Origin of the sequence: Brevundimonas diminuta (genome assembly GCF_050310045.1) — a bacterium.
GTDB classification, from domain to species: Bacteria; Pseudomonadota; Alphaproteobacteria; order Caulobacterales; family Caulobacteraceae; genus Brevundimonas; species Brevundimonas diminuta_F.
This window is the reverse complement of the sequence record NZ_CP190005.1, coordinates 2596281-2653337: the sequence shown is the minus strand read 5'-3', so window position 1 is coordinate 2653337 and position 57057 is coordinate 2596281. Positions and strand designations below refer to the sequence as shown.

General features: G+C 65.8%; 53 protein-coding genes, 1 tRNA gene and 2 pseudogenes (2 of these 56 running past the window's edge). 26 read left to right on the top strand and 30 right to left on the bottom strand.

Features of this window, described 5'->3' with window-relative positions:
* The 7 genes and pseudogenes from ACORJG_RS12790 to ACORJG_RS12760 form a co-directional block, all read left to right on the top strand.
* Window positions 1–2068, top strand: the 3' portion of a protein-coding gene (locus ACORJG_RS12790; protein WP_409019847.1) for a hypothetical protein. 50 nt of this gene lie to the left of the window's left edge; the window shows 2068 of its 2118 coding nt (coding positions 51–2118); the start codon falls outside the window, past its left edge; its stop codon occupies window positions 2066–2068.
* Complete coding sequence (locus tag ACORJG_RS12785) at window positions 2065–3048, top strand: TniB family NTP-binding protein (protein ID WP_409019846.1); 984 nt, start codon at window positions 2065–2067, stop codon at window positions 3046–3048. Before ACORJG_RS12790 ends, ACORJG_RS12785 begins: the two co-directional genes overlap by 4 nt.
* 32 nt (window positions 3049–3080) lie before the next feature.
* Window positions 3081–4382, top strand: coding sequence for a TniQ family protein (locus tag ACORJG_RS12780; protein ID WP_409019845.1), 1302 nt, complete (start codon window positions 3081–3083; stop codon window positions 4380–4382).
* 839 nt (window positions 4383–5221) lie between these two features.
* On the top strand, window positions 5222–5986 hold the full coding sequence (locus ACORJG_RS12775) for an IS6-like element IS6100 family transposase (RefSeq protein WP_001389365.1): 765 nt from the start codon (window positions 5222–5224) through the stop codon (window positions 5984–5986).
* A 49-nt stretch (window positions 5987–6035) separates the two neighbouring features.
* Window positions 6036–6371 (top strand): annotated as a pseudogene (locus ACORJG_RS12770) (DUF3363 domain-containing protein); the annotation flags it as partial.
* Window positions 6372–6587: 216 nt separating this feature from the next.
* Complete coding sequence (floR, locus tag ACORJG_RS12765) at window positions 6588–7802, top strand: chloramphenicol/florfenicol efflux MFS transporter FloR (protein ID WP_409019844.1); 1215 nt, start codon at window positions 6588–6590, stop codon at window positions 7800–7802.
* A gap of 93 nt (window positions 7803–7895) precedes the next feature.
* Window positions 7896–8012 (top strand): annotated as a pseudogene (locus tag ACORJG_RS12760) (DUF3363 domain-containing protein); the annotation flags it as partial.
* Here the strand turns inward: ACORJG_RS12760 and tetR(G) are convergent.
* On the bottom strand, window positions 8009–8635 hold the full coding sequence (gene tetR(G), locus ACORJG_RS12755; RefSeq protein ID WP_024353490.1) for a tetracycline resistance transcriptional repressor TetR(G): 627 nt from the start codon (window positions 8633–8635) through the stop codon (window positions 8009–8011). The pseudogene ACORJG_RS12760 and the gene tetR(G) sit on opposite strands and share 4 nt — an antisense overlap.
* Window positions 8636–8739: 104 nt before the next feature.
* Between tetR(G) and tet(G) the strand changes: the two genes are divergently transcribed.
* Genes tet(G) through ACORJG_RS12735 form a run of 4 tightly spaced genes read left to right on the top strand, consistent with a single transcriptional unit; the run spans window position 8740 to window position 11500 of the window.
* Window positions 8740–9915 (top strand): tetracycline efflux MFS transporter Tet(G), encoded by a 1176-nt coding sequence (gene tet(G) / locus ACORJG_RS12750; RefSeq protein ID WP_409019843.1) that lies wholly within the window; start codon window positions 8740–8742, stop codon window positions 9913–9915.
* A gap of 56 nt (window positions 9916–9971) precedes the next feature.
* The gene (locus tag ACORJG_RS12745; protein WP_427789540.1) at window positions 9972–10151 is read left to right on the top strand and encodes a helix-turn-helix domain-containing protein; all 180 of its coding nucleotides are present in this window, start codon (window positions 9972–9974) and stop codon (window positions 10149–10151) included.
* Between the two features lie 39 nt (window positions 10152–10190).
* Window positions 10191–10955, top strand: a complete 765-nt coding sequence (locus ACORJG_RS12740) for an IS6-like element IS6100 family transposase (protein WP_001389365.1) — start codon at window positions 10191–10193, stop codon at window positions 10953–10955.
* Between the two features lie 41 nt (window positions 10956–10996).
* Complete coding sequence (locus ACORJG_RS12735; protein ID WP_409019841.1) at window positions 10997–11500, top strand: hypothetical protein; 504 nt, start codon at window positions 10997–10999, stop codon at window positions 11498–11500.
* Window positions 11501–11610: 110 nt separating this feature from the next.
* Here ACORJG_RS12735 and ACORJG_RS12730 read toward each other — a convergent pair whose 3' ends face one another.
* From ACORJG_RS12730 to ACORJG_RS12715, 4 genes are all read right to left on the bottom strand, one after another.
* Window positions 11611–13290, bottom strand: a complete 1680-nt coding sequence (locus ACORJG_RS12730; RefSeq protein WP_427789534.1) for a recombinase family protein — start codon at window positions 13288–13290, stop codon at window positions 11611–11613.
* 12 nt (window positions 13291–13302) lie between these two features.
* Window positions 13303–13602, bottom strand: a complete 300-nt coding sequence (locus tag ACORJG_RS12725; protein WP_427789532.1) for a hypothetical protein — start codon at window positions 13600–13602, stop codon at window positions 13303–13305.
* 179 nt (window positions 13603–13781) lie between these two features.
* A complete protein-coding gene (locus ACORJG_RS12720; RefSeq protein ID WP_427789530.1) occupies window positions 13782–14054 on the bottom strand; it encodes an RNA polymerase sigma factor in 273 nt (90 codons plus the stop codon).
* Entirely contained in the window at window positions 14051–14491 is a 441-nt protein-coding gene (locus ACORJG_RS12715; protein WP_427789528.1) for a hypothetical protein, read from the bottom strand. Before ACORJG_RS12715 ends, ACORJG_RS12720 begins: the two co-directional genes overlap by 4 nt.
* A gap of 215 nt (window positions 14492–14706) precedes the next feature.
* Between ACORJG_RS12715 and ACORJG_RS12710 the strand changes: the two genes are divergently transcribed.
* The 6 genes from ACORJG_RS12710 to ACORJG_RS12685 all read left to right on the top strand — a co-directional run bounded on the left by ACORJG_RS12710 (window position 14707) and on the right by ACORJG_RS12685 (window position 23045).
* Complete coding sequence (locus tag ACORJG_RS12710) at window positions 14707–14937, top strand: helix-turn-helix domain-containing protein (protein ID WP_427789527.1); 231 nt, start codon at window positions 14707–14709, stop codon at window positions 14935–14937.
* Window positions 14938–15056: 119 nt separating this feature from the next.
* Complete coding sequence (locus ACORJG_RS12705) at window positions 15057–16664, top strand: hypothetical protein (protein ID WP_427789526.1); 1608 nt, start codon at window positions 15057–15059, stop codon at window positions 16662–16664.
* Window positions 16665–16802: 138 nt separating this feature from the next.
* The gene (locus tag ACORJG_RS12700; RefSeq protein ID WP_427789524.1) at window positions 16803–17180 is read left to right on the top strand and encodes a hypothetical protein; all 378 of its coding nucleotides are present in this window, start codon (window positions 16803–16805) and stop codon (window positions 17178–17180) included.
* Window positions 17181–17197: 17 nt separating this feature from the next.
* Complete coding sequence (locus ACORJG_RS12695; protein ID WP_427789522.1) at window positions 17198–19729, top strand: class I SAM-dependent DNA methyltransferase; 2532 nt, start codon at window positions 17198–17200, stop codon at window positions 19727–19729.
* Between the two features lie 403 nt (window positions 19730–20132).
* Window positions 20133–21322 (top strand): IS3 family transposase gene (locus ACORJG_RS12690; RefSeq protein WP_427788494.1). Its coding sequence is split into 2 segments (ribosomal slippage): window positions 20133–20385 and window positions 20385–21322, totalling 1191 coding nucleotides; the frame shifts between segments, so codons are not numbered across the junction.
* A 349-nt stretch (window positions 21323–21671) separates the two neighbouring features.
* The gene (locus ACORJG_RS12685; protein WP_427789520.1) at window positions 21672–23045 is read left to right on the top strand and encodes a transposase; all 1374 of its coding nucleotides are present in this window, start codon (window positions 21672–21674) and stop codon (window positions 23043–23045) included.
* 71 nt (window positions 23046–23116) lie between these two features.
* Here the strand turns inward: ACORJG_RS12685 and ACORJG_RS12680 are convergent, their stop codons facing one another.
* The 5 genes from ACORJG_RS12680 to cpdR form a co-directional block, all read right to left on the bottom strand.
* Window positions 23117–26506: an error-prone DNA polymerase gene (locus tag ACORJG_RS12680; RefSeq protein ID WP_427789518.1), complete on the bottom strand. Its 3390-nt coding sequence runs from the start codon at window positions 26504–26506 to the stop codon at window positions 23117–23119.
* Window positions 26503–28053: a Y-family DNA polymerase gene (locus ACORJG_RS12675; RefSeq protein WP_427788399.1), complete on the bottom strand. Its 1551-nt coding sequence runs from the start codon at window positions 28051–28053 to the stop codon at window positions 26503–26505. The genes ACORJG_RS12680 and ACORJG_RS12675 overlap by 4 nt, the downstream gene beginning before the upstream one ends.
* Window positions 27950–28681, bottom strand: coding sequence for an ImuA family protein (locus tag ACORJG_RS12670; protein ID WP_427789516.1), 732 nt, complete (start codon window positions 28679–28681; stop codon window positions 27950–27952). The genes ACORJG_RS12675 and ACORJG_RS12670 overlap by 104 nt, the downstream gene beginning before the upstream one ends.
* Before the next feature lie 401 nt (window positions 28682–29082).
* Window positions 29083–29157 (bottom strand) — tRNA-Val (locus ACORJG_RS12665).
* Window positions 29158–29272: 115 nt separating this feature from the next.
* Window positions 29273–29629, bottom strand: coding sequence for a cell cycle two-component system response regulator CpdR (gene cpdR, locus ACORJG_RS12660; RefSeq protein ID WP_427789514.1), 357 nt, complete (start codon window positions 29627–29629; stop codon window positions 29273–29275).
* A gap of 59 nt (window positions 29630–29688) precedes the next feature.
* On the opposite strand from cpdR, the gene ACORJG_RS12655 reads away from it, so the two are divergent.
* Entirely contained in the window at window positions 29689–30561 is an 873-nt protein-coding gene (locus ACORJG_RS12655) for an N-formylglutamate amidohydrolase (protein WP_427789512.1), read from the top strand.
* A gap of 254 nt (window positions 30562–30815) precedes the next feature.
* Here ACORJG_RS12655 and ACORJG_RS12650 read toward each other — a convergent pair whose 3' ends face one another.
* Window positions 30816–31502: a DUF599 domain-containing protein gene (locus ACORJG_RS12650; protein WP_427789510.1), complete on the bottom strand. Its 687-nt coding sequence runs from the start codon at window positions 31500–31502 to the stop codon at window positions 30816–30818.
* Between the two features lie 125 nt (window positions 31503–31627).
* Between ACORJG_RS12650 and ppa the strand changes: the two genes are divergently transcribed.
* Window positions 31628–32185, top strand: a complete 558-nt coding sequence (gene ppa, locus ACORJG_RS12645) for an inorganic diphosphatase (RefSeq protein WP_125902163.1) — start codon at window positions 31628–31630, stop codon at window positions 32183–32185.
* 261 nt (window positions 32186–32446) lie between these two features.
* On the opposite strand, the gene ACORJG_RS12640 is transcribed toward ppa, so the two are convergent.
* Both ACORJG_RS12640 and ACORJG_RS12635 read right to left on the bottom strand, forming a co-directional pair.
* Window positions 32447–33121 carry a bifunctional 4-hydroxy-2-oxoglutarate aldolase/2-dehydro-3-deoxy-phosphogluconate aldolase gene (locus ACORJG_RS12640; protein ID WP_427789507.1) on the bottom strand — a complete coding sequence of 225 codons (675 nt, stop codon included), beginning with the start codon at window positions 33119–33121 and terminating at the stop codon, window positions 32447–32449.
* A gap of 30 nt (window positions 33122–33151) precedes the next feature.
* A complete protein-coding gene (locus ACORJG_RS12635; protein WP_427789505.1) occupies window positions 33152–33991 on the bottom strand; it encodes an alpha/beta hydrolase in 840 nt (279 codons plus the stop codon).
* A 50-nt stretch (window positions 33992–34041) separates the two neighbouring features.
* Between ACORJG_RS12635 and ACORJG_RS12630 the strand changes: the two genes are divergently transcribed.
* From ACORJG_RS12630 to ACORJG_RS12605, 6 genes are all read left to right on the top strand, one after another.
* Window positions 34042–34299, top strand: coding sequence for an Lrp/AsnC ligand binding domain-containing protein (locus ACORJG_RS12630; protein WP_427789503.1), 258 nt, complete (start codon window positions 34042–34044; stop codon window positions 34297–34299).
* A gap of 264 nt (window positions 34300–34563) precedes the next feature.
* Entirely contained in the window at window positions 34564–35748 is a 1185-nt protein-coding gene (locus ACORJG_RS12625; protein ID WP_427789501.1) for an acyl-CoA dehydrogenase family protein, read from the top strand.
* Between the two features lie 4 nt (window positions 35749–35752).
* The gene (locus tag ACORJG_RS12620; RefSeq protein ID WP_427789499.1) at window positions 35753–36871 is read left to right on the top strand and encodes an acyl-CoA dehydrogenase family protein; all 1119 of its coding nucleotides are present in this window, start codon (window positions 35753–35755) and stop codon (window positions 36869–36871) included.
* Between the two features lie 88 nt (window positions 36872–36959).
* The gene (locus tag ACORJG_RS12615) at window positions 36960–37313 is read left to right on the top strand and encodes an endonuclease domain-containing protein (RefSeq protein ID WP_427789497.1); all 354 of its coding nucleotides are present in this window, start codon (window positions 36960–36962) and stop codon (window positions 37311–37313) included.
* A 150-nt stretch (window positions 37314–37463) separates the two neighbouring features.
* The gene (hmgA, locus tag ACORJG_RS12610; RefSeq protein ID WP_427789495.1) at window positions 37464–38759 is read left to right on the top strand and encodes a homogentisate 1,2-dioxygenase; all 1296 of its coding nucleotides are present in this window, start codon (window positions 37464–37466) and stop codon (window positions 38757–38759) included.
* Window positions 38756–39115, top strand: a complete 360-nt coding sequence (locus ACORJG_RS12605) for a hypothetical protein (protein WP_427789493.1) — start codon at window positions 38756–38758, stop codon at window positions 39113–39115. The genes hmgA and ACORJG_RS12605 overlap by 4 nt, the downstream gene beginning before the upstream one ends.
* 228 nt (window positions 39116–39343) lie before the next feature.
* On the opposite strand, the gene ACORJG_RS12600 is transcribed toward ACORJG_RS12605, so the two are convergent.
* From ACORJG_RS12600 to ACORJG_RS12540, 13 genes are all read right to left on the bottom strand, one after another.
* A complete protein-coding gene (locus tag ACORJG_RS12600; protein WP_427789492.1) occupies window positions 39344–39658 on the bottom strand; it encodes a hypothetical protein in 315 nt (104 codons plus the stop codon).
* A 79-nt stretch (window positions 39659–39737) separates the two neighbouring features.
* Entirely contained in the window at window positions 39738–40706 is a 969-nt protein-coding gene (gene glk / locus ACORJG_RS12595; protein ID WP_427789491.1) for a glucokinase, read from the bottom strand.
* An 11-nt stretch (window positions 40707–40717) separates the two neighbouring features.
* Window positions 40718–42607: a phosphogluconate dehydratase gene (edd, locus tag ACORJG_RS12590; protein WP_427789490.1), complete on the bottom strand. Its 1890-nt coding sequence runs from the start codon at window positions 42605–42607 to the stop codon at window positions 40718–40720.
* Window positions 42607–43308 carry a 6-phosphogluconolactonase gene (pgl, locus tag ACORJG_RS12585; RefSeq protein WP_427789488.1) on the bottom strand — a complete coding sequence of 234 codons (702 nt, stop codon included), beginning with the start codon at window positions 43306–43308 and terminating at the stop codon, window positions 42607–42609. The genes edd and pgl overlap by 1 nt, the downstream gene beginning before the upstream one ends.
* A 172-nt stretch (window positions 43309–43480) precedes the next feature.
* Window positions 43481–44935 (bottom strand): glucose-6-phosphate dehydrogenase, encoded by a 1455-nt coding sequence (gene zwf / locus ACORJG_RS12580; protein WP_427789487.1) that lies wholly within the window; start codon window positions 44933–44935, stop codon window positions 43481–43483.
* 41 nt (window positions 44936–44976) lie between these two features.
* A complete protein-coding gene (gene hisIE / locus ACORJG_RS12575; RefSeq protein ID WP_427789485.1) occupies window positions 44977–45615 on the bottom strand; it encodes a bifunctional phosphoribosyl-AMP cyclohydrolase/phosphoribosyl-ATP diphosphatase HisIE in 639 nt (212 codons plus the stop codon).
* A 160-nt stretch (window positions 45616–45775) separates the two neighbouring features.
* A complete protein-coding gene (gene hisF / locus ACORJG_RS12570; protein WP_427789483.1) occupies window positions 45776–46543 on the bottom strand; it encodes an imidazole glycerol phosphate synthase subunit HisF in 768 nt (255 codons plus the stop codon).
* Window positions 46544–46571: 28 nt separating this feature from the next.
* Window positions 46572–47306 (bottom strand): 1-(5-phosphoribosyl)-5-[(5-phosphoribosylamino)methylideneamino]imidazole-4-carboxamide isomerase, encoded by a 735-nt coding sequence (hisA, locus tag ACORJG_RS12565; protein WP_427789481.1) that lies wholly within the window; start codon window positions 47304–47306, stop codon window positions 46572–46574.
* Window positions 47303–47917 carry an imidazole glycerol phosphate synthase subunit HisH gene (gene hisH / locus ACORJG_RS12560; protein ID WP_427789479.1) on the bottom strand — a complete coding sequence of 205 codons (615 nt, stop codon included), beginning with the start codon at window positions 47915–47917 and terminating at the stop codon, window positions 47303–47305. Before hisH ends, hisA begins: the two co-directional genes overlap by 4 nt.
* 166 nt (window positions 47918–48083) lie before the next feature.
* The gene (gene hisB, locus ACORJG_RS12555) at window positions 48084–49517 is read right to left on the bottom strand and encodes an imidazoleglycerol-phosphate dehydratase HisB (protein ID WP_427789478.1); all 1434 of its coding nucleotides are present in this window, start codon (window positions 49515–49517) and stop codon (window positions 48084–48086) included.
* 160 nt (window positions 49518–49677) lie between these two features.
* A complete protein-coding gene (gene hisD, locus ACORJG_RS12550) occupies window positions 49678–50985 on the bottom strand; it encodes a histidinol dehydrogenase (RefSeq protein ID WP_427789476.1) in 1308 nt (435 codons plus the stop codon).
* On the bottom strand, window positions 50985–51866 hold the full coding sequence (gene hisG / locus ACORJG_RS12545) for an ATP phosphoribosyltransferase (protein ID WP_312218636.1): 882 nt from the start codon (window positions 51864–51866) through the stop codon (window positions 50985–50987). Before hisG ends, hisD begins: the two co-directional genes overlap by 1 nt.
* Before the next feature lie 9 nt (window positions 51867–51875).
* Window positions 51876–52172, bottom strand: a complete 297-nt coding sequence (locus ACORJG_RS12540) for a YerC/YecD family TrpR-related protein (protein ID WP_427300254.1) — start codon at window positions 52170–52172, stop codon at window positions 51876–51878.
* 104 nt (window positions 52173–52276) lie between these two features.
* On the opposite strand from ACORJG_RS12540, the gene ACORJG_RS12535 reads away from it, so the two are divergent.
* Entirely contained in the window at window positions 52277–53485 is a 1209-nt protein-coding gene (locus tag ACORJG_RS12535) for an NAD(P)/FAD-dependent oxidoreductase (RefSeq protein ID WP_427789473.1), read from the top strand.
* 5 nt (window positions 53486–53490) lie between these two features.
* Here ACORJG_RS12535 and ACORJG_RS12530 read toward each other — a convergent pair whose 3' ends face one another.
* From ACORJG_RS12530 to ACORJG_RS12515, 4 genes are all read right to left on the bottom strand, one after another.
* Window positions 53491–54573 carry an FAD:protein FMN transferase gene (locus tag ACORJG_RS12530; protein WP_427789471.1) on the bottom strand — a complete coding sequence of 361 codons (1083 nt, stop codon included), beginning with the start codon at window positions 54571–54573 and terminating at the stop codon, window positions 53491–53493.
* A 55-nt stretch (window positions 54574–54628) separates the two neighbouring features.
* Entirely contained in the window at window positions 54629–55162 is a 534-nt protein-coding gene (locus ACORJG_RS12525; RefSeq protein WP_427789469.1) for a DUF2271 domain-containing protein, read from the bottom strand.
* Between the two features lie 11 nt (window positions 55163–55173).
* On the bottom strand, window positions 55174–55716 hold the full coding sequence (locus ACORJG_RS12520) for a PepSY-associated TM helix domain-containing protein (RefSeq protein WP_427793049.1): 543 nt from the start codon (window positions 55714–55716) through the stop codon (window positions 55174–55176).
* A 196-nt stretch (window positions 55717–55912) separates the two neighbouring features.
* A protein-coding gene (locus tag ACORJG_RS12515) for a UDP-N-acetylmuramate--L-alanine ligase (RefSeq protein ID WP_427789467.1) crosses the window boundary here: on the bottom strand, window positions 55913–57057 show its 3' portion. Its footprint extends 244 nt past the window's final position; the window shows 1145 of its 1389 coding nt (coding positions 245–1389); its start codon lies off the right edge, out of view; it ends in the stop codon at window positions 55913–55915.

The following is a 57057-nucleotide window of genomic DNA, read 5'->3' as shown; positions in this document are numbered from 1 at the left end:
CACCGTGGTGGTGGTGGATGGCGTGAACTGGCTGATCCAGCAGCGTCTTTCGACCGGACAGTGGCTGCTGCTGCAAATGGAGACCGGCGAGACGAACCTCATTCGCGACAACGAGATTGCTCAGTTGCAGGGCGAGGGCCGCTTCCACCTCCATCAAGCATCGTCGAAGGTCGTTGCAGCACCGGCCCCGCTCTCGCCGGTGGTCATCGGTGAAAAGGCGCGCGCGGCCAACCTGCGCAAGCATGAGTATGTGCAGGCCTGTCAGGGCCTGCCGCGATCGCGCAAGGCGCTTCTGAGCGTGATCGCGTCGGTCGCCCAGAAGCTTGATGAGCCAGCGCCGGGCTTCACCTCAGTCCTCAACTGGATGGATGAGTTTGAAGCCTGGGCTGAAACTTTTGGCACCGCCGCTTACTCGGACCGCCACGACCTAAAGGGAACGCGCGGCAGTCGCCTGCCCGCTCATCTCGACCGCGCAATTGACGTGGGCCTTGAAGCTTGGCTGCAACTTCAGAACTGCGACCTCGCCTATGCGGTTGTCCGTAAGGAAGTCAGCCGGATCGACGAAGAGGAAGGTCACACCATCGACAAGCTCTCCCTGCCCGAGTGCTACGTCGACCCCTCCGGTCGCCTTCTGCCTCCGTCGCTTCGCACTTTCCAGCGTCGCTGCAAAAACGAGAGCCGGCTTGTGGTCGATCTTGCCCACTTTGGAGAAGGCCACGCTCGCAAACATAACCGCACGTGGGCCACGCGCGATCTTCCGGACCGTCCTTATCAGGAAGTCGAAGTCGATCACTGCACACTGGACATTACTCTGGTCGACGCCGGCGGCCTCGTCGTTGGTCGTCCGGACCTTGTTTGCTTCCGCGACCGCGCGACGGCCATGGTCCTTGGGTTCGGCGTCGGGCTGGACGGACCCAGCTATGCGTCCTTCCTGGAGGGCCTGAAGCACACCATCTATCCAAAGGAACTACCTGAAACGATCACGACGGCCTGGCCCTGCTATGGTCGTATCGACACCCTCATCGTGGACGGAGCCCTGCACTTCCTCGGCGATAGCATCGCCAACGCTGGCCGGGAACTCGGGTTCAGTCATCAGGTCTGCCCGCCGCGCCAGCCGTGGATGAAGGGTGCGCTCGAACGGTTCTTCCGCACACTGGGAGCGGGTCTGATACACCGCCTGCCCGGCACGACGCTCAGCAATGTCGTCGATCGCAACGAACACGAGCACCTCGGGGCTCCCGCCATCACGCTCGAGCAGTTTCGGCACATCCTCACGAAGTGGATTTGTGAAATCTACCACGTCGATGTCACCAAAGCGCTTGGACCAATCCGGGGCATGGGCGCTCAGCCGCTGGCGACCTGGCAGGAGAAGGCAGTGCGGTTCGTCACCCCACCCTTGCCGTCACGCGACATCTTCATCGCCCTTGCCGGCCAGATCGATCACCGCACCATCCAGAAGGACGGCATCGTCTGGGATCATATCAAGTACGAAAGCCCGGCCCTCTCGGCGCTACTCCAGCACCCGCAGCACCGCCGTCGCAGCAGCGAAGGTTCGTCCAGCCGATACAAGGTGCTGCGCGATCCTCAAAACCTTGGTGAGATCGTTGTGGTCAATCCGTATGATAACGTGCCCATCCAGGTTCCTGCGACCTTGGGGCACCGGAAATACGCTGAAGGCCTGACCCTGCATCAGCATCAGGTGGTGTTGGCGAACGTCAAGGCCGCAAACCGCAACGTCGCCCTCGACGATCTCATGGAAGCGAAAGCGGCGTTGGCCAATCTCGCAATGCAGCTACTGCATCACCCTGGACGCCGCGGCGTCGAGAAGGCCGTCGCTCGCTTCATCGGAGCGGACAAGATGCGCGGTCACCGCAGCAAGATCGAGGTCGATAAACCGAACGATCAACACTCATCGCTGAAGGCCCTGCTTGCGCCAGAGCCGCTTCCGGCGTCCGACGAACCGGCGTCCTTCATTGAAGCACCGTATGAGGAAGTCGACGACCTCGACTTCCTTCGCAGTACGGGCGGCTTCGCAATACACATAGCTGCAGGAGGGCCACTGGCATGACGCCCTCCGACAAGCAGCGCATAATCCGCGACCTTGTGGTCGAGCACCCACAGTTCACTCAGACAATCGCCGCGCTCGAACGTTTCCACTTTCCTGTTAAGGGCGGCCTCCCTGCTCGGGGCACGATCTCAGCTGTGATTGGCGACAGCCGAACGGGTAAAACCTTTGCGACCAAGAAGTACGCCTCGCGCTTCTCGACGTCCGTAGGGGAAACCGGCGTCATACGCCCGGTGGTCTATGTTGATATGCCGCCAGAAGGCGGTGGCGGCTTACGCGGAATTTTGGAGGCGTTCGCCACGAGCCTAGGGCTCCAGGTCACCCTGCGGATGACGAACCCCATGCTGGCCGCCTTGGTAATGAAGGCTTTGGCGGCGCAAGCTGTTGAACTTGTCCTGCTCGATGAGTTCGACCAGGTGTTCCGCGAGAACGACAAACGGCTTTTGGGGGCCGGCCGCGGCCTACTCCGGAAGATCGTTGATTTGAACACCCTGTCCGTGGTCTGCATCGGCCTGCCTAACGCCTATGATCTGATCAAGGCTGACAGCCAACTCGTCGGGCGAGGCGGCCTGCCGTTTGAGCAACTTCGAGCGTACGGTGGTCAGGGGACCGATGAGTGGCTGACCTTCCGCAAGGTGTGCGATGCTTTTGACCGCGGCTTGCCGTTCTCGACCGAAGCCGGCCTGGCCAATACCGACTTCGCCGCCCGCCTTCATTGGACGACGAAAGGCAACATCGGTCACCTCAAGTTCTATATCGAGGCCGCCGCCGCGGAGGCGCTCAATGATGGGGCGGCCAAGCTGGAGCTGGCGCACTTTGCATCGGCCTACGACGCGCGCAAGCCGATCAACCAGACCTTCAACCCGTTCACCCACGACCTGAGCGTTGCGCCAACACCCAAACCGAAACATCGGCAATTGAAGCAGGGTGGCAGTCGGACGATCTTCTCCAAGACCACGGAACCGGACGCGTGGACCCCGTGAATGCTCCGTCGGTACCCGCATGGCCCGCTCAGGTGCTGCCGGATGAGCCTGTACATGGCTTCTTTCAGCGTCTCGCCGCGATTAACGGCCATGTGAGCTGCAGGACGTTTGCCGCCTTTCTCGGTCTCAACGGTCGCAACTACGACTTCGATGAGCTTCTGACATATTGCTCTGTCCTGCCAACCAGGGGTGCTGAAGAGCTGCTGACCTCCACGCCGAAGCGGTCTGCCGGAAGCGTCACTCTGCGGGGAGAGGTGTTCAATCCCAGTCAGTGGGCATTCAACACCGTTCGAATCTGCCCCGCTTGCGTAAGCGAGAGCCGGCATCACCGGAACTGGTTCGACCTTGCCTTTGTGGAATGTTGCCCTTTCCACGACCAGCTTTTGATCGACGGGTCAGCGCAAGAGAAACTCGCCCGGTGGTACCCGTCGGTCGGAGTTCTTCCTCACAGCGGCCAAGACTTAGCAGGCGCGGCTCCGGCGGCGGGCCATCAGGAAACTCTCGCTCGCTATGTGTTGGGACGCCTGGGGTGTGCCCCGCGGTGGGGTATTAGCTATTTGGACGCTTACAGCTGCGCCGAAGTTATTCAGATGTCGGAGTTGCTCGGACGCATGCGCGAGTTCGGCTGGGCTGAGCGGTCTAGCTTGAAAGCCAGTTGGACCGCTGCCCGCCGCCGTTGGACCGAAGTTGGGTTCACCATTATTCGCGATGGTCCATCATCAATGATGGCTGAGCTGAGCCTATTCACCGCAGGTTCCTCTTTGAAGCCTTCTTCCACAGAAGTGACGTTCGCTATCAGCCAATTCTATGGCTGGCTGCATAGGCGGGTCTGCGAGCTGAAGGGGTCCAGTTTTGGGAGCGACTTTCGGTCGATGATGACCACGCATGCCGAACTGTGCGGCGTTTTCTCAAGAAAGGAAAAGCGGACACAGGGCCGGGCGGGAACAGACACGTTAAACAGCTTGGCCCGCAAGCTTGGTGTAACAGACAAGACCGCCCGCGAATTGATGCGGAAAGCAAACCTGCTGAGGTCCACCTCCCATAAAGGGCGACCCCACTCAATCACGATTTTTGACCAGTTGAAGATTATCGGTCTTTGGACCGACCTTGTCTCACGTCAGGAAGCCGAAATAATCATCTACAAACTCGGCCTTGGCGAACTGGCTGGACACGAGAAAGCGGGCCGCATCGAGAGGTTCATTCGGGTCGGGGGGCGAACGAAAGCTCACGATCGGTTCCTTCGATCTTCTCTTGCTATCGGTTCCTGCGGAATCCGACGTTGCAACACCTCGAACTCCACAACTCCTCGAGGCGCCCCTGACTCTGGGCTTTGAAGTCCAAGCTTTTGTGACGGAGGCGAATGTTAGTCTGGCGCTCTACGGCAGTTCCAGTTCGCCTTCAGCGGCGTAGTAAAACGCAGGCTTTTGAAATTGCTTGTTTTCATATTTTGCGCCGCCCGACACAGCCATCATCCACCTAAACGGACGTAGTCCCACAGCCGATCAAGTCCGCAGGCCTTAACTGGCGGCGACAATCGCGCGTGTACGGATCGTCCCAGGACTGCCGCCCGACCTGACTCAGCAAACGCGGCACGCTGGGCAGTGTCGAATTTTGTTCTTGTATTGTTCTAGCGCGGTGGATAGGCTTTTTTTGATGCCTACCCATCGTGATCGTTACTACGACATTCGCCCCAGACGTCCCGGCTTTACCTGGATGGCTTTCAGTTCCGATCAAATCACGCCCATCGGACGCGGCGATGCAAGAACCAAGGAGAACGCTAGGTCCGCCGCCATCGCGTGCATTGATGAGGTGCTGGATCAACCCGCTCCCGAATCGCGCACTTGAACCAGTGGGTGTCCTTTGACCTCTCAAATCAGAATAAGACGCCTACCGGGTTCAGTAAGCTTGTTCGGTCCTGCCGACCCGGAGATTCGACTGTCTCAAGCCTTGCCTGATCCAGCGCCAGGCTATCAGGCCCGATTTGGTCGTAGCAGGTGGCATGTCCTTGATGATTTTTCGGAGGAGGATGAGGACGTCTCTCGCCTTCGCCACAGGTTCACGTCCGCCTCCATCGAACGAAACGGTGAAATGATCGGAGGTGTGAAGATCGTTGGCTCTGTTGCAAAAATCGTGAAGCTTGAGCATGCTTGGCGGAGATTGGACGGACGGAACGATGACGGATTTCAAGTGGCGCCATTTCCAGGGTGATGTGATCCTGTGGGCGGTGCGCTGGTATTGTCGCTATCCGATCAGCTATCGCGACCTTGAGGAAATGCTGGCGGAACGCGGCATTTCGGTCGACCATACGACGATCTATCGCTGGGTCCAGTGCTACGCCCCGGAGATGGAGAAGCGGCTGCGCTGGTTCTGGCGGCGTGGCTTTGATCCGAGCTGGCGCCTGGATGAAACCTACGTCAAGGTGCGGGGCAAGTGGACCTACCTGTACCGGGCAGTCGACAAGCGGGGCGACACGATCGATTTCTACCTGTCGCCGACCCGCAGCGCCAAGGCAGCGAAGCGGTTCCTGGGCAAGGCCCTGCGAGGCCTGAAGCACTGGGAAAAGCCTGCCACGCTCAATACCGACAAAGCGCCGAGCTATGGTGCAGCGATCACCGAATTGAAGCGCGAAGGAAAGCTGGACCGGGAGACGGCCCACCGGCAGGTGAAGTATCTCAATAACGTGATCGAGGCCGATCACGGAAAGCTCAAGATACTGATCAAGCCGGTGCGCGGTTTCAAATCGATCCCCACGGCCTATGCCACGATCAAGGGATTCGAAGTCATGCGAGCCCTGCGCAAAGGACAGGCTCGCCCCTGGTGCCTGCAGCCCGGCATCAGGGGCGAGGTGCGCCTTGTGGAGAGAGCTTTTGGCATTGGGCCCTCGGCGCTGACGGAGGCCATGGGCATGCTCAACCACCATTTCGCAGCAGCCGCCTGATCGGCGCAGAGCGACAGCCTACCTCTGACTGCCGCCAATCTTTGCAACAGAGCCCACGCGCAACAGGGACGGCCGAATCTTCTACCGGCGCAATCTTCTCGCCACCCTGCGCGAGCGGGAAGTTGCGCGCGCCGGTGCGGAGATGGCCGAGGGCAAGGCGCTGCCGTTCCGCGCCGCCAAGGATGGTGAGAGTGTCAGCGGCAAGTTCACCGGGACTGTCCAGCTAACGAGCGGCAAGTTCGCCATCGTGGAAAAGAGCCACGAGTTCACCCTTGTCCCGTGGCGGCCGATCATCGACCGCCAGCTCGGCCGCGAGGTCGCGGGTATCATGCAGGGCGGTTCGGTGTCGTGGCAGTTAGGGCGGCAGCGGGGGTTGGGGCTATAGGAGCCAACGATACCGCATTGCAACGCAACAACTAATTCGATAAGAGCTGCTATTCAATTTCGTAATCGTGGAGCCATCAGCATGGGAAATTCCAAGTCAGCAGACAAGTAAGCCGCAACATCAGAATTGTTGTTGCGGCGCTCTGTAAGACCAATCCCATCTGATTGCTGACGAGCAGACGCTGCCCGGTATCCTTAATCGAGCGGTTGATTCGTCATGACCACCACACGCCCCGCGTGGGCCTATACGCTGCCGGCAGCCTTGCTGCTTATGGCTCCCTTCGACATCCTCGCCTCGCTGGCGATGGATATTTATCTTCCAGTCGTTCCGGCGATGCCGGGCGTCCTGAACACGACTCCATCCATAATCCAACTCACGTTGAGCCTCTACATGGTGATGCTCGGTGTGGGCCAAGTGATCTTTGGGCCACTCTCCGATCGCGTCGGGCGACGGCCGATCCTGCTTGTAGGCGCAACGGCTTTCGTTGCTGCGTCTCTGGGAGCGGCTTGTTCTTCAACTGCATTAGCCTTTGTTGCGTTTCGTCTGGTTCAGGCTGTTGGAGCATCGGCCATGCTGGTGGCCACCTTCGCGACCGTGCGCGACGTATATGCCAATCGTCCCGAAGGTGCCGTCATCTACGGCCTTTTCAGTTCGATGCTGGCGTTCGTGCCTGCGCTCGGCCCTATAGCCGGTGCGCTGATCGGCGAGTTTTGGGGATGGCAGGCGATCTTCATCACACTGGCTGCACTGGCTTCGCTCGCACTCTTAAACGCCAGTTTCAGGTGGCATGAAACCCGACCGTTGGATCAGGCCAGAACGCAACGATCTGTTTTGCCGATCTTCGCGAGTCCGGCCTTTTGGGTTTACACGGTCGGATTTAGTGCCGGCATGGGCACATTCTTCGTTTTCTTCTCGACAGCCCCCCGTGTTCTCATAGGCCAAGCCGGCTATTCCGAGATCGGATTTAGCTTGGCCTTCGCGACTGTCGGGCTGGTCATGGTCACGACAACCCGCTTCGCAAAGTCCTTCGTTGCCAAATGGGGTATCGCGGGATGCGTAGCGCGCGGGATGGCGTTGCTCGTTTCCGGCGCGATCCTGTTGGGGATCGGCCAACTTTTCGGATCGCCGTCATTTTTCAGCTTCATCCTGCCGATGTGGGTTGTCGCGATCGGCATTGTCTTCACGGTGTCCGTTACCGCCAACGGCGCACTTGCGCAGTTCGACGACATCGCTGGATCAGCGGTTGCGTTCTACTTCTGCATCCAAAGCCTGATAGTCAGTATCGTCGGGACATTGGCGGTGACGCTGTTAAACGGCGATACAGCGTGGCCCGTGATTTGTTACGCCACGGCAATGGCAGTGCTGGTGTCGTTGGGGCTGGCGCTCCTTCGATCCCGTGATGCTGCCACCGAGAAGTCGCCAGTCGTCTAGCAGACGACTGGAAGCAAGCCCGCTCCGATGCGGCGCAATAATCATCGAAACCTTGTGAATGGCGGTATCCTGTCCGGCAAGATACCGCTCATTTCCCTTGTCCCGTGGCGGCCGGTCATCGACCGCCAGCTCGGCCGTGAGGTCATAGGCGTCGTGCAAAGCGGATCGGTGTCGTGGCAGTTGGGGCGGCAAAGGGGCATAAGCCTCTAATCTGTTGTAGATGAACGCAGCCGCTCGAAACCAGCGATGAGGCTGTCGAGTCCGAAATTGAACGCAGCATCCATGCCGTCTGTTTCCAACTCGTGAAACAGATCGTGCAGGAAGGACGACGGTGCTTGCTCGGACACATCTGGCCTGTCCGGAACTCTCTCATCGGCATCAGATGCCTGCTGCTCGAGAACGGAACCGACCACATAGTGACTGACCGCCCGGAGCGCCCAAACAGCGTGCTTCGGACCAAAGCCCGCCGCGCAGAGAAAGCGTATTTGTGTCTCGGCAGCGCCAAAATTCGGTTCTGTCGGTCGAGTGCCGGCATGGATGCGCGCCCCGTCGCGATAATAGAGCAACGCCGTTCTGAAACTCTGGGCGTTCTCTTTCAGGAATAGCCGCCAGTCTTCGTTCTCTTCGGGTAGCGAGCGGGTGTGGCGTTCCGTCAGCATTGCCTCGGCCAGTGCGTCAAGCAGCGCGCGCTTGTTCTGGAAATGCCAGTAAAGCGCAGGCTGCTGAACCTTGAGGCGTTCAGCGAGCTTTCGCGTCGTCAGGTTGTCCATGCCAACCTCGTTCAGCAGCTCCAGCGCCGCTGCGATCACGGTGCCCTTGTCCAGTTTGGTCATTCACGTTCCTTCGCCAACGCTTGACAATTTATCACCGATAAGTTCTATGTCCATGTCCTTATCATTGATAAAGTCGCTCGCATTGAGCGGCGCTGGAGTTTCAGGTGCGCAGCTCTGCCATCATCGCCCTGCTGATCGTCAGTCTCGACGCCATGGGACTCGGCCTCATCATGCCGGTCCTTCCGACGCTTCTGCGCGAGCTTGTGCCGGCGGAGCAGGTCGCTGGTCACTATGGTGCCTTGCTGTCACTCTATGCGTTGATGCAGGTCATCTTCGCGCCCGTGCTTGGACAATTTTCAGATGCTTACGGTCGGCGTCCGATGCTTCTGGCTTCCCTTGCGGGAGCCGCAGTCGATTACACGATTATGGCATCAGCGCCGGTCTTATGGGTGCTCTATATCGGCCGGCTCGTCTCCGGCATCACGGGCGCAACCGGAGCTGTAGCTGCCTCAACCATTGCGGATTCGACGGGGGAAGGTTCTCGCGCACGCTGGTTCGGCTACATGGGGGCCTGTTATGGGGCAGGCATGATTGCCGGGCCAGCACTTGGTGGTATGCTCGGTGGTATTTCTGCCCATGCTCCGTTTATCGCCGCTGCCCTTCTCAACGGCTTCGCGTTCCTGCTAGCCTGCATTTTCCTCAGGGAGACTCGTCGCGGCGATGGCGAGACCGGAAAGCCGGTTCGCATCAAACCATTCGTTCTGGTCCGGCTGGATGATGCATTGCGCGGGCTAGTGGCCCTTTTCGCAGTTTTCTTCATTATTCAACTGATCGGCCAGGTCCCTGCGGCCCTATGGGTCATATATGGCGAGGATCGTTTTCAGTGGAACACCACGACCGTTGGCTTGTCGCTCGCGGCGTTTGGAGCAACACACGCGATTTTTCAGGCGTTTGTTACCGGCCCTCTTTCAAGCCGGCTTGGAGAACGGCGCACGCTACTGTTTGGCATGGCTGCGGATGCGACTGGCTTCATTCTTCTGGCTTTTGCCACGCAGGGATGGATGGTGTTCCCGATTTTGTTGCTGCTTGCCGCCGGAGGTGTTGGCATGCCGGCCTTGCAGGCAATGCTTTCAAATAATGTCAGCAGTAACAAGCAAGGAGCTTTACAGGGAACGCTTACAAGCCTCACCAATCTAAGCTCTATCGCGGGACCGCTTGGCTTCACGGCACTCTATTCTGCCACCGTAGGAGCATGGAACGGTTGGGTTTGGATTGTCGGCGCGATCCTCTATTTAATATGTCTGCCAATACTACGCAGACCTTTCGCAACTTCATTGTGATTGAGTCATAGCGAATTGGTATGCGTAGACTTACGAGAAATGACGGATTAAATCCGTTGAGCAATCATCTCCTTTCGGGGCGAGTGCCAATGATGACCTTAGTTCACACTCTCGCTGTCGCCGAATATCTCAACTTCCGTCACGCCGCCCATGCGCTCGGCGTTGCACAGTCCAGCGTCAGCGCCCGCGTGAAGGCACTGGAAGAAGACCTCGGGGCTCTGTTGCAAAAATCGTGAAGCTTGAGCATGCTTGGCGGAGATTGGACGGACGGAACGATGACGGATTTCAAGTGGCGCCATTTCCAGGGTGATGTGATCCTGTGGGCGGTGCGCTGGTATTGTCGCTATCCGATCAGCTATCGCGACCTTGAGGAAATGCTGGCGGAACGCGGCATTTCGGTCGACCATACGACGATCTATCGCTGGGTCCAGTGCTACGCCCCGGAGATGGAGAAGCGGCTGCGCTGGTTCTGGCGGCGTGGCTTTGATCCGAGCTGGCGCCTGGATGAAACCTACGTCAAGGTGCGGGGCAAGTGGACCTACCTGTACCGGGCAGTCGACAAGCGGGGCGACACGATCGATTTCTACCTGTCGCCGACCCGCAGCGCCAAGGCAGCGAAGCGGTTCCTGGGCAAGGCCCTGCGAGGCCTGAAGCACTGGGAAAAGCCTGCCACGCTCAATACCGACAAAGCGCCGAGCTATGGTGCAGCGATCACCGAATTGAAGCGCGAAGGAAAGCTGGACCGGGAGACGGCCCACCGGCAGGTGAAGTATCTCAATAACGTGATCGAGGCCGATCACGGAAAGCTCAAGATACTGATCAAGCCGGTGCGCGGTTTCAAATCGATCCCCACGGCCTATGCCACGATCAAGGGATTCGAAGTCATGCGAGCCCTGCGCAAAGGACAGGCTCGCCCCTGGTGCCTGCAGCCCGGCATCAGGGGCGAGGTGCGCCTTGTGGAGAGAGCTTTTGGCATTGGGCCCTCGGCGCTGACGGAGGCCATGGGCATGCTCAACCACCATTTCGCAGCAGCCGCCTGATCGGCGCAGAGCGACAGCCTACCTCTGACTGCCGCCAATCTTTGCAACAGAGCCAGATCGTTGAATACGATATCCCGCTGATCTCAATCGGTTGGTTCTGGGAGGCGATGGACGCCCACAGTAGTGCGACCCACGAACTTTCGGAGGTCCTGCTATCTGCATGGCCCGATTTCCCGTTCGATGTCGCGTGTTACGGTTCGGTTCTGGAATTGAATCGTCTCTGGGTGGAGCCTGGACAACGGACATCTGGCGTTTGGATTCCTGTCGTCCATGAGCTTTTTCGACGAGTGAGACGGCAAACAGCGATCATCATCGCGAAAGCTTATCCGCTGGAATACGAAGGCAAGCTGCCGGACGGCGCACCGGAAAGGTCTGCTTTCGAGAGACGGCGACGCGCCATGATTCAATACTACGAGCGCCATCTGGGCCTGCGGCCGCTGCCGGGTCCATCCGGCGAAGAGGGCTGGATATGGAAGTCGCCTGAAAGGCTCGAGGACATCATCGAAGTCCCCGTCTTCGATCAGAACTGGCGAAAAGAAATCTGATAGCCTCGCCAAGTCCAATGATCTGTGGCGAGGTCATCGGTTAGTCCAATCTTTCGCGACCGTTCAAGTCCAACTCATCTGACGTCGGCACGCCTAAGTGCTTGATTGGCTTAATCGGGCAGTCCAGCCTTATGTGACGCCCGACACTTCGGTTTAAAACCGAGAACGCCGCCAGCGGCGGCGTAACTCCCACCATCGTTAGGCACCAAGGCCCGCAGAAGCTCGGTTCGCGAGCCGATTATGCGCGCCTCGGTCTTACTTATGACCTCCACCCGCTGGGTCAGGGCGCGAAGGTGATCTCGCCGATAGCCGCTGGTGCGATCCCGCAGTTTGCGCCGTGTAGCGGTGGCGAACCGGCTCAAGACGTCGGGCGTGATCGTCGGCGCCAGCCGCTCCACTGAGGCGCTGATCCGATCGGCATCCGCCCTTGCCTGATCGCGGATGCCCGAGAGTTCGGCGACGCGATCTTTCAGCGAAGCATCGTCCGGCGCCAGCAACCCGTTCTCGATGGCCTCATAGAGCCGGTTGAGCTTGGCCTCGGCTTCTGTCGCGCGCTTGCGCATCTCCGCAATGTGCCCGCGCCGCTGGTCGGCCCATTCCTCCCGCCGATCGAGAAGCTGCTCCATCAGCGCCGCGAGGCGATCCGGATCGAGCAGCCGGGTCTCGAGGTGGTTGATGATCGCGTCATCCAGCTTGTGCATGGGGACGGCCAACCCAGTGCATCCCGCCTCGCCCATCCGCGCTTTTGTCGAACAGGCGTAGTAGCGATACTGGCCCCCCGCCTGGCCCTTTCCTGTTCTCAAGGTCATCGCGCCGCCGCTGAATCCGCAGAAGCAGATGCCCGTCAGCAGGTTTGGCCCGCTCGAGACGCGCGGCGGCGTCCACTTCGGATTCCGCGACGCCAGGTGCGCACGGACAGCCTCGTAGTCCGCTTTCGAGACAATGGGCGGCACCGCCATCACGGCGTGCTCGGATTCTGGCTTTGGCGTTCTGGTCCTGTGGTCGCGGGTGTTGAACCGGTGCTCGCCCATGTAGGTGGAGCGCGTCAGAATCTGGTGGACCGTGCTGATGCCCCAGCGCCCGCCGTCGCGGGTTCTGATGTTCTGTTCGTTCAGTTTGGTGGCGATGGTCTTCAACCCCATCGGCCCCTGCGAGCCGTCGCCGGTCAGCGCCCAGCGATAGATGGTTCGCACCGTCTCAGCCTGGAGCGGGTCGATCTCCAGCCTCTTCTTGATCTTGGCCCCGCGTTGCTCTGCCGCGACGATTTGGTAGCCGATGGGCGGTCGGGCGCCGTTCCAGAACCCCTGGCGGGCGTTCTCCTTCATGGCTCGCAGGGTGTGCTTGGCGTTTTCGCGCGATTGATACTCGTCGAAGAGGGTCATGATCTGGCGCATCATCACACTCATGGGGTCGTCGCCCAGCTCCTGGGTGATGGAGACCAGCCGCACCCCGTTCTTCGCCAGCTTCCGGACATAGAACTCGAACTGGAACTGATCACGGAAGAACCGCGAGAAGCTGTGCACTACGATCACGTCAAAGGCCGGCGGCTTGGTCAGCGCCGCCTCGATCATCGACTGGAAGGATGGACGCCGGTCGTCCGTGGCGGTGTTGCCGGGCTCGACATACTCCGCCGTTGTCTCCCATCCCTTGGTTTCGCAATAGGCCTCGAGCTGGCGGCGCTGGTCGGGGATCGACAGATCGTTGACGGCTTGCCGCCCGGTCGAGACCCGAAGATAGAGGGCGGCGCGGGTCTGGACGCCTGCTGTCGTGGCCATAGGTTTCCGGCTCATGTCCTGCTCCTCTCAGAGGCGCGGACCCAGAACCTCGTCGAGCACCTCGCCAAGCCACGCCTCCACCGCCAGAAGCTCGGCCGGGGTGATCGGGAGATCATCGGGCCAGGTGTCGGTGACGCGGACGGCCGACTGTACGCCAACTGGCCGGGCGGGCAGAATCCGGCGCCGACGCGTCTCCGGCTCTGGTGACGGCTGGACGTACATGCCCGCCAAGCTGATCGCTCTAAAGCTGCGCGCATACTCGTAACCCTCCCCTCGCAAGTCTCCGGCCGCCGCTTTCTCGCAAAGCGGATCGATCCATCGATCCATGCCAGGCCCCCAGCGGTGACGGCCGACCGGGTCAACGCCTGCGGCGCTTGCCGCAGCCCGCAGGGCGCGAAGCGGCGTTGAAGCGGGCGGACGGCGCTGCTCGACACTCCGAGAATGAGGGTCGATACGGCCAAGCTTGTCAGACAATGCTGGCGCAAAGCCTATCCTGCCCTAGACCCTCATTTGCGTTCAGAAGCCCCTCCACAGCCGGCCTCATCAACGGCGCGGCTCAACCGAACAAGCGCCTCCGCCAGACGTGCTTCGACCGCCTGTTGGTCGATGCCCAGATGCTCGGCGATCTGATCTACAGACAGCCCGACGAAGCGATGGATGAGGAAAACGTCACGGCAGTCTCGCGGCAGGTCGCGGATCGCTCGGACGAGCACCCGGCGCACGCGATCCTCGGGCGCCTCCCGCCGACGCCGCCACAGCCGCAACGGCTGGAGGCTCACCGGTCCGCCTCGCTGCCCATCCCGATGGCGGCTTCCACTGCGCAGAGGAGGTCGCAGATGGCTCTGTCGGCATCATCCGGCGGAAGCTGCAGGTCCGGCCGCATTAAACCGGAACGCAAGGCGCCGGAGGCGTACAGCGGGCCGAGCACCGCAGCGAGTCCGGCAATGCCGTGGGGGATGCCCCGAAGCCCCAACATCCGAACGCATCGGAGCGCCTTGGTCAGGTCATGTCGTAGGTGGGCGCGGTTCCAGTCGTCGGAGAGCCCGCGATGCAGGAGGTAGGCTTTTAGACCGAGTTCGATGGCGATGGCGGATTGATAGGCCGAACGAGCGCCGACGCGATCATCGTCTGTCCAGGCCATGGCGTGGAAGGCGCGGGCGTTACGGGCAAAGGCCCGCGCAAGGCGCTGGTCCGGATTGCGCTGTCGTGGCTTCATAACAATGCGCCCGTGGCACCCAAGGTCACGTCCGCGAGGAGGGGAGAGGTATTTGTCTGGGTCTTGTGGTGGTCAGGCATGCGTGACCTCCCGCGCAGTCGCCCGGTCGCTCAGATCGTGCTGAACGGTGGAGTTTGATGGAATTTCACCTACACTCCACCGAATTTCCGCGACGATGTCAACGAAATTCCGTCAGGAGAGAAGGAATTTCGGTCATGCTGGAGCCAAGCCAGATACGGATGGCCCGCGCCGCGTTGAAAATCAGCGTCCGCGAACTGTCGAAAATGTCAGGCGTGGCCGACTCCACCATTCTCCGTTTCGAGAGCGGAAAGGGCGCGATACTCACAACAAATATGAAGCGCATGCAGGAGGCCTTGGAAGCTGCCGGTGTGACCTTCTTGGCCGCAGATTCTGCTGGCGGGCCTGGTGTGCGACTCCGGACCTGACATCTGAAAAAAACGGATGCCCACGCACTGCAAACCAAACAGTCTGCTCAACCTTGACTCGTGCGAGCGGTGGGCCGCAGAAGTCAGCCGGCGATGCGGGGACTTCCGACGGACTGACGATGACACTGGATATCCGCGGCAGCCTGAAGAACACCAAGATCAGTTCGAACCGCTACGTCGTGTTCGAGGAGCTGCTGTCCAACTCCATCGACTCTTTCCTGATCCGGCAGCACACCCAGCCGTCCGCGCTCGACCTGACCGTGACCGTCGACGTGCGGCTGTTCGCGTCAGATCTTCTGGGGGAGAAGCTGGATGTGGCGATCACCTGTTCGGACAACGGGTGCGGCCTCGGCCCGGAGCAGATCGACGCCTTCCTGACCAAGGACACCTCCTACAAGGACGACCTCGCCATCGCCGGCATCGGTCGCTGCAAGGGCTCGGGGCGCATCCAGTACTTCCATCACTTCAGCCGCGTCGGCCTGCGCAGCACCTATCGGACTGACGCCGGCGTGATGACGCGCAGCCTGCCGCCGGTGGAGGGCCTGAAGAAGATCGATCTGAACGATTTCGCGATCGCGCCGGGCAACGAGGCCGACATCGGCGCGACCATCCTTCTGGAGCGCCTCAAGCCAATCACGCGCGAAAACCTGTTCCGCGATCCGCTGACCGAGATCTTCGATCCCGACAACCTGCGCCGGCACATGCTGGTGGCCCTGCTGCAGCGGCTGGTGGGCCTGGGCGCGCGGCTGGGAGATTTCGTCATCACCTTCCGTACAGCCTATCCGGGCGGCGGCGAGAAGACGGCGATCCTGACCGCCGGCGATCTGCCCGAGGTGACCGTCGCGCGGACGGTCGATGTGCAAGAGCGGGACATCCGGTCGGGCGATACTCTGGGAACGACCCAGACCTTCATGCTGACCTACTACCGGCTCGACGCCCAGGTCTTCGACCTGCCGCGCAACGCCATCGCGCTGTGCGCCAAGTCGTCGCCCGCGCGGGACATCACCTCGCGATATCTCCGCACCGGGACCGAGCAGAACAACCCGGTGGCCGGCCATTATCATCTCGTCTTGATCGAGGGCGAGGTGCTGGACCGGCGCGTAAACGAGCAGCGCGACGGGTTCGCGGGCATTGCCGAGGTCATTCCCACCGACGAACTGTTCGTGGACGAGGCGATCTCCTTCGCCGGCCTCTACGACGTGATCGATCCGATCATCGACGAACTGGTCACGCCCGCCTCCTGGAAGAGGGAGGACGTCATCCAAGACGTCGAGGAGATATTCGGCGTCATCCCCGAGATGCTGACGGACACTGAGACCCGGGTGAACCATGGCGACACCCCGCGCAGCGTCGCCGAGCGGGTGTTGCGGAAATACCAGGAGCGGATCATCGCCGAGACGGCGGAGATCTTCGACCTGAAGGAGGAGATCCTGAAGGCCGAGCCGCACAGCGAGGGCTATCGCCAGAAGATCCATGAGCTGTCGTGGCGCTACATCGCGTCGCTCAAGAATTTCGACATGGCCAGCCTGTCCCAGCTGGTCGTTCGCCGGGCCGCGATCGTGGAGATCCTGTCCCTGGCTTGCGGCAAACAGTTGGCGATTCAGATCGCCGGCGTGGACGCCGGACAGAAGGCCCAGAACGAGCGGATCACAAACAGCATCTTCTTTCCGATGAAGAAGGACAGCACCGAGGTCACCGACCACGACATCTGGCTGCTGAGCGAGTAGTATCAGTACTACGACTACATCGCATCCGATAAGCCGCTGTCGCAGATCCGCTGGGTCGACGACCAGCCGCTGTTCGAGAGCGACGTCGACGCCGACTGGGAGGCCCTACTGCGTCGCCGGTCGGACGAGAACCGGGCCATGCGGCCCGACATCGCCATCTTCAACGCCGAGGGCTCGGCCATCATCGTTGAGTTCAAGGCGCCGGGCGTCAGCATGGACGACCACATCGGGGACCTGTCGGAGTACGCACACTTGCTGGCGGCCAAGTCGAACGGCAAGCTGAAGAAGTTCTACGGGTACCTGATCGGCGACACCATCAATGCGACGCGCATGTTCGGCTGGACGCGGTTCGCCGCCGGTAAGGGCTTCTTCCGCTCCGACACGCTCGAGGACCCGGAGAACGGTCGTCGCCTGGGCGAGCTGTACGCCGAGACACTGCATTTCGAGGACTTGGTGGACCGCGCCCGCAAACGCATCGGCGTGTACAAAGATCGCCTGAAGGTCGAACTGAACTAGTGGACTAAGGCTGACTTATGAACGCCGTCGAGATCGAAGAAGCCGTATCCGCCCTGGCCGAGGTGCCGTTTGACGCCGAAACGTTTCCGTTCGCCTTCCTGGCGGCCTTCGGGAACAAGGAGACCGCGATCAAGCGCCTGCGTGCCGGCGCCACCAACCAGTCCGATCTGCCGGGCGGCGTGCTCCAGCGTAGCAACATCCATATCCTGGTCGTGCCACAGGGCCAGGTCGCCGAAGCGCTCGGCGCTCTGCGAGACAGCCCCCGCACCAAGTCGGCCAAGGCGCGATACATCCTGGCAACCGACGGCATGACGCTGGAGGCCGAGGACCTGTCGTCCGGCGAGACGGTCGCTTGCGACTACGCCGACCTGCCCAATCGTTTTGGATTCTTCCTGCCGCTGGCGGGGATCACCACCGTCCGGCAAATCCGCGAGAGCGCCTTCGACATTCGGGCGACCCGGCGTCTGAACCGTCTCTACGTCGAACTGCTGAAGGACAACCCCGAGTGGGGAACGCCCGAGCGGCGATCGGCCATGAACCACTTCATGGCGCGATTGATCTTCTGCTTCTTCGCCGAGGACACCGACATCTTCAGCGGCGAGCGCCGTTTCACCAAAACTGTCGAACAGATGAGCGCGCGGGACTCGTCGAACACCCACGAGGTGATCGAGACCCTGTTTCGGGCCATGAACACCAGAGACCACGGCGCCGAGGGTATCCCGCGCTGGGCCGATTTTCCCTATGTGAACGGCGGGCTGTTTTCGGGAGCTACCGAGGTCCCGCGCTTCAGCAAGATGGCGAGGACCTACCTGCTGCACATCGGCAATCTGGACTGGCGCCAGATCAACCCGGACATCTTCGGCTCAATGATCCAGGCCGTCGCCGACGACGAGGAGCGCGGCGCGCTAGGTATGCACTACACGAGCGTGCCGAACATCCTGAAGGTGCTGAACACACTTTTCCTCGACGACCTGCGGGCGCAACTTGAAGCGTCCGGCGACAACCCGCGCATGCTGCTGAATCTGCGCAAGCGCATGTCGCGGATCAGGGTCTTCGACCCGGCCTGCGGGTCCGGCAATTTCCTAGTGATCGCCTACAAGGAGATGCGGGCGATCGAAGCGGAGATCAACCGGCGTCGTGGCGAGTCGGATCGCCGCACCGAACTCCCACTGACCAATTTTCGGGGGATCGAGCTACGGGAGTTTCCGGCGGAAGTTGCGCGCTTGGCGTTGATCATTGCCGAGTATCAAGCCGACGAACTCCACCGAGGGCAGAAGGAGGCGGTGCGCGACTTCCTGCCCCTCGATAAGGACAACTGGATCACGTGCGGCAACGCTCTCAGAATCGATTGGTTGAGCATCTGCCCTCCAACCGGCACCGGGGTCAGGCTGGTAGCGGACGATCTCTTCAGCACGCCTCTACTCCAAGCAGAAATCGAGTTCGAAAACGAGGGCGGCGAAACATACATTTGTGGCAATCCCCCGTATCTTGGCAACAAGTTGCAGTCCGACGAGCAGAAGGCAGACCTCAAAGCTGTTCTTGAGGGTAAAGTCGAAGGCTGGCGATCGCTCGATTACGTGTCCGGCTGGTTTATGAAGGCGGCCGAATACGGACAGAAGGCTAGTGCCGTTTCGGCGTTTGTTACAACCAACTTCATCTGTCAGGGCCAGCAAGTTCCGTTACTTTGGCCCTTGCTCTGGCGGATAGAACACGAGATCGAATTTGCGCACACATCGTTCAAGTGGAGCAACTTGGCGAGCCAGAATGCGGGCGTGATCGTCGTCATCGTCGGCATATCCAATCAGAAAGGTCGCCGCCGGAGGCTGTTTTCTATGGCTCCTGGAGGAGGAGTGCTCGAACAGGTCTGCGAAAATATCAATGGCTACTTGGTAAACGGACCGAATGTAATCGGGGAACCACGACGTGAGACTCCTGCCCCGCGCAGCCCCATGATGTTCGGAAACATGCCTCGCGACGGTGGGGGCTTACTGGTGACGCCGGAAGAAGCCCAGCGGGCTCGTGTGCAGGACCCAACTTTCGCGCGCTATCTGTCGCCGTTCGTGGGTTCGGAGGACTTCATCCAAGGCAAATCGCGGTACTGTCTTTGGATCAGCGATGCGGATCGGGACGATGCGTTTGCATCTAAGGAGATTCGCGAACGGCTGGCGCGCGTAAGGGCGATGCGTTTGGAAAGTAAGGCAGAGTCCACCCGTGATTGGGCGCAGCGGCCACACAAGTTTGTCCAGATACAGGGAGTTGCGCGGAAGCGATCTTTCGTCATCCCGCGGCACAGCTCTGAGAGGCGTCCTTACCTGCCGGTTGGTCTTCTAGACGCAGACGCGATTGTGGCCGACAGCGCCTTTGCGATCTACGACGCCCCCTTATGGAATCTTGCTCTCATACACGTCATTGACGAGGTAGTCGAACGCATCACCGATCAGACGATAACCAACTACGATTATGACCCACTGACCGCATCTTTGACCCAGCGCGCGGGGGCAATTGGTCATCTTGAGGTGCCCCGGGCATTGCGAGGCGTCGACCTATAGCCGCCGTTCGCAAAGGTCAGATTGTGCGGCTGGACGAAGTCACCGGCGCAGTCGAGACATTATCAGCCTATTAGAGCGCCGCATAACTAGGGCCGTATGCTGAACTACGCCGCCATCATGCAGGCGTCTGAATTTCGCCACAGGTCGGCAATCCGAAATGCTGCTTCAAGAGAAGCGGCTTTGGCTAGGATTTTTACCCCGCCGATCGCCGGGTCATCCGAGATTTCGTATACGAAGAACCCGTAGCCACTCCCCAGGCCGTCAACCTGCGCGCTAGCGAACGTGCGACTAGATAACTGTGATATACATAGTTGGGTCAGTTCATCGATTCGTTCGCAGTGACGTGACCCCCTGAATCTCCTCCAGGAATAACTAGAGTCCGCCCTAAAGAAGGACGGACAGAATGAAGCGATCAAGGTTCACAGAAGAGCAGATCATCGGGATTCTGCGGGAGCAGGAGGCCGGTGTGACGACGGCGGAGGTGTGTCGGCGTCACGGGGTCAGCTCGGCGACCTTTTACAAATGGAAGGCCAAGTTCGGCGGGCTCGACGTGTCGGAGGCTCGGCGGCTGAAGACGCTTGAAGACGAGAACGCCCGGCTCAAGCGGATGCTGGCGGACGCGATGCTGGACAACGTGGCCCTGAAGGACCTGCTGGGAAAAAAGTGGTGACGCCCGCCGGTTGGCGCGAGGCGGCTGGTCATCTGCAGGCCGCCTACGAGTTGAGCGAAAGGCGGGCGTGCCGTGCTCTGGGCGTCGATCGGACGAGCGTGCGCTATCAGGCGACGCGGCCGGACGACGGCGCCCTGCGCGACCGGTTGAAAGCCCTCGCCCAGGAGCGTCGCCGGTTCGGCTATCGCCGCCTGCACGTCCTGCTGCGGCGCGAGGGCCATGCGGTCAACAAGAAGCGGGTCCAGCGGATCTATCGCGAGGAACGGCTGACGGTGCGCCGGCGCGGCGGGCGGAAGCGAGCGATGGGCACGCGGCGACCGCTGGACCTGCCGCTGGTCGCCAATCAGCGCTGGTCGCTGGACTTCGTCGCCGACCAGATGACGGACGGGCGGCGCTTGCGCATCCTGACGGTGATCGACAACTGCACCCGCGAATGCCTGGCGCTGGTGGCCGATACCTCGCTGTCGGGCGCGCGAGTGGTGCGGGAGTTGGACGCCGTCATCCGGCAGCGGGGCCGACCGGACACCATCGTCAGCGACAACGGCACGGAATACACTTCGAACGCCGTCCTGGCCTGGGCCGACGACACCGGCGTCGGCTGGCACTACATCGCACCAGGCAAGCCCCAGCAGAACGGCTTCAACGAGAGCTTTAACGGGCGCCTGCGTGACGAGTTGCTGAACGAGACGCTGTTCCGCTCCCTGCCGCACGCCCGCGCGGTGCTGGAGGTTTGGCGGCGCGATTACAACGAGAGGCGACCGCACTCGAAACTCGGCTGGCTGACGCCGCAGGCCTACGCGCACACCCTTGCTGGAAACGTCGGGCGGTCTGCTGCGCTGGTTGAGGGCTGCGCAGGCCGCCCTATTGCCAACCCAGCCAACCTCTACTCAGATCAACCTCGGACTCTCGTTATGGCTGGATGAGAAACGGGGGTCACGTCACCGCCGAAGCGCGCGAACCTGGCGCAGGCGAACTGGACGTGGAGTTCTACGCGCGCCTACCCCTGATGCCTTTGAGCGACCACGTCGCAGCCGATTACCACACCGCCCGCCTGTCATAAGACCACGAAGCCGACATCAACTGGCTCTCGCCGACATCATTCCCCGCAACTGTCCCGACAACCGTCGCACTGCCACCCGCGCGACGTGCGCATTCTGCAAGGATCGCGGGATTTCCACTGAGCGCCGATTTCGTTGAAAAAGGCGGCCTCCGGCAATTTGCATGAGGCCGCCGCGCTGATTCACTCTGGTCGTTGAGACCGGAGGTGCAGCGATGATGGGCGAGCGGCGGGTCGCTCAGTCGGCCATGTTCTACGAGTTCTCGCTGGAGCGGCATGTGCCGGCGGACCATATGCTGCGCGCGATCGATCGCTTTGTGGAACTGGACGGGCTGCGGGCGCATCTGGCGCCCTTCTACAGCGCCATCGGCCGACCCTCGATCGACCCTGAGCTCCTGATCCGCATGCTGCTGGTCGGCTACTGTTTCGGCATTCGCTCGGAGCGGCGGCTGTGCGAGGAGGTCCATCTGAACCTGGCCTATCGCTGGTTCTGTCGGCTGGGCCTGGACGGCGACGTGCCGGACCACTCGACCTTTTCGAAAAACCGCCACGGTCGTTTCCGCGACAGCGATTTGCTGCGCGAGCTGTTCGAGACGGTGCTGCGGCGATGCATCGCCGAGGGCCTGGTCGGCGGCGAGGGTTTCGCGGTCGATGCCAGCCTGATCAAGGCCGACGCCAACCGCCAGCGCTGTGTGCCCGGCGACGAAGGCCTGCCGCCCGAGGCCGCCAGCCGCGCCATCGACGAGTATCTGGCCGTGCTGGACGACGCGGCCTTCGGCGGCGCGACGCCGGTGACGCCCAAGTTCATCTCGCCGGCCGATCCGGCCTCGCGCTGGACCGGCGCCAACAAGGGCCTGGCCTTCTTCGCCTATGCGGCCAACTACCTGATCGACCTGGACCACGCGATCATCGTCGATGTCGAGCCGTCCACGGCGGTGCGCCAGGCCGAGGTGACGGCGGCCCGCACCATGATCGAGCGTGTGCGCGAGCATCATGATCTGTGGCCCGCCCGGCTGGCGGCGGACACCGCCTACGGCTCAGCCGAGATGCTGGACTGGCTGGTCCATGACCAGGGCATCGAGCCGCACATTCCCGTCATCGATAAATCCGAGCGGATCGACGGGACCTTCTCGCGCGCCGACTTCGCCTATGACCACGCCGCCGACCTTTACCGCTGCCCGGCAAGCAAGACTCTGGTCCACGGTCGACGCGTCTTCTCGACACCCCGGACTCAGGTGTCGCCGGACGACAACTTGCGCTATCGCGCCAGTACGGCCGACTGCCGGGCCTGCGCCTTCAAGGCCCGCTGCTGCCCCAACACGCCGATGCGCAAGGTCACGCGCTCCATCCACGAAGGCGCCCGGGACTTCGCTCGAGACATCGCCAAGACCGACGCCTACGTCGTCTCACGGCGCGAACGAAAGAAGGTCGAGATGCTGTTCGCCCACCTCAAGCGCATCCTGAAGCTGGACCGACTGCGCCTGAGAGGTCCCAACGGCGCCAAAGACGAGTTCCTCCTCGCCGCCACAGCCCAGAACCTGCGCAAACTGGCCAAGCTGATCCCGCCACCGACGCCGGCGACCGCGTGAGGCGGGAACAAACCGCAGCATCCGTTACTGGCCGCGATCTCAGCAGCCGCCTTTTTCAACGAAATCGGCGCTCAGTGGAAGTCCCGGGATCCCGGCAGGATGCGCACGTCACGCGGGTGGCGGTGCGGCGGATGGCGCGGGGGTTGCGGGTGAGCCACGATGTCGGCGCGGGCCAGTTGGATGTCGGTTTCGTGGTCATCGGATAGGCGGAACAACTCGGCGCTGCGGTCGATGACGCGGCGGGCGACGACGTGGACCACGCCCTCGGGGCTTTTCTCGACCACGCCTTCGACCTGCATCAGGCGGGCGCCCATGATCTCACGCCGGAACTGGTCCAGCATCCGCGCCCAGAGGACCACGTTGGTGATGCCGGTCTCGTCCTCCAGGGTGACGAAGACGGCGTTCCCCTTGCCAGGCCGCTGACGCACGAGGACTACGCCGGCGACCTGCACCAGTGAGCCGCCGCGCTTGGCTTCGGTCGCGGCGCAGGTCAGGACGCGGTCGGCGGTGAAGACGGGGCGCAGGATGGCCATGGGGTGGGCCTTCAGCGACAGGCGCGCGGTCTGATAGTCGGCGGCGACGTGTTCGCCTAGCGGCATCAGGGGCAGATGGACGTTGGGCTCGCTCCCCAGTTCGCGGGCCCCGCGCTCGCGCGCCTCGGCGGCGGCGAACAAGGGCAGGGGATTGTCGTCGGGCAACCGGCGCACCGCCCACAGGGCCTCGCGTCGATCCTGCCCCAGCGAGCGGAAGGCGTCCGCGTCGGCCAGCTTGCGCATGGCGGCGGCGGGCAGTTCGGCGCGACGGGCTAGGGTTTCGATATCGGCGAAGGGCGCCTCGGCCCGCGCCGCTGACAGAGCGTTCGCCCAATCCTCCCTGAAGCCGTCGATCTGGCGCAGGCCCAGACGCAGGACGGGCGTCTTCTCAGACCCCTCCAGACTGTTGTCCCAGTCGCTGTGCGAGACGTCGATCGGGCGCACCTCGACCCCGCCGACCTCCTGCGCCTCGCGCACGATCTGGGCGGGCGCATAGAAGCCCATGGGCTGGCTGTTCAGCAGGGCGCAGGCGAAGGCCGCCGGGTGGCGGTGCTTGATCCAGGACGAGACATAGACCAGGCGGGCGAAGCTGGCAGCGTGGCTTTCGGGAAAGCCGTAGGAACCGAAACCCTTGATCTGCTCGAAGCAGCGCTGGGCGAAGGCCGGGTCATAGCCGCGTTCGACCATCCGCCCGACCATGCGCGTCTCATAGGTGTGAAGGCTGCCGTCGCCACGGAAGGTGCCCATGGCCTTGCGCAGGCCGTTGGCCTCGCCGTCGCTGAACTCGGCGGCGACGATGGCCAGTTTCATCGCCTGCTCCTGAAACAGGGGCACGCCGAGGGTCTTGTGCAGCACCTGTTCCAATTCGTCGGGCGGGCCGTGATCTAGGGAGGGTGAGGAATAGACGACCTCCTCCACACCGTTGCGGCGACGCAGATAGGGGTGAACCATGTCGCCCTGGATCGGGCCGGGGCGCACGATGGCGACCTGGATGACAAGGTCGTAGAGGCAACGTGGCCTCAGCCGGGGCAGCATATTGATCTGGGCCCGACTCTCGACCTGAAAGACGCCGATGGACTGGCCTCGACACAGCATGTCGTAAACGGCCGGGTCTTCGCGCGGGAGGGTATGCAGTTCCCAATCCTCCTTCTCATGCGCGCGGATCAGGTCGAACGCCTTGCGGATGCAGGTCAGCATGCCGAGCGCCAGGACATCGACCTTCATCAGGCGCAGGGCGTCGATGTCGTCCTTGTCCCATTCGATGAAGGTGCGGTCGGGCATGGCGGCGTTGCCGATGGGAACCATCTCGTCCAGCCGGTCCTGGGTCAGAACAAAGCCCCCGACGTGCTGGCTGAGGTGGCGGGGGAAGTTCAGCAGACGGGACGCCATCTCGACCGCGCGGGCGATCATGGGGTTGGCTGCATCCAGTCCCGCCTGAACGACGTGACGATCGCCGATCTCCGTCCCCCAACTGCCCCAGTGGCTGGAGGCCAGACGAGCGGTGACGTCTTCGGTCAGGCCCAGGACCTTGCCGACCTCGCGGATGGCGCTGCGGGGGCGGAAATGGATGACGGTGGCGGCGATGCCGGCGCGATGGCGGCCGTAGCGTTCGTAGATGTGCTGGATGATTTCCTCACGCCGCTCGTGCTCGAAATCCACGTCGATGTCGGGCGGTTCGTTCCGATCCTCGGACAGGAAGCGTTCGAACAGCAGGTTGGACTCCATCGGGTCCACTGAGGTGATGCCGAGCACGTAGCAGACCGCCGAGTTTGCGGCCGAGCCGCGCCCCTGACACAGGATGCGCTTGTCGCGCGCCACGCGGACGATGTCGAAGATGGTCAGAAAATAGGGGGCGATGTCCTTGCGGGCGATAAAGGCCAGTTCCTTGTCCAGCAGGGCCTGGACCTTGTCCGGAACGCCGTCGGGATAGCGCATGGCGGCGTGACGCCCTGTAAGTTCTTTCAGCCAGGCCTGCGGCGTCCAATCGGGCGGGACGGGCTCTTCCGGGTACTGATAGCTGAGTTCGGACAGATCGAAGGTCGCGCGCGACAGGAAGGCGGTCGTCTCTCTCACCGCCTCGGGCGCGTCTTTGAACAGACGGACCATTTCATCCGCGGGTTTCAGCCAGCGTTCAGCGTTGGCCTCCAGTCGACGGCCTGCGGCTTCGATGGTCGCGCCTTCGCGGATGCAGGTCAGGACGTCCTGCAGGTCGCGGTCCTCGGGGCCGGCGTAGAGGACGTCGTTGAGCGCTAGCAGGGGAACCTCTACCCGCTCCGCCATAGCCTTGAGCCGGGCCAGCCGGCGCCGGTCGTCGCCGCGCCTGTGCAGGGCGGCGCCCAGCCAGACCGCGCCCGGCGCCGCCTCGTTCATGCGGGCCAGAACCTCTTCCAGCCCCGTCAGCCGGTCCGGCGGGACGAGGATCAGCAGCAGATCTTCCGGATCGGCCAGCAGGTCGCGCAGGCCGATCTCGCATTCGCCCTTTCTGGCCCGGCGGTTGCCCAGGGTCAGCAGGCGCGTCAGTCGGCCCCAACCCGCCCGCGTCTCCGGATAGGCGATGACGTCCGGCGTCCCGTCATTGAAGACCAGCCGCGCCCCGGTCAGCAGGCGGAAGTCCGCCGCGCGGCGCTTCACCTCTTCGGACAGGGCCGGATCGTTCAGCGGGGCCTCGATGAAGGCGATCTCTCCGGGACCGCCGCCCTCGCGCACCTTGTCCGGCGGCGCCAGGCCCTCGACCCGCAGCTCCTTCAGCGCGCTCCAGGCCCGCACGACGCCCGCCACGGTGTTGCGGTCGGCCAGCCCCAGACCGGCATGGCCGCGCAGGATCGCCGTCAGCACCAGGTCCTTGGGATGCGAGGCGCCGCGCAGGAAGGAGAAGTTACTGGCCGTCGCCAGCTCGGCGTAGTCGCCGCAAGGGTCGAGCCTCTTCATGCGAACAGACCGTGGATGAACCAGCGCGGTTCGGGCGTCTCGCCATAGAGGCCCTGGCGGAACAGCCAGAAGCGACGGCCGTCCCGGTCCTCGACCCGGTAATAGTCGCGGGTGCGCTGGTTCGGGGCGCGCCACCATTCGCCGCTGATCCGCTCGGGCCCTTCGGCGCGGGTCACCTCGTGCAGGACGCGGCGCCAGCGGAACTTCAGGGGATAGCCGTCGGGCACCTCGGCCAGGGTTTCGACCGGCTGGGGCGGGTCGAACATCTGCAGCGGCCGCAAGGGCGGGTCGTCGGGATCGAGGTCGGGCCAGGTCTCGTCGCCATGACGGACGGCGGCCGGGACCAGTCGCGCCGCACGTTCGGGAATGTGCGAGGCGAAGGGCTCGAAGCGCAGCACCGCCTCCGGCCCCAGGCGCGCGGTCAACCGGTCGATCAGGCGGCTGAAGGCTTCTTCGCCGGGCGTCTCGCGTTCCAGCCCCTGCTGGGTCGGCGCCAAAGCCTGGGTCCAGAGCACGGACATCCGCATCTGGTCGAAGCCGAATCCGGGGTCCAGCGGGGCGGCCAGGGCCGCCATCCGCTCGCGGAACAGCCGCAGGGTCGCGGGGGCGTCGCGGGTCGGACGGCCGGTGCGGACGACGATCCGGCGCGTCTCGCCGTCCACGCGATAGAAGCCGGCCTCGAAGGCGCGGCCGCCCAGGCCCGTCTGATCCAGCCGGTCCATGGTCTCGACCAGCAGATCGGACATGACCCGCTCCACGTTCTCGGGCGCGGAGATGGGCTCGAAGAAGACGCGGTCGACCACCACGGGCGCGGGCGGACGATGCGGGGTGATGCGCATGTCCTCGTCGCCCAGAACCCGCGCCAGTCGGCTCGGGAAGTCGGCGCCGAAACGGGCAGCCAGGGGCGCGCGAGGCCGGTCGTCCAGATCGCCCAGCCGCTTCAACCCGGCGCGGCGCAGGGCCTGCTCCTCCTTGTCCACCAGTTCCAGTGCGGCGACGGGCAGGTGGCGTGCAGCGGCCCGGTCCTCGCCTCCAACGAAAATTCCGCCGGGACCGAAGCGCGCCAGCGCCCGCGCGACCTGAGGTGTTCCAGCCAAGGCGCCGCGGACCTGCAGGCCGATACGGCTCGCCCGTGTCTGCACCGTCTGCATCAACTCCGCCTCACCGCCGAACAGGTGAGCGCAGCCGGTCACGTCCAGCATCAGACCATGCGGCGCATCCTCGGCGATCATCGGCGTGAAGCGGCCGAAATCTTCCAGCACCCGCGCCAACAGGGCGGCGTCGGCGTCGGGGCGATGAGCGACCGAGCGCAGGGCCGGGGTACGCGCCCGCGCATCGGCCAGGGTCAGGCCGGGCGTCAGTCCCGCTCGCGCCGCCGCCGGATCGACGGCGGCCAGCCGGAGCCCGCCCTTGACCTTCTCGACCAGGACGACGGGCGGCGCTTCAGGCGGCGCGTCTTGTGCCTGACGCCGCAGCCGGTCGCTGGGCAGCCAGGGGAACCAGACCGCCAGATAGCGGCGCGGGCGGGCGGAAGGTTCGCTGTTCACGATCCCACTCCATGATCCAGGTTCCGGTCGCCCCGCCGCCGCGCCGCCGCAGCAGGGTCGCCGAAAAAGACGGCCGCCCCGGCGCCCCGCCTTCCAGGGGTTCCGAAGCGCAGGACGCCACCGACCAGCGGGTCTCGGCCGCGCTGGGGCAGGGCAGGGCGCCCGCCCGCGCCAGGAACAGGGTCGCGCCGCCCGTCTCGGCCGCCAGCGCCAGTCGGCGGCTGGCCGTCAGGTTGAAGGCCCTGGCCTCGCCCCAGGCGCTCAACAACACGGCGCCCACGGCGGGACTGCGCAGGGCTTCTTCGCCGACGGCCAACAGGGTCTGCACGTCGCGCGTCCGCACCAGCAGCAGGTCGCGCGGCGATAACCCCATCTCATGCAGGCCCGGCCCGTGCGGCCGTCCCGCCTCCTGGGCCATCATCTCATGCAGGCCCCAGACAATGGGCCGCCCCGCCGCCACCCGCCGCGCCATGCCCAGCCCGAAGGCGTTGACCGCCACCGCGTCGGCAGGGGCGGCAGCGTAGAGGTCATGCAGAACGCCCGTGGCCAACGGCGCAAATGCGTCGTCACTTCCCGCGTGCACGCCCGCGACGACGCGACGACCGCCGGCTCGATCCAGGGCCTGCAAGCGCGTCTTCAGCGCCGCCATAGCGTCAGGTTGTGAACAAATGTTCCCTATTTGTTCTATATGCGCCCTGACCCCAGGAGGGAGTCAAGCGAGACGGCAGGCGCTGATCCTCTTTAAAATGGAATCTCAGGTTCCCGAGGCGCCGCCGTTTAAAATGATCGGACTCTTCTGAGGCAGTTTGAGGCGGTATGAGGCAGTCTGCGCTCCAACCTCAGATTGGCTTCCGGCAAGTGATTGATCTTGAACGGCTACGGCGGACAAGATTCGAACCACAAGTTGGATGGGTCTCATGACGCCACGGGGGTGATCGTAAGACGGACGGGAAAGGGCGGCCAACCAAGGAATCTGGTCAGTTTCTGGTCAGCGCCAACGGCGCAGTATCTCTAAGTCTTTGAAAGAGATGGTGGACGCGACAGGGATTGAACCTGTGACCCCTACGATGTCAACGTAGTGCTCTCCCGCTGAGCTACGCGTCCGCCTGTTCTGCGGCCCCTCGGCGGTTGAGCCGGTGGGCGGGAAGGCGGCGTCTATAACCCGCAGTTTGCGGGGGCTGCAAGGGGCTTTGACGCCTTTCTTCGACTTTTCTTTCGCTTAGGCCGCAATCATGCGTTCGACCTCGTTCACCAGGTCGCGCAGGTGGACGGGTTTGGACAGGACCTTGGCCTGGGGCGAGGCCTGGGCGGCGCTGAGGGCGACGGCGGCGAAGCCGGTGATGAACATGATGCGCAGGCCCGGCTGGCGGGCGGCGGCGACGCGGGCGACCTCTATCCCGTCGGCGCCCGGCATGACGATGTCGGTCAGCAGCAGGTCGTAGGGCCCCTGATCCAGGGCGTCGATGGCGTCGTCGCCGTTCTCGCAGGCCACGACCTCATGACCGGCCCGTTCAAGGGCGCGGGTCAGGAAGCCGCGAAGAGAGCCGTCGTCTTCGGCCAGAAGAATGCGCGCCATGATCGTATCGAAACCGTTGGAAAAGCAGGGGGACCCTAAGGGCGCGGGGTAAACCGGCGGTGAAGAGCAGGCGCGCCTTTCGCGGCGAAGCAGGCTATGGCCGGGGCATGGACGCGCCACAGCCGCCCTTCTGGATCATGCCGGCCGATGCAGGGCGGGCGACGCCGCTGGTGTTCGCCTCGCCGCATTCGGGCGATGTCTATCCGCAGGACATGGCGGCGACGGCGTCCCTGCGCGCGATCCGCAGCGCCGAGGATGCGGCGGTGGACCAGTTGGTCGACTGCGGGCCGGGGCATGGGGCGGCGTTGATCGGAGCGCGCATCGGTCGGGCCTATGTCGATCTGAACCGGGCGCCGGACGAGTGGGACGCCGCCCTGATCGCTGATGCGCCCTCGCCGCGCTCAACGGCCAAGGCGCTGGCCGGCTATGGCGTGGTGGCGCGGCTGGCGGGGGACGGCACGCCGCTTTATGGGCGCAGGCTGACGCTGGCCGAGGCGCAGGCGCGGGTGGCGCAGGTCCATGCGCCCTATCATGCGGCGCTGGGCGAGATGATGCAGGCGGCGCGGGCGCGGTTCGGGCGGGCGGTGCTGATCGACTGGCACTCCATGCCGGTGCGGGCCACCAATGGAGCAGTGGATGTGGTGCTGGGGGACCGGCACGGGACCAGCTGCGAGGCTCTGTTGACGCGGCGCCTGCGTCGACTGTTCGAGGCGCAGGGACTGACGGTCGGGCTGAACCGGCCCTATGCGGGCGGCTATGCGACCCAGCTCTGGGGGCGGCCGGATGAAGGGTTTCAGGCGGTTCAGGTGGAACTGAGCCGGGGTCTGTACTGGGATGAAGCCGCCCGGGCGCCCTCGGCGGGCTGGAAGCGGTGCCGGTCGGCCCTGCGTCGGGTGATCGAGGCCCTGTGCGAAGAGGCGCGCGCCTCCTGAAGACGGCCCCAAGGACGCGTTCGAGCAAAAAAAGAGCCGCGCCAAACGGCGCGGCTTTGGAAAGTCTATAGGGAGGAAACGCCCAGGAAGGGCAAGACGCTCGAAAGCGTCGAAAACCAAGCTAGTTTGCAGCGCACAAAAATACAAGCCTCGATTCAATCTTATACAATCACGGGGTGTTACGAAGTTTGGCGCTTGCCTTAAAAAACGCTGAAATATGGGCCTTCGGCGTTTATTTCGCACTTGCGAGATGGTCAGCCGCGTTCCAGCAGGCGCCGGGCCTGACGGATGGCGCTGGCGGCGGGCGAGGCCAACTGACGCCAGGCCAGCAGGGCGAACACCGAAACCGCGCCCAGCAGCAGCCACAGCGGCCCGAACAGCCATGCGGCGGCGGCCAGGGCGAAATAATAGCCGCGAACGCCCTGATTGAAGTTGGTCAGGGCGGGGTTCAGCACCCGCGCCACGGCCCGGCCATAGGCGACGCGATCGGCCTCCTCGTGGATTTCGGGCGCGGCGCCGATCAGGGCGACGGTGTAGTTCAACTGGCGCAGCGCCCAGATGAAGTCGAGGAAGCCGCGCGCCAGACACACCAGCACCAGCGCCAGCTTGGCCTCCATCAGGCGCGGGGCCACGGTCTCGGCGCCGACAGCGGCGAAACCGCGCATGGCCGCCTCGCCTCCGAACAGCACGCCCGCCACGGCGGCGATCAGCAGCAGATTGGTCGAGGCGAAGAAGGAGCCCGAGTTGATGGAATGGCCCAGCAGCTGGCTGTCGATCAATCGCATCTCGCGATGGGTCATGGCGCGCATCCAGGCGTCGCGCACCGACAGCATGTCCATGTTGAGCGAACCGCTGCGCCGCGCGGTCACGCGGATCAGCGGGCCATAGCCCAGCCAGGCTATGACAAAGACGAACAGGGCGATCCAATCAAACAGACTCATGCCTGATTGACGCCACGTCGGCCCTCGCAAGGCAAGCTTGATCGCCGCGACGCTTGCCGTAAAGCCGCGCAAAGCTTATCACGCGCGTCAAATCTCCCCGTTCGCACCTGCAACAAGAGCGTACCATGAACATCGACGCCATCCCGGTCGGCCCTAACGCTCCGTGGGACATCAACGTCATCATCGAGATTCCGCAGGGCGGCCTGCCGGTGAAGTATGAGATGGACAAGGAGTCGGGCGCCCTGTTCGTCGACCGCTTCCTGCACACCGCCATGTACTATCCGGGCAACTACGGCTTTGTGCCGCACACCCTGTCGGACGACGGCGACCCCTGCGACGTGATCGTGCTGAACCCGACGCCGGTGGTGCCGGGCTGCGTCATCCGCTCGCGCCCCATCGGCGTGCTGAAGATGGTCGACGAAGCCGGCGGCGATGAAAAGATCCTGGCCGTGCCGGTCGACAAGCTGAACCCCTACTACACCGAGGTTTCCAGCTACCGTCAGCTGCCCGCCATCCTGATCGAGCAGATCGAGCACTTCTTCACCCGCTACAAGGATCTGGAGAAGGGCAAGTCGGTCACGGTCAACGGCTGGGGCGACGCGGGCGAAGCCGCCGAGCTGATCGCCGCCGGCATGGCCGCCCATCAGGCCAAGCTGGCCGCCAAGGGCGAAGCCGCCGCCTGATCGGCGCTGGCGTCTGAATATGAAGAGGCCCCGCTGGCGACGGCGGGGTCTTTTTTGTGCGCTATCGCTTGCCGCGCGGCGGCTCGCTGCTTGAGCGCGACCTTCTCCCTCCCCGGGACGGGGAGGGTGGTCGGAGCGAAGCGGAGACCGGGTGGGGAGGGCCAGGCGATCCTGGCCTCGGCGTTTGAATAGCCTAGCCGCCCCCACCCGGCTTCGGCCTGACGGCCTCAGCCACCCTCCCCGGGACGGGGAGGGAGAAGGTCAGCCCATCTTCCTGAACGCCGCGATCGCGTCGACTGTCCGGCGCACCTGCGCCTCTATCCCCGCCCAGTCCTTCGCCTCGATGGCGGTCTTGGTGATCAGCTTGGATCCCATGCCCGCCGCGACGATGCCTGCGCCGAACCAGTCGCGGATGGAGGCTTCGTCCGGCTCGACCCCGCCGGTCGGCATGATCTTGGTCCACGGCATCGGTCCCAGCACTGCCCGGACGAAGTCCGCCCCGCCGACCGAGGCGCCGGGGAACAGCTTGACGATCTCGCAGCCCAGACCTTGCGCCTCGGAGATATCGCGCACCGAACCACAGCCCGGCGCATAGGCGACCATCCGCCGGTTACAGATCTGCGCCACCTCGGGAACCAGACACGGGCTGACCACGAACCGCGCGCCCGACGCCAGATAGAGGGCCGCCGTCGGCGCATCCAGGATCGAGCCGACGCCCAGCAGGATATCCGGGTCCGTCCGCGCGAATTCCTTCGACAGGGCGGTGAACGTCTCCCACGCAAAGTCGCCGCGGTTGGTGAACTCCACCGCCCGCGCGCCGCCGCGCGCGCAGGCCCGGATGACTTCGGCGCAGACCTCGACGTCGGGGTGGTAGAAGACGGGCACCACCCCTTGCGTCTCGATGGCGGTCAGCACGGCGAGGCGGTCGTGACGCATGAAAACTCCTTACAGCCTGACAGCCGAAGCCTATTCGGCGGTCGCCAGTTCCACCAGCCGCTTCACCATGGCGCTGTCGGCGTCAGCCAGAGGGTCCAGCACGGTGAAGTGGTCGGCGCCGTCCACGATCTCGACGCGGGTGTCGGCGCCCTTGCCGCCCCAGACGGCGGCCATCTCACGGCTCTGTCGCACGAACTCATTGCTCTCATCGCCGCCGACCCAGCAGTCCAGCGTCGTGCCGCCCGGCGTCGCCCCGTTCGGCGCGGGCCAGTGGATCGGCGACAGGGCGCGGGCGACCGGCGTATCCAGCCCCAGCGCCTCATTCAGCGAGGTATGGATCAGCGGCTCCAGATCGAACACGCCCGAGATCGCCAGCGCCCCGCGAGCCCGTCCTTCGGACAGCATCCCCGCCGCCATATGGCCGCCGACCGAATGGCCGAACACCAGGGGGCGCTTGCCGGTGCGGGCGCGCACGGCCTCCGTCGCCGCGCGCATCTGGCCGATGATCTTTCCGACCGCGACGCCCGGCGCCAGATCATAGCCCGGCACGGCGACGCTGATCCCGTGTTCCAGCAAGGCGGGCGCTACCCAGGCGAACCAGCCCCGGTCCAGCGCCTGCCAGTAACCGCCGTGCATGAAGACGGCGACCGGCGCGCCGGAGCCGGCGTCGAACCACTCCATCTTCTGTCGCTCGGACGGGCCGTATTCGATCGTCTCGGGCCGCCGGGCGTCGATCGCCCGCAGCGAATCCTTGCGCCAGCGGTCCAGAATGGCGGGGTGTCCCGGCACGCGGGCGCGGTTGTTATAGGCCGCCTCATAGGCCGCGGCCCGTTCGTTCTGCGTCGCCTCGGGCGACAAAGCCTTACCCATGTCGTCTCCATCCGCTAGAGACCTCCGCTTGAACGGGAGGCTTGAAGGCCATGATGACCGCCATTTTCGTCTTCATCAAATGCGAGTTGGGCTACGCCAACGATGTTGCGGCCGATCTGGTCGACAATGTCGAGAATGTGAGCGAGGTCTATTCGACTTCGGGCCAGCACGATCTGCTGGCCAAGTTCCAGCTGCCCAAGGACGCCGACATCGGCACCTTCGTGACCAAGCAGGTGCAGACGCGCCCCCACATCCGCGACACTTTCACCGTCATCACCTTTTCGCCCTTCATGCCGACGAAGAAGTAGCAGACGCACACGCCTCTCCCTCCCCGTCCGGGGAGGGTGGTCGCGCAGCGACCGGGTGGGGAGGGCCTGGTGATCCTGAGCGCCGCAATTCTTCTATCCCGCCGCAGCCATCCGCCCCTGCGCCTGAATAGCCACGCCGCCCCACCCGGCCTCGCCCTTCAGGCTCAGCCACCCTCCCCGGGACGGGGAGGGAGAAACCCTGTTCCGTTTTTAAAAAGGACCGGCTAGCGTCTCTCTCAAGCAAGAACGCGAGGGAGGACGGTCATGGCCGATCTGGAGACGTTCCGCGCTGAGACGCGCGACTGGCTGGAGGCGAACTGCCCGCCCGAATGCCGCGGCGCCGGGGCGGGCGAGGCCGATATGGTCTGGGGCGGGCGCAACGCCGTCTTCCCGACCCCTGCGCACAAGGTCTGGCTGGACCGCATGGCCGCGCGCGGCTGGACCGCGCCGGAATGGCCGCGCGAATACGGCGGCGGCGGGCTGAACCGCGAAGAAGCCAAGGTGCTGGCCGCAGAAATGCGCCGCATCAAGGCGCGGGCGCCCCTGTTCAGCTTCGGCGTCTGGATGCTGGGCCCGGCCCTGCTGGCCTTCGGGACCGAGGAACAGAAGCAGCGCTTCCTGCCGCCCATCGTGCGCGGCGAAATCCGCTGGTGTCAGGGCTATTCCGAGCCGGGCGCAGGCTCTGACCTCGCCTCCGTCCAGACCCGCGCGGTGGACCAGGGCGACCACTGGATCGTCAACGGCCAGAAGATCTGGACCTCCTACGCTGACAAGGCCGACTGGATCTTCTGCCTGGTCCGCACTGATCCCGAGGCGCCCAAGCATCTGGGCATCAGCTTCGTTCTGTTCGACATGGCGACGCCGGGCGTGACCACGCGGCCCATCACGCTCATCAGCGGCAAGTCGCCTTTCTGCGAGACCTTCTTCGACGACGTGCGTGTCGAGAAAGAAAACCTGATCGGTACGCTGAACCGCGGCTGGGACGTGGCCAAGGCCCTGCTGGCGCATGAGCGGACCATGATCGGCGCCATGGGCGACACCGGGGTCGGCCGACCGCTGGGGCAGGTCGCGGCCGACAATCTGGGGTTGGATGAAGCCGGGCGGCTGGACGAGCCGCTGCTGCGCGCCCGCATCGCCGACTATGACATCGACGCCGCCGCCTTCCGTCTGGCGATGGAGCGGGCGGGCGATCAGATGAAGGCGAAACAGGCCCACCCCGCCATCGCCTCCATGCTCAAATACTACGGCTCGGAGCTGAACAAGCGCCGCCACGAACTGGCCATGGCGGCTGGCGGATCGGACGCGCTGGAATGGGAGGGCGAGCGCTCGAACGATGGTCAGGCCGCCCGAGACTGGCTGCGCACCAAGGCCAACTCCATCGAGGGCGGCACCAGCGAAGTCCAGCTGAACATCATCGCCAAACACCTGCTGCAACTGCCGGGAGCCTGAGCCCATGCCCCTGATCCTGACCGAAGAGCAGCTTATGCTGCAGGACGCCGCCGACGGCTTCCTGAACGAACGCGCGCCCATCGCCCACCTGCGGAAACTGCGCGACAGCCGCGACCCTGACGGCGTCTCACGCGACCTGTGGCGGGCGTTCGGCGAAATGGGCTTTTCCGGCGTCGTCATCCCTGAGGAAGACGGCGGCTCGGGCCTCGGCGCCGTCGAGGCGGGCGTCATCGCCGAAAGTCTGGGACGCACCCTGACGCCCTCGCCCTTCATGGGCTCGTCCGTGCTGGCGGCGACCGTGTTGAAGGCGACGGGATCAGAGGCGCAGAAGCAATGGCTGGGCCGGATCGCGGCGGGCGAGGCCATCCTCAGCCTCGCCGTCGACGAAGGGCCCAAACACGCGCCCGCGAAGATCGCTGCGCGCGCCGAACGCTCGGGCAACGGCTTCAAGCTGAACGGCGCCAAGGGCTTCGTGTTGGACGGCCATGTCGCCGACGCCCTGATCGTCGCGGCGCAAACTGACGAAGGCCTGACCCTGTTCCTGATCGATCCGGCGACGCCGGGCGTCTCGGTCGAGCGCACCGTCATGGTCGACGCTCACAACGCCGCCCGCTTGACCTTGGCGGACGTTCAGGTCGACGCCGACGCCGTCATCGGCGCGGTGGGCGAAGGGCAGGGGCCGCTGGACGCCGCCCTGACGCTGGGCCGCGCCTGCGCCGCTTCGTCGCTGGTCGGGGCGGGGGATCAGGCGTTCAGGGTAACGTTGGACTATCTGAAAACCCGCAAGCAGTTCGGCAAACGGATCGGCGAGTTTCAGGCCCTGCAGCACCGCGCCGCCCATCTATTCACTGAGCTGGAGCTGGCCAAGGCCGCGACTTTGGCCGCGCTTCAGGCCATCGACGCGGGCCGCCCCGACGCCGAACAGGCCGCCGGAATCGCCAAGGCCAAGGCCGGTCGCGTCGCCGAACTGGCGGTGCAGGAGGCGGTCCAGATGCACGGCGGCGTCGGCATGACGGATGAGTTCGACGTCGGTCTGTTCATGAAGCGGGTCCGCGTCCTGAACGAGCTGCTCGGCGACGCCCATTTCCACGCCGAACGTCTTGCCCGCGCCCAGGGCTTTTAACTCCTTCTCCCCCTGAGGGAGAAGGTGGCCTGCGGAGCAGGTCGGATGAGGGGTGTCAGCGCGTCCTGACACGGTTAAGCTGTACTCTATGGAGAAGCCCTCCGCCAGAAACCGCGTCTTCGCCCGCCGGTCACGTCGCGCGCCGACTGATACTGAAGCCGCGGTCTGGCTGCTGCTGAAAGATCGACGGCTGCATGGCGTCAAATTCCGCAGGCAGGTTCCGATCGGACCCTATGTCGCAGATTTCGCCTGTCATGCGCATAAGCTGGTCGTCGAAGTCGATGGCGGGGTTCATCGGTTGACCGAGGCGCGCGACGCCGACCGTGACGCATGGCTGGCCGAGACTGGTTATACGGTGCTGCGCTTCGACAACTCCGCGATACTGCAGAATCCGAACCTCGTGTTCGACGCGGTGCGCCGACACGTCGAAGGTCGGCGCTAACACCCCTCATCCGTCTTGCTCCGCAAGCCACCTTCTCCCTCAAGGGGAGAAGGATGATGCCATATACCGATTGATCCAGGGCAAAGCCGTGCGGCTCAGGATGACGGCGCGGGATTCACTCGCTACACCTCCCGGTAAGGGAGAAATCACATGACGCGATCCAACGCGCCCGCCTATCAGACAGGCTTCGCCAACCACTTCGCCACTGAGGCGGTGGACCGCGCCCTGCCGGTCGGCCGCAACTCGCCGCAGCGCCCCGCGCTGGGCCTCTATGCCGAACAGTTGTCGGGCACGGCCTTCACCGCCCCGCGCGATCACAATCTGCGCAGCTGGCTCTATCGCCTGCGTCCGTCGGCCCAGCACGGGCCGTATCAGCCGTTCGCGCAAGGGAAGGTGCGCTCCGGCCCCTTCACCGAGACGCCGCCCAATCCCAACCGGATGCGCTGGGATCCGCTGCCCATGCCGGACCAGCCGACCGACTGGGTCGAGGGGCTGACGACCTATGGCGGCAACGGTTGCGCCGATTCCGGGACAGGGGTGGGCGTCCACCTCTATGTCGCCAACCGTTCGATGGTCGATCGCGTCTTCTATTCGGCTGACGGCGAGTTGCTGATCGTGCCGCAGCAGGGGGCGCAGCGCTTCGTCACCGAGATGGGTGTGATCGAGGCCGCGCCCGGCCACATCGTCGTCATCCCGCGCGGCGTCCGCTTCCGGGTCGAGGTGGACGGTGAGGTTCGCGGTTATGTCTGCGAGAACTACGGCGCGCCCTTCCGCCTGCCGGACCTCGGCCCCATCGGCTCCAACGGCCTGGCCAATCCGCGCGATTTCGAGACGCCGGTCGCCGCCTTCGAGGACGTGGATCGCCCGACGGAGTGCGTTCAGAAATACGGGGGCAAGCTGTGGGCCACCACCTTCGACCACAGCCCGCTGGACGTTGTGGCCTGGCACGGCAACTACGCCCCCTGCCGCTATGACACGGCGCGGTTCAACACCATCGGTACGGTCAGCTTCGACCACCCGGACCCGTCGATCTTCACCGTTCTGACCTCGCCGTCGGACACGCCGGGCACGGCCAACTGCGACTTCGTCATCTTCCCGCCGCGCTGGATGGTGGCCGAGGACACCTTCCGCCCGCCGTGGTTCCATCGCAACGTCATGAGCGAGTTCATGGGGCTGATCTTCGGCGAATACGACGCCAAGGCGGGCGGCTTCGCCCCCGGCGGTGCCTCGCTGCACAACCGCATGAGCGGCCACGGACCCGATCAGGCCAGCTGGGACGGCGCGACCAAGGCGGACCTCAAGCCGCACAGGATCGAGAACACCCTGGCCTTCATGTTCGAGACGCGGATGCCGATCCGCACGACGCAATGGGCCGAACAGACGCCGTTGATGCAGCTGGACTACGACGACTGCTGGACCGGCTTTGAAAAGGGCAAGGTCGGGTGAGGTTCGGGCCGTCCGCCGCGCTGGCTCTGTTCGCCCTGCTGGCGCTGGGCGCCTGCGCGCCCTCGGCCGCTGAAGCGCCCGCCGCGTCGAGCGAGGCTGCGGCCTGCGCCGCGCGTGGCGGGGTGATGCGCCCTGTCGGTCGGGCGCAGTCGGTGCGGTGCGTCGTCCGTTACGACGATGCGGGCCGGGCCTGCACCGATGCGGCCCAGTGTCAGGGCGAGTGCCTGGCCGCCTCCGGCGCTGAACCCGATCAGGCGGGCGTCGTGCACGGCGTCTGCTCGGCGGACAGCAACCGCTTCGGCTGTCGCACCGTCATTCGCGACGGCAAGGCGCGCCCGACGATCTGCGTTGATTGAGGTCCCCATACTTCGCTCACCCCGCTCATCCCGGCGGACGCCGGGACCCAGCGCTTTGGCTTCAGAGCGTGCGGTCTAGCGGTCAGGCTTTGGTCTGGCTTCCTCGCTGGGTCCCGGCGTCCGCCGGGATGAGCGGGAGAACGAGGGGCTCAGTCTGAACGACAATCATGAAAAAGGCCCCCGTCGCGTTCGCGGCGGGGACCCTTCTGTCGGTCAGGATGCGCCGCCTTAGTTGGCCTTGGGCGCGTCCTTTGCGGCGTCCTTGATGGCGTCCGCGCGCTCGCCCGCAGCCTTCTGGGCGTTGTCGGCTTCGTTCTTCAGGGCCTCAGCCTGATGTTCGGCGTCGGCCTTGACGGCGTCGGCCTGAGCCTGAGCCTGGGCGACGGTGGCGTCAGCCTGGGCGTTCAGCTGGTCGGCGGCGGCGTCGCCCTGGGCTTCGACCGCATCAGCGCGGCTGTCTGCGGCCTTTTCGGTCGGGCTCTGGCAGGCGGCGAGGCCGGCGACAGCGAACAGGGCGGCGGCGGTAAGGGCGATCTTCTTCATGGGAAGTCCTTTTCCAAGTGCATCTGAGGCTCGAATAACGCCGCGCTTCACTTAGGGTTCACGTCGCCGTGAACTTTTTTCACACTTTTGCCGCGAACGCCGCCCGCGCTGCACCCAGTAAGGCTGCCTGTTTGTGCAGGATCACGCGTGTTGGAATGGCGGCCATATAGTCCCGGAACCGCCCCTTGTTCTCGAACCTGTCCCTGAAGGGGCTGGCCTGAATGAAGGGCAGGATGCGCGGGACGATGCCGCCCGCCACATAGACCCCGCCGCGCGCCCCGGCGGTCAGTGCGATGTCGCCCGCCACGGCCCCCAGCATGGCGCAGAAGCGGTTCAGGGTGATGGCGCACGCGCTGTTAGCATCGGCCATCGCACCCGCCGTGATCTGCGCCGGATCGTCTATGGCGGACTCTCGTCCGTCCATCTCGGCCAGCGCCTGATGCAGGTTCACCAGCCCCGGTCCGCAGATCAGCCGCTCGATCGACACGCGGCCAAACCGGCGGCGCAGGATGCGCAGCACCTCGTCCTCAATCTCGTCTCCGGGAGCGAAACAGGCGTGGCCGCCCTCTCCGGGCAGGGCCATTTCGCGTCCCTGAGCATCGCGCGCCAGGATCGAAACGCCGAACCCCGTCCCCGGCCCGACCAGCGCGATGGCGGCGTGCGGATCGCCTGCGTCCGGCCCGCCCAGCGAGGCCAGATCATCCCCCGTCAGCCCCGGCGCGCCCCAGGCAAGGGCCTCAAAGTCGTTGATCAGCCGCACCGGGTTCAGGCCCAGCGTCTGAAGCTCGCCCTCCGACACCCGCCAGGGCGAGTTGGTCAGGTCGATGGCGCCGTCCGTGACCGGTCCGGCCACGGCGATGACGCCGCCGGTCGGCCTGACCGGACAGCCGTCCAGATAGGCCTGAACCCCTTCCAGAAACGTCGGGTGGGCCTCGGCCGGAAAGCGCTGGAAATGCTCCAGCACCGGGCGGCCGTCGACCTCGCGGGCCAGGGCGAAACGGGCGTTGGTGCCGCCCACGTCGCCGACCAGAAACAGGGGCTGTGTCATCGGCGCCTCCTTCAGGCGTCCACGGCGCGGTCGACAAGGTTCGGATCGGGCGGGCCGTCGTCCTCGCCGCCTGATCCGACGGGCAGGGCGAAACAGACGCTGGCGCCGTCCTCGGCCGCCCCGACCATGTGGCGGAAGGCGCCGAACAGTTCGCGGCCATAGCCCCATGACGAACCCTCGGCATGGGCGCGCGATCGCACCGCCGCCGGACGCGCGCTCAGGTCGCCGACGCCCACGGTGGTCAGCACCCCCGCCTCGGGGTCCAGCCGGATCAGGTCGCCGTCGCGCACATGGGCCAGCGGCCCGCCCGCCAGCGCCTCGGGGCTGACGTGGATGGCGGCGGGCGTCTTGCCGCTGGCGCCCGACATCCGGCCGTCGGTGACGAAGGCGACCCTGAAGCCCTTGTCCTGCAGCACGCCGAGCGCCGGGGACAGGCTATGCAGTTCCGGCATCCCGTTGGCGCGCGGCCCCTGAAAGCGCAGCACCACCACCACGTCGCGGTTCAGCTTGCCGTCCTTGAAGGCCTGAAGCGCGTCCTCCTGCGTCTCGAACACGGCGGCGGGGGCCTCGACGATGCGGTTCTCGGGCTTGACCGCCGAGATCTTGATCACCGCCCGGCCGAGGTCGCCCTGCACCAGCCGCAGCCCGCCCTCGCGGTCGAACGGGTCAGAGGCGGGGCGCAGGATGGTCAGGTCCAGACTCTCCTTCACCGTGTCGCGCCAGACGAGCGCGCCGTCCTCCAACCTCGGTTCGCGGAAATAAGGCTCCAGACCCTGACCCATGATGGTCGTCACATCGGGGTGCAGATGGCCCGCCTCGACCAGTTCGCGGGTGACGAAGGCCACCCCGCCCGCCACCTGAAAGGCGTTCACATCGGCCGACCCGTTCGGATAGACCCGCGCCAGCAGCGGCGTGACCGAGGACAACTGGTCCATGTCGGTCCAGTCGATCAGCACGCCAGCCGCCCGCGCCATGGCGACCAGATGGATGGCGTGGTTGGTCGATCCGCCGGTGGCCAGCAGGGCCACGATCATGTTGACGATGGTCTTTTCCGACACGACGTCGGCCATGCGACCTTTGCCTTCGCGCGCCAGCTCGATCGCCCGCTGGGCCGCCGCCGCCGTCAGGGTGTCGCGCAGCCCAGTATCCGGGTGAACGAAGGCGGTGGACGGCATATGCAGTCCGGCGATCTCCATCATCATCTGATTGGAGTTGGCCGTGCCGTAGAAGGTGCAGGTGCCGGGCGAATGATAGGAGGCGATCTCGCTTTTCAGCAGCTCGGCGCGATCGATCAACCCTTGCGCATATTCAGCGCGCACCCGGGCCTTCTCGGCATTGGGGATGCCGCTGGGCATCGGCCCGGCCGGGGCGAAGACGACGGGCAGATGGCCGAACGCCAGCGCCCCCATGAACAGGCCCGGCACGATCTTGTCGCACACCCCCAGCATCAGGGCGGCGTCGAAGGCGTCGTGGCTCAGGGCCACCCCCGTCGACATGGCGATGACGTCGCGGCTGAACAGGCTCAGCTCCATGCCGGGACGCCCCTGGGTGACGCCGTCGCACATGGCCGGGGTTCCGCCCGCCACCTGCGCCGTGGCGCCGACCTCGCGCGCAGCCTTGCGGATGATGTCGGGGAAGCGCTCGAACGGCTGATGCGCCGACAGCATGTCGTTATAGGCGGTGACGACGCCGAGGTTGGGCTGGGCGCCGGTCATGGCCGTCAGCTTGTCCGCCACCGTCTGTCCGGCGAAGGCGTGGGCCCAGTTGGCGCAGGACAGTTTGGCCCGGCCGGACCCCGATCCGGTCGCCGCGTCCATGCGGCGCAGATAGTCGGCGCGGGTCTTGCGGCTGCGTTCGACGATGCGGGCGGTGACTTCCGCCACCACAGGATTGAGCGCCATCAGTCGGCCTCCGTCCAGAACACTTCAAGGGGGGCGTTCGCCGCGATCAGGGCGGCGATGGGGCTTACGGCGGGGTCGCCCGCCGCCTCACGCTCGAACACGGCGTGCTTCTTGGCGCCCGTCAGGGCCAGCACCACACATCGAGCCCCAGCCAGCCACGGCAGATTGAGCGTCAGCCGCTCCTGCGGCGGCGCCACGCCGTCGCGCCCGGCGGGCACGCCATAGACGGCGGGTTTCAGGCCGGGCGTCAGCAGGGTGGTCAGCGTCGGACTGCCGGGAAACATGGAGCAGATATGCCCGTCCTCGCCCATGCCCAGCAGGACGGCGTCCAGCGCCCGCCCCTCGGCGGCCAGCGCCTGCGACGCGAGAGCGGCCGCCCGATCCACCGTCACGGCAGGGCTGTAGAGGGGGATGAACCGCGCGGCGGCGGCAGGGCCGGTCAACAGGTCGTGCTTCAACAGGGCCGCGTTCGAGTCTGGCGAAGCCTCGGGCACATAACGCTCGTCCACCAGCGTCGCCGTGACGCTGGCCCAGTCGAGATCGGCCTGCGCCAACCGCGCATAGATGGGCGAGGGCGTCGACCCGCCCGACCCGGCGAACAGGGCGCGGCCGTCGGCGGCCAGCGCCTCCGCCAGCGCCGCGGCCAGCCGATCCGCGGCGGCCTCGGTCCATGCCTCGCGGGTGGGAAAGCTCTGGATCATGCCGACACCTTCCTTCTCCCCTCGGGGGAGAAGGTGGGCCGCAGCGCGGCTCGGATGAGGGGGACGTTAGCACCACCCTCCGCCGTCCTGCGTGATGACACAGCCCCCTCATCCGTCCTGCTTCGCAGGCCACCTTCTCCCCCGAGGGGAGAAGAAAGGGCGTTGGCGTTTCTCATCTCACGTTCCACTTCCGGCCCGTGCGCGACAGCAGCACGTCCGCCGCCTCCGGTCCCCAGCTTCCCGCCGCATAATCCAGCGGCCGACACTCGCGACACGCCCAGGCGTCGGCCACCTCATCGACCCATTTCCAGGCCTGCTCGGCCTCGTCACGGCGCACGAACAGGGTGGAGTCGTCATGCAGGGCGTCCAGCAGCAGCCGCTCATAAGCGACGCGGCGGCGGGGCGGGGCGCCGTCCTTGCCGTCTTGGCCCCACGACAGGCTCATTCGGATCGGTTGAAGCTGCATCCGCTGCTCCAGCCCCGGCTTCTTGGTCATCACCGACAGGGCGATGTCCTCGTCCGGCTGAAGTTCGATCACCAGCCGGTTGTCATAGATGTCGCCTCGCTCGCCGTGGCCGAAGATGGAGTGGGGCACCGGCTTGAACTGGATGACGATCTCGGTGCGCTTTTCGGCCAGCCGCTTGCCGGTCCGCATGAAGAAGGGCACCCCCGCCCAGCGCCAGTTGTCGATATCGGCGCGTATGGCGACGAAGGTTTCGATGTCCGACGGCTGACCGCGCTCGGTCCGGTAGCTCTCGACCGGGCGTCCCTCGACCTCTCCGGCCGTATACTGGCCACGCACGGTGACGCGCTCGGCGTCCTCAGCCATGACGGGGCGAAGCGAACGCAGCACCTTCACCTTCTCATTGCGCACCGAGTCGGGGTCCAGATCGCTGGGCGGCTCCATCGCCACCAGGCACAGCAGCTGCAGCATATGGTTCTGCACCATGTCGCGCAGGGCACCGTATTCGTCGTAATAGGGCCAGCGGTCGCCGACGCCGACCGTCTCGCCGACCGTGATCTGCACATGGTCGATGGTCAGGCTGTTCCACAGCGGCTCGAAGATGGCGTTGCCGAAGCGCAGGGCGATCAGGTTCTGCACCGTCTCCTTGCCGAGATAGTGGTCGATGCGGAACACCTGCCGTTCGTCAAAGGCGTCAGCCACCGCATCGTCGATTTCTCGGAAGCTTTCCAGATCGCGACCGACCGGCTTTTCCAGCACGATGCGGTCGTCCGGCCCGGCCAAACCGGCGGCCTTCATCGCCGTGACGATGCGGCCGTACAGCGACGGCGACACCGCCAGAAAGGCCGTGATCGCACCCGCGCCACAGCGCGCCTTCAGAGGCTTCAGATTTTCGGCGTCGGTGGCGTCGACGGCCATGTAGTCCAGCCGCCCGGTCAGACGCCGCCAGCTGTCTTCGCTCCAGGCGTCGTCGGCTTCGGCGCGGGGCTGAACCGCCGCGCGCACCCGATCCAGATAGGCCTCGGTCGTCTCTTCAGTGCGGGCGGCGGCGATGATCTTCAGCCCGTCCGGCAGCAGGCCGTCGTGATCCAGGAAATACAGCGACGGCAGAAGCATCCGCAGGGCGAGGTCGCCCCCGCCTCCGAACAGTATCAGCGCCGCCATTCAGGTCTCCTTCGTCCGAGGTCGACCCGCATGGCGGGCCGTCAGCCTTTGCCGTCGGCCTTTATCGTGGCCGGTTCCGCCCTCCGGGCCAAGACGTCCAGCACGTCCTGAAACACCATGTCACGCGCATGCAGAAGCACCAGCAGGTGATAGATCAAATCCGCCGCCTCGCTGGCGAGTTCCGCATTATCTCCCGCCGCCCCGGCCAGAGCCGTCTCGACGCCCTCTTCGCCGACCTTTTGCGCGGCGCGTTTGGGGCCTTGCGCGATCAGGCGCGCGGTCCAGCTGTCGTTGGGATCGGCTTGCGCCCGGACATGGATGGTGCGCTCCAGCCGCCCGATGCGGCCCAGTCCCGGCGCATCCTCGTCGCCGAAACAGCTGATGCGGTTCAGGTGGCAGGCGTTGCCGATCGGGCGCACCTTCACCACCACGGCGTCGCCGTCGCAGTCGGGCGTCACCGAGACGACGTTGAGGCAATTCCCTGACGTTTCGCCCTTGCGCCACCGCCCCCCGCGCGAGCGCGAGAAGAAGGTGGCCTGGCCGCTGTCCAGCGTTTCGCGCAGCGCCGCCTCGTCCATATAGGCCAGCGTCAGCACCTGCAGGGTGTCGGCGTTCTGCACCACGGCCGGGATCAGGCCGCCGCCCTTGGCGAAGTCGATCCGGGAAATGTCGAGGCTCATCTTCCTTCTCCCCTCGTGGGAGAAGGTGGGCGCCGGAGGCGCTCGGATGAGGGGGCTGTGTCCGCAGGCGAGACGGTGGAGGGCGAAGCTGACGTCCCCCTCATCCGTCTCGCTGCGCGAGCCGCCTTCTCCCACGAGGGGAGAAGGAATCCGATGGTCGTCATATTCTCACCTCCACGCCCTGCTCATCCAGATAACGCTTCAACTCCGGCACTGTGATCGCGCCCGAGTGAAACACGCTGGCCGCCAGCGCGCCCGATACGTCCGCCTCCACGAACACCTCGCGGAAATGCTCCACCGCGCCCGCTCCGCCGGACGCCACCAGCGGAATGGTCAGCCGCCGCCTCGCCTCGGCCAGCTGCGCCACGTCATACCCTTTGCGCACCCCGTCCTGATCGATGCAGTTCAGCACGATCTCGCCCGCGCCCAGTTCTTGCGCCTCGACGATCCACTCCATCGTCAGCCGCCCGGCGCCACGGCGTGCGTTCGGGTCGCCGGTGTATTGATGCACCCGCCATTCGCCGTCCTGAAAGGCGCTGTCGACGCCGACGACGACGCACTGGCGCCCCAGCCGCGCGGCCATCTCGCCGATCAGTTCGGGCCGCTCCAGCGCGGGCGAGTTGATCGACACCTTGTCTGCGCCGTGATCGAGGCAGCGCGCCGCCTGTTCCACCGTGCGGATGCCGCCCGCCACGCAGAAGGGAATGTCCAGCAGACGGGCGATGTCCTGCACCCAGCCATAGTCCAGCGTCCGCCTTTCCGGGCTGGCGGTGATGTCGTAGAAGACCAGTTCGTCGGCGCCTTGGTCGCAATAGCGCGCGGCCAGTTCAGCGGCGTCGCCCATGTCGACGTGCCCCTCGAACCGCACGCCCTTGACCACCCGGCCGTCCTTGACGTCGAGGCAGGGGATGATGCGCCGGGCGGTCATCGGACCGCCCCCATGCAGAAATGGGCGGTCATTGAGCTGCCGCCTTCAGCGCCTCGGCCACGGTGAAGCGGCCCTCATAGATGGCCCGTCCGACGATGGCGCCGTCGCAGCCGATGGCGCGCGCGGCGGTCAGATCATCCAGCGTCGCCACCCCGCCTGACGCCTGTATCTTCAGCTCCGGCCGCCGCGCCCGCGCCTCGCCCAGCAGGTCGAGGTTCGGCCCCGTCAGGGCGCCGTCGCGGCCTACATCGGTCATCAGCACATGCGTCAGCAATTCTGACGGATAGCGCTCCAGCACGCTCCACAGATCGACGCCCGCCGACTGGGTCCAGCCCTTGAGCGCAGGGACCGGAACCCCGTCCTCATATTTGACATCCAGCGCCAGGGTGATGCGCTCGGACCCGAAACGATCCAGCCAGGCCAGCACCTCGTCCGACTTCGTCACGGCCAGCGATCCGACCACGACGCGGCTGACGCCCGCCGCCAGCAGACGCTCGACATCGTCTTCAGAGCGCACGCCGCCGCCCGACTGGATCTTCACCGCGACGCTGGCCGCCAGTTCTCCGATCAGGCCGTGCTGCATGGCGCGTCCGGCCTCGGCGCCGTCCAGATCGACCACGTGGATCCACTGGGCGCCCTCTGCCGCGAAGGCCGCCAGTCGCGCGGGCGGCGCGTCGTCATAACGTGTCACCTGATCGAACCGCCCGTGCATCAGCCGCACGCAGACGCCGTCCTTCAGATCGATGGCGGGATAGACGATCACGCGGGCAACTCCAGAAAGTTCTTCAGAATACGCGCGCCGGGCGCGGCCGAGCGTTCCGGGTGGAACTGGCAGCCCCAGCGGTTGGCGCTGTTGACCACCGCAGGCACGGGCGCGCCGTAATCGGCGGCGGCGAGGGTCGCCGGGCCGTCGGGACAGACATATCCGTGAACGAAGTAGGCCCAGTCGCCGGACTGGACGCCGTCCAGCAGCGGGTCCTCGCGACGGATCGTCAGACGGCTCCACCCCATGTGCGGCGAAGGGCGCGACGGGGCGGGCAGGATGGCCTCGACCCGGCCGGGGATCAGACCCAGCAGGTCGGCGCCCCCATTCTCAGCATCGTCATCTTCCGCACTGGTCTCGAACAGCAACTGCTGGCCCAGACAGACGCCCAGCAAGGGGCGCGAGAAGCGCCGCAGCGGCTCGACCAGACCCAGCGCTTTCAGCCGCTGCATGGCGTAACCGGCCGCGCCGACGCCGGGCAGAATGATCCGCTCGGCCTCGGTCACATCAGCGGGATCGTCGGTGATCCGCACCCGCGCGCCCAGCCGCTCCAAAGCGAACCGCACCGAGGCCACATTGCCTGAGCCGTAGCCGATCAGGGTGACGTTCATCGCCCTTCTCCCCTCGTGGGAGAAGGTGGCTCGCGCAGCGAGACGGATGAGGGGGCGGCTCCCGCGCATGAGGCGGCGGAGGGCGAAGTCAGCACACCCCTCATCCGAGCGCCTCCGGCGCCCACCTTCTCCCTCAAGGGGAGAAGGGAAACAGCGGCGGGCGCCATCACAGCACGCCCTTGGTGCTGGGCACCACATCGCCCTCGACGCGGATGGCCTGACGCAGGGCGCGGCCCAGCGCCTTGAACACGGCCTCGGTCTTGTGGTGGTCGTCGTCGCCGGTGACGCGGACGTGGACCGCCGCCCCCAGATTTTCAGCCAGCGATCGCACGACGTGCGCCGTCAGATCGGTGCGGTAATCGCCCAGCATCGGCGTGGCGAACGTCCCCTCGAACACCGGATAGGGCCGCCCCGACAGGTCGATGGAGACGGACGCTTCCGCCTCGTCCATCGGCAGGACGAAGCCGTAGCGGCCGATGCCGCGCCGCTCGCCCAGCGCCTGTTTCAACGCCTGACCCAGAGCAATGGCGCAATCCTCGATCGTGTGGTGCGGGTCGATGTGCAGGTCGCCTTCGCACGCCAGACGGATCGAGAACCCGCCATGCGCCGCCACCTGTTCGATCATGTGGTCGAAGAAGCCGACGCCGGTTTCGATCTTCACCGGCCCGGCGCTGTCCAGATCGACGGTGCAGACGATGCGCGTTTCCCTGGTGTCGCGGATGGCCTGACCGATGCGGTTGCGGCGCGCGCCGGGGCTGGCGGCGCCCAGGGCGGTCAGCAGGCGATCATTGACCTCGGGCTTCAGCGAGACGGGCAGGCGCAGCCGCTCGCCCGCCGGATCGGCGCTCAGGCCATAGCGGCGCAGAGCCTCCACGGCTCCCGCCGGGTCCGAGGGCTTGGCGATGATGACCGGCCCGACTCCGGCCTCCAGCGCCATGATGCGCGACAGGGCCTCGGCGACGCGGGCGCGTTCGCGGCGCAGGCCGCTGATGCGTTCGGCCGTCTCCATCATCCGCGACGGATCCAGCGCCTGCATCGCCAGTCGCACCGAAACCTCGGGCAGGGCGTAGGGCTCCAGCACGCCGGTCAGCCGCGCCAGCGTCTGCGCCTGCGCGACCGCCGCCCCGACCCGCGCCCCGGCCAGCCCATAGGCCAGCGACAGGCTGCGCAGCACGATCAGATTGGCGTGGTCCTTCACCACGGCGGCGGCCGAGGGCGCTTCGGCGAACTCGACCAGCCCCTCGTCCACGACCAGCAGGGCGGGGGCGACGCGCTCGGCCATCTCGGCCACGGCCTCGGGCGAGCCGAGGGCGCGGATGATTACAGCGGCTGTATCGGCGTCGTCGGCCGGGCGGGCGTAGAGGGCGGCCAGTCCCTGATAGGGCTCTGCGTCCGGCGCCTGAACCTTCAGCCCGTCGCGCGCGGCCAGACGCCAGACCAGCTCCAGCCCGTGCGTCAGCCCGCGCGTCGGCAGCACCTGATCGGCGACGACGCCGTAGAGGGCGGCCATGCGGGCTGCCAGCGCGGCAGGCTCGGCCGGATAACGCTCCAGACCGTCGCCGCCCGACACCAGCGGCGGATAGGGGGCGGGCAGCGTCATGAGCCTTCTCCCCTCGTGGGAGAAGGCAGCCTGCGCAGCGAGACGGATGAGGGGGCTGTGTCCACAGGCGAGACGGGGGAGGGCGAAGCCAGCACACCCCTCATCCGAGCGCCTCCGGCGCCCACCTTCTCCCTCAAGGGGAGAAGGAAGAGATCGTTGGTCATCCCGCGCTCCTCAGATCGGCGGCTCTGGCGTGGGCTTCCAGCCCCTCCAGCCGGGCCAGTGCGGCGGCGACAGGGGCCAGGGCGGCGGCGCCCTGTTCGCTGACAGTCTGCACCGACATGGTCGTCATGAAGCTGGCGGTGGTCACGCCGCCCAGCGTCCGCGCGGCTCCGTCGGTCGGCAGGACATGGCTCGGCCCGGCGGCGTAGTCGCCCAGCGTTTCCGCCGCCCAGCGTCCGACGAAAACCGCGCCCGCCGCGCTGATGCGCTCGACCAGCCGCTCGGCCTCTTCCGTCTGGATCGACAGGTGCTCTGGGCCATAGAGGTTTGCGACCTCACACGCTTCGGACATGTCGCGCACGCGAATGGCACGGGTCTCGGCCAGCGACGCACGGGCGATGGCGGCGCGCGGCAGGCTTTCGACCTGACGCTCGACCTCGGCGATGATCTCGCTCAGGGCCGTGCCGCTGTCCGACACAAGGATGACCTGCGCATCGGCGTCATGTTCGGCCTGGCTCAGCAGGTCCGCCGCGACGATCTCGAAATCGGCGTCGCGGTCGGCGATGACCAGCAGTTCCGACGGTCCCGCAGGCAGGTCGCAGGCCGGGCCGCCGGGCAGGGACGAGGCGTAGCGCTTGGCCTCGGCCACATAGGCGTTGCCGGGGCCGAACAGCTTGTCGACGGGGGCGATGACGCCGTCTTCCAGTTCGACGCCGAAGGTCAGGGCGGCGATGGCCTGCGCCCCGCCCAGCAGCCAAAGTTCATCGAGCCCCGCCTCGGCGGCGGCGGCGATCATGGCCGGGTGGACCGAGCCGTCCTTGGACGGCGGCGTCACGGCGACGCGCCGCCCGACCCTGGCCACGCCCGCCGGTATGGCCAGCATCAGCAGCGATGAAAACAGCGGCGCCGTTCCGCCCGGCGCATAAAGCCCGGCCGAGCCGATGGGCCGCCAGACCAGTTTCGACTTCACGCCCGGCGTCGTTTCGATGAAGGGCGTGTCCTCTGGTTTCGTCGCCTGATGAAAGACGCGCACATTGTCGGCGGCGACGCGCAGGGCGCGGGCGGCGGCGGGCGGCAGGTCGTTGCGCGCCTTGGCGGCGGCCGCCTCGGTGATCTCGATGCGGCGCGGCGCGGCGCCGTCCAGACGGGTCGCCCAGTCGCTCACGGCCTCGCCGCCGCGCGCCTGCACGTCGTCGAAGATCTCGCGCACCACGCTGGCGACGAAGCCCTCGGTGCGGCGCTGCGGGCGGGCCAGGGCGGCCTTGCGCCCGGCGGCGTCCAGCTGGTTCCAGTCGATACGCTTCATCACATCATCTTCTCGATGGGCAGGACCAGTATGGCCGAGGCCCCTTCGGCCTTCAGTTTCTCCAGCGTCTCCCAGAAGACTGCCTCCTGACAGACGGCGTGGACGGCCACGGCGTCGTCGCGTCCCGACAGGGGCATGACGGTCGGCGAGCCTGCGCCGGGCAACAGGGCGGTGATCCGGTCCAGCGCCGCGCGCGGCGCGTTCAGCATCACGTATTTGGCCCCCTGCGAGGACACCACGCCCGCCATCCGTTCGACGATGGAGTCCAGCAGGTGTTGAAGCCCGGCCTCGGGCGGCGTCGGCGCCTTGATCAGCACGGCCTGACTGTCCAGCACCGTCTCGCGCGCGCTCAGGCCGTTGGCCTCCAGCGTCGCCCCGGTCGAGACCAGATCACAGATGGCGGCGGCCAGCTTCAGCCGCGGGGCCACCTCGACCGCGCCGCGCATGGTGACGATGTCGGCGTCGACGCCCGCCTCATCCAGAAAGCGACGCAGGATTTTCGGATATGAGGTCGCGATCCGCAGCCCCTGCAACGACGACGGCCCGGCGTAATCCAGCCCCGGCGGCGTCGCGATCTTCAGCGTGCAGCGCCCGAAGCCCAGCGGCATGACGACCTCTGCGTTCGGCCCGCCGTTCTTCACCTCTTCCAGCACGTTCTCGCCGACGATGCCCAGATCGCAGACCCCGTCCGCCACAAAGGTCGGAATGTCGTCGTCACGCACCCGCAGCAGGTCGATCGGATAGTTCTCGATCCGATACAGCAGGTCGTTGTTGCCCTTGACCACGCGCAGGCCCGCATCGCGGACCAGATCGAGGCTGCGTTCGGCCAGCCGGCCGGATTTCTGGACGGCGATGCGCAGCCGCCCCTGAACCGTGCTCATGATGTCTACTCAGGCTTTCAGTCTGTCCAGCACCAGCCGATAGCCCTGGTGCGGCATGTCTTTCAGGGAGCGCGCGACGCGCACCACGGTGGTCGGGCTGGCCGGGGCCTCGGCGGCGATCTCGCGATACGTCCTGTCCCCGGCGTCCAGCATCCGCGCCACCTGCCACCGCTCGGCCATGGCGCGCAGCTCGGCCGGGGTGCACAGGTCGGCCAGAAATGCATCCGCCTCCTCCCGCGTTTTCAGCGAGAGCAGGGCGTCCAGCAGGGCGGTCTTGGCGGCGTCGGTGCTCATGGCGTGTTCCATTATGCTGTAACAATGGAACGGTCAACCCGCTTTCCGGGCTGTCGCGCAGAGAATGGATGCAAAGGCGGTGGCGCTTCGCATCCGGCGTCTCTATCTGCGCAGGCATGAGCAAGGTTCTGATCATCGGCGCGGGACACGCGGGGGGCTCGGCGGCGGTGCTGCTGAGGCAGTATGGGTTCGAGGGCGAGATCGTCCTGGCGGGGCAGGAGACGGCGCCGCCCTATCAGCGGCCGCCTCTGTCCAAGGCCTGGCTGAAGGGGGAGGCGGGTCTGGAAGACCTGCTGCTGCGCCCCGAAAGCTTCTACGCCGAGCAGAATATCGCCCTGCACACCGGCGTCACGGCGACCGCCATCGACGCGGGCGCCAGGACCGTGACCTTCGCCGATGGGACGGTCGAGGCTTACGACACGCTGATTCTCGCCACCGGCTCGACGGCGCGCAAGCTGGCCATCCCCGGCGCCGACCGTCCTGCCCTGCTGGAGTTGCGCACCCTCAGCGACGCCGAGCGGTTGAAGGCGGTTCTCGCTCCCGGCAAGCGGCTGGCGGTGGTCGGCGGCGGCTATGTGGGTCTGGAGGCGGCGGCCTCGGCCCGCGCGCTGGGCGCCGAGGCGGTGGTGATCGAGCGCATGGACCGGGTGCTGGCCCGCGTGGCGTCGCAGCCTCTGTCGGCCTTCTTCACCGACCTGCACAAAAAGCACGGCGTCGAGATCCTGACCGGCGTCGAGGTCGCGGGGTTCGAGGGCGCAGGCGTGCGTCTGGCGGACGGCGAACTGATCGCGGCGGACGCGGTGCTGGTCGGTGTCGGCGCCTTCGCCTGCGAGGCTTTAGCGCGCACGGCGGGGCTAGCCTGCGAGAACGGCGTGGTGGTCGATGAGACGGCCCGCACCCGCGATCCGAACATTTACGCCATCGGCGATGTGACGCGGCGTCCCATCCCTGTCCACGGCGGCGTCATGCACCGGCTGGAGAGCGTGCCCAACGCCCTCGAACAGGCCAAGCAGGCGGCCTCGGCCATCGTCGGCCGCGCGGCCCCGGCGCCGGAAGTGCCGTGGTTCTGGTCCGACCAGTATGATGTCAAGCTGCAGATCGCGGGCGTGCCGTTTGACGCCGACCGTCAGCTGGTGCGCGGCGATCCGGCGGGCGGCGCCTTCTCCGTCTTCCACCTCAGTGGCGAGAAAATCGTCTCGGTCGAGGCGGTCAACGCACCGGCCGACTTCATGGGCGGGCGCCTGTTGATCGGCAAGGCGACGCCGGTGGACGATGCCCTGCTGGCCGACCCCGCCGTGTCGATCAAGGCGGTGGCCAAGGCCTGAAGTTCTCAGCCTGCGTCGTCCAGCATGGCGACGAAGGCGGGCGTCATCTGTTCGGTCAGGCCGTCCGGCGTGCGCGCGACGAAGCAGGCGGCCACGCCCATGGCCTCGGCGAACTCCGGCCCTTCAAGCGGACCCAGCACCGTCAGGGCGGTGGCCAGGGCGTCGGCGCGCATGGCCGAGGCGTCGAACACCGTGACCTGCGCCAGACCGTTGTCGACCGGCCGCCCGGTCGTCCCGTCCAGCGTATGCGGATAGAGCCGCCCCTCATGGCTGAAGGCCCGGCGCCAGTCGCCTGATGTCGCCACAGCCAGATCGAACAGGGCGGCGACAGTACGCGGTGCGGGCGAGCCGGGGACGGCCTCGATCTCGACCCACCACGGCTGGGCGTCCGGCTTGACGCCGCGCCCCTTCAGCTCGCCGCCGATCTCGACCAGATGCGAGGTCGCGCCTATGGCGTCCAGCCGGGCGGAAACCCGGTCGACCGCATGGCCCTTGGCGATGCCGGAAAAGTCCAGCTTCATGTCTCCGATCTGGATCGCCGCGCGCGCCTCGCGGTTCAGCCGCAGCCTGTTCCAGCCGGACACCGCCAGCGCCGCCTCGACCTCTGCGTCCGAGGGCAGGGGCAGCAGCACCGGGCGCGGCCCCGGCGGCCCGAAGCCCCACAGGTCGACCAGGGCGCCCAGCGTCGGATCGACCGCGCCGTTGACTTCATCCGCCAGATCCAGTGCGGCGGTCAGCAGGCTCCAGAAATCCTCCGACAGCGCCACCGGCCCGGCGGGGGCGGCGTTGAAGCGGCTGATCTCGCTGTCGGCCTGCCACGGGCTGAAGGCGGCGATGACGCGGGCCAGTTCCTCTTCGACGGCGCTCTGGAAGTCGTCCTGAGTAAAGCCCGATGCGACGACCGGCGGCGGGACCAGGCGCACCGACCAGCCCGTGCCCATCGTCTCGCCCGACAGCGACCAGATCAGGTCGCTGGGCGGCCGTTCGGGCGCGCCGGTCATGGGCGGGATCAGGACGCGGTCGTCGCGTCGGCTGTCGTCCGGCCCTCCGATCAGGATCGGCGAGGGGGCGGAGGCGGATCGTTTCATGGGCGGCGCAACGGTCTGGCTGAGAAAGGCGAGCGCCCCTTATGACCGGGATCGATCAGCGCGTCACGGCGACGCGCACGGCGCCCAGTTCGGACGCCCCTGATCCGGCCGCCGTATTGGCCGCCCCCCAGCGGAAGGGCACCCGCACGGTCTCGCGCCCGCCCATCTCGCGCGCCGCCTCGACCACCAGCGTATATTGCCCGGCAGGCAGTGTGCGCAGACGCGCGCCGGGCACGTTCACCGCATGGCGCCCCGGCGCCTTGGTCGGGCCGGAGACGCCGTCGGCGGGCAGGCTCATCGCCCGGCCGCCCTTGCGCCACCAGGCGCGCAGGTCCTTCAGCCAGTCGGTGCCGTCGCCCTGACTGTTGCGGCTGCCGGGGTGATACCAGACGGCCAGCGTCTGCACCGCGCTCTGGTCCGGCTTCTCGATCCAGACGGCGACATAGGGCCGATGATAGGCCGAGGTGTTGATGCGCGGCAGTTCGATCGACACCGACAGATCGGCGCTCATCGCGGGCGCGGCGGCGGCCGCCGCCAAGCCCGCCGTAGTCAGGCCCGCGGTGGTCAGGATCAGGGGAAGCGGACGCATGAAGCGGCTCCTCAATGGACGAAGAACAGGGCCAGCACGACCGGGATCAGCACCCCCAGACCGACCAGCGGCCACGTCAGAGGGCGCCGCCAGCCGTGCAGCCACAACAGGCCCAGCCCCGTCAGGGTGAAGACGATGCAGGCCACGGCGAAGACGTCGATGAACCAGAACCAGACCGGGCCGGTGTTACGCCCCTTATGCAGGTCGTTCAGCCAGGCGATGCCACCGCGCGTGGTATTTTCATACAGGGCCTCGCCGGTCGTCCGGTCGATGGTCAGCCAGGCGTCGCCGCCCGGCATGGGCAGGGCGACATAGATTTCCTGCGCCGTCGTCTCGGTCGGCTTTCCGGCGATGCGGATGTTCAGGGCTTCGTCGGCCCAGCGCGCCACGGCGTCGGGCGCGGGGTCGATCGTCTCCTGTGGAAACGCCTCCAGACGCGCCAGCAGCGGGGCGGGCAGGACGGCGGTCTGTTCGCGCACCACCGGCTCGGCCGGAATCTGGGCGGCGTGGTTCAGGGTGACGCCCGTCGCGGCGAACAGCAGCAGGCCGACCATGCTGACCGCCGCCGAAATCCAGTGCCAGCTTTGCAGTTGTCTTAGCCAGAAGGCGCGCGCGGGCGGCCGTGGGGCCTTGGCCTTCGGTCGGGCGGATGATGCCGCGGAAGATCGGGCGGTGTCGCTCACGCCCCGGCCTCTGCATGAAGTGCGAGCGATTTGCAATAGCGCCGGCCCCTGCGGGCGGGGCTGCGCCTCAGAAGCGCGCCAGCAGTTCGGCGGCGAAGGTCGACAGGCTGTCGTCGCGCGCCCCCATCACCACGACCCGGTCGCCGGGTCGGGCGATCTCGACGATGCGGTCGCCGCAGTCGGCGCGCGTCTCCAGCGCCTGCGCCTGACGCCCGGCCGCGCGCACGCCCGCCGCGATGTCCTCGCTGCCGACGCTGCGGTCGGTGGTGCCGCCGTAATAGACCGGCTCGGGCATCAGCAGCACGTCGTCCGGCCGCATAAGACCGGCGAAGCCCTCGATGAACGCCTGCTTCATCAGCTTCAGCGGCCCGAAGCCGTGCGGCTGGAACAGGATCAGCAACCGCCCGTCAAAGGCGTGCAGGGTCTTCAGCGTGGCCGCGATCTTGTCCGGGTTGTGGGCGAAGTCGTCGATGACGGTGACGCCGCCCTGCGCGCCCACCACCTCCAGCCGCCGACGGATGCCGCTGAACGTCGCCAGCGCCGCGACCGCCTGATCCATATCGACGCCCAGAGCCCTGACCGCCCCCAGCGCCGCCAGCGCATTGGCGACATTGTGCGCGCCCGGCACGTTCAGCCTCGCCGCCCGTGCGGCCTCGCCGCGCACGCGCAGCTCAAATGTCATGCCCGTCGGCAGGGGCTGAAGATCATGCGCCGACAGGTCCGCCTCTTCCTCGCCCAGTGCGAAGGTGATGGCCTTGCCGGATGCCAGCGTTTGCGCCAGCGCCGCTGTCTCAAGGTTGTCGAGGTTCAGCACCGCCGTCGTGGCCCGGCCGACGAAGCCGCCGAACAGGTCGCGCAGCTCCTCCATCGACTTGTGGTCCAGCGAGATGTTGGAGACGACCGCCACCGTCGGATCATAGCGGGCGATGGAGCCGTCGCTCTCGTCCACCTCGGCGACAAACAGATCCGGTCCGCCGATCAGGGCGCTGGCGAACGGCTGTGCGGCGCTGGCGAAGTTCTTCATCACCGCCCCGTTGACCACGGTCGGCGCGCGGCCCGCCTGATCCAGGATCCACGCCACCATGCCGGTGATGGTGGACTTGCCGCTGGTGCCCGCCACGCCGACCGAGGTCGGGGCCGCGTTGAACAGTTCGCTGAGCAGTTGGGGCCGGGTCTTGATGACGGCGCCGACGCGCCTGGCCGCGCCGATGT

Coding starts and splice junctions, on each gene's coding strand:
- ACORJG_RS12785 (WP_409019846.1), top strand. CDS start 2,065: ATGACGCCCTCCGACAAGCAGCGCATAATCCGCGACCTTGTGGTCGAG.
- ACORJG_RS12775 (WP_001389365.1), top strand. CDS start 5,222: ATGACGGATTTCAAGTGGCGCCATTTCCAGGGTGATGTGATCCTGTGG.
- floR (WP_409019844.1), top strand. CDS start 6,588: ATGACCACCACACGCCCCGCGTGGGCCTATACGCTGCCGGCAGCCTTG.
- ACORJG_RS12740 (WP_001389365.1), top strand. CDS start 10,191: ATGACGGATTTCAAGTGGCGCCATTTCCAGGGTGATGTGATCCTGTGG.
- ACORJG_RS12730 (WP_427789534.1), bottom strand. CDS start 13,290: ATGAGCCGGAAACCTATGGCCACGACAGCAGGCGTCCAGACCCGCGCC.
- ACORJG_RS12725 (WP_427789532.1), bottom strand. CDS start 13,602: ATGGATCGATGGATCGATCCGCTTTGCGAGAAAGCGGCGGCCGGAGAC.
- ACORJG_RS12715 (WP_427789528.1), bottom strand. CDS start 14,491: ATGAAGCCACGACAGCGCAATCCGGACCAGCGCCTTGCGCGGGCCTTT.
- ACORJG_RS12710 (WP_427789527.1), top strand. CDS start 14,707: ATGCTGGAGCCAAGCCAGATACGGATGGCCCGCGCCGCGTTGAAAATC.
- ACORJG_RS12705 (WP_427789526.1), top strand. CDS start 15,057: ATGACACTGGATATCCGCGGCAGCCTGAAGAACACCAAGATCAGTTCG.
- ACORJG_RS12700 (WP_427789524.1), top strand. CDS start 16,803: ATGCGGCCCGACATCGCCATCTTCAACGCCGAGGGCTCGGCCATCATC.
- ACORJG_RS12695 (WP_427789522.1), top strand. CDS start 17,198: ATGAACGCCGTCGAGATCGAAGAAGCCGTATCCGCCCTGGCCGAGGTG.
- ACORJG_RS12685 (WP_427789520.1), top strand. CDS start 21,672: ATGATGGGCGAGCGGCGGGTCGCTCAGTCGGCCATGTTCTACGAGTTC.
- ACORJG_RS12680 (WP_427789518.1), bottom strand. CDS start 26,506: ATGAAGAGGCTCGACCCTTGCGGCGACTACGCCGAGCTGGCGACGGCC.
- cpdR (WP_427789514.1), bottom strand. CDS start 29,629: ATGGCGCGCATTCTTCTGGCCGAAGACGACGGCTCTCTTCGCGGCTTC.
- ACORJG_RS12650 (WP_427789510.1), bottom strand. CDS start 31,502: ATGAGTCTGTTTGATTGGATCGCCCTGTTCGTCTTTGTCATAGCCTGG.
- ppa (WP_125902163.1), top strand. CDS start 31,628: ATGAACATCGACGCCATCCCGGTCGGCCCTAACGCTCCGTGGGACATC.
- ACORJG_RS12640 (WP_427789507.1), bottom strand. CDS start 33,121: ATGCGTCACGACCGCCTCGCCGTGCTGACCGCCATCGAGACGCAAGGG.
- ACORJG_RS12635 (WP_427789505.1), bottom strand. CDS start 33,991: ATGGGTAAGGCTTTGTCGCCCGAGGCGACGCAGAACGAACGGGCCGCG.
- ACORJG_RS12630 (WP_427789503.1), top strand. CDS start 34,042: ATGATGACCGCCATTTTCGTCTTCATCAAATGCGAGTTGGGCTACGCC.
- ACORJG_RS12625 (WP_427789501.1), top strand. CDS start 34,564: ATGGCCGATCTGGAGACGTTCCGCGCTGAGACGCGCGACTGGCTGGAG.
- ACORJG_RS12620 (WP_427789499.1), top strand. CDS start 35,753: ATGCCCCTGATCCTGACCGAAGAGCAGCTTATGCTGCAGGACGCCGCC.
- ACORJG_RS12615 (WP_427789497.1), top strand. CDS start 36,960: ATGGAGAAGCCCTCCGCCAGAAACCGCGTCTTCGCCCGCCGGTCACGT.
- hmgA (WP_427789495.1), top strand. CDS start 37,464: ATGACGCGATCCAACGCGCCCGCCTATCAGACAGGCTTCGCCAACCAC.
- ACORJG_RS12600 (WP_427789492.1), bottom strand. CDS start 39,658: ATGAAGAAGATCGCCCTTACCGCCGCCGCCCTGTTCGCTGTCGCCGGC.
- glk (WP_427789491.1), bottom strand. CDS start 40,706: ATGACACAGCCCCTGTTTCTGGTCGGCGACGTGGGCGGCACCAACGCC.
- edd (WP_427789490.1), bottom strand. CDS start 42,607: ATGGCGCTCAATCCTGTGGTGGCGGAAGTCACCGCCCGCATCGTCGAA.
- pgl (WP_427789488.1), bottom strand. CDS start 43,308: ATGATCCAGAGCTTTCCCACCCGCGAGGCATGGACCGAGGCCGCCGCG.
- zwf (WP_427789487.1), bottom strand. CDS start 44,935: ATGGCGGCGCTGATACTGTTCGGAGGCGGGGGCGACCTCGCCCTGCGG.
- hisIE (WP_427789485.1), bottom strand. CDS start 45,615: ATGAGCCTCGACATTTCCCGGATCGACTTCGCCAAGGGCGGCGGCCTG.
- hisF (WP_427789483.1), bottom strand. CDS start 46,543: ATGACCGCCCGGCGCATCATCCCCTGCCTCGACGTCAAGGACGGCCGG.
- hisH (WP_427789479.1), bottom strand. CDS start 47,917: ATGAACGTCACCCTGATCGGCTACGGCTCAGGCAATGTGGCCTCGGTG.
- hisB (WP_427789478.1), bottom strand. CDS start 49,517: ATGACGCTGCCCGCCCCCTATCCGCCGCTGGTGTCGGGCGGCGACGGT.
- hisD (WP_427789476.1), bottom strand. CDS start 50,985: ATGAAGCGTATCGACTGGAACCAGCTGGACGCCGCCGGGCGCAAGGCC.
- hisG (WP_312218636.1), bottom strand. CDS start 51,866: ATGAGCACGGTTCAGGGGCGGCTGCGCATCGCCGTCCAGAAATCCGGC.
- ACORJG_RS12540 (WP_427300254.1), bottom strand. CDS start 52,172: ATGGAACACGCCATGAGCACCGACGCCGCCAAGACCGCCCTGCTGGAC.
- ACORJG_RS12535 (WP_427789473.1), top strand. CDS start 52,277: ATGAGCAAGGTTCTGATCATCGGCGCGGGACACGCGGGGGGCTCGGCG.
- ACORJG_RS12530 (WP_427789471.1), bottom strand. CDS start 54,573: ATGAAACGATCCGCCTCCGCCCCCTCGCCGATCCTGATCGGAGGGCCG.
- ACORJG_RS12525 (WP_427789469.1), bottom strand. CDS start 55,162: ATGCGTCCGCTTCCCCTGATCCTGACCACCGCGGGCCTGACTACGGCG.
- ACORJG_RS12520 (WP_427793049.1), bottom strand. CDS start 55,716: ATGGTCGGCCTGCTGCTGTTCGCCGCGACGGGCGTCACCCTGAACCAC.